Below are 57671 nucleotides of genomic sequence, written 5' to 3' on the forward strand. Positions count from 1 at the left end.
GAGAACAGGAGAGAGAAACCGCCTTTGAGGTCGGAGAAAGTTCACGACTACCGTTGATTGAACCGGGCTGGTACGAGAGGACGGCGCTTCAGGACGCGGAGCGACATCGAAAGTCCCATGGCCCGGATTCACGACATGATCCGTCGAATCAGAAGCGCTGGAAAATGCCGGCCTGAATGCCCAACTGGTTCTTTCCTGCCAGCGTCATGCCGCCGACATCGACACCCGCCGTGCTGTTCTTCGAATTGAACATATAGCTCGCATTCGAATACAGGTAAGTATTCTTCGACAGGGCGTACATCGCCGAAAAAACAGTATTCGTTGCCTTCACGTCTTTTCCCGGGACGTCGACGTGATAAAGGCTGCCAATTAGCGTGAGTGCGGGCGTGACCTTCACGCGTGCGCCTCCCCAATAAAGATTGGAGTTGATGGAGTTTGCCAGGAACTCCGTCTTCAGAAGCCGATACCCCGCCATGAATACCCATTTGTCGACGTTGACGCTTGCGGCGGCCACGTAGCGCCTCGCGCGGTCTCCCGGGACGGACGTGGCGGGCGTGAGGCCAGCCGAGAGCGTGCCCAGCCCCGAGCCGGTGCTGGACAACGGCCCGTGCAGATTGTCGTAGGCGAGGACGCCGCTGAAGACCGGACCTTTGTACTGGGCCGTGAACGCAAGGTCTTTCGCTGTCGACGCGCCGCCGGCGGTGCCGCCAATCGGCGTGCCGATGCTGTCGTACCCCATGCTGTAGAAGCCGGTGAGCCTGAAGTCGCCGAGCGTGCGCGTGTAGCGGATGGACTGGTCTCCACGACTCACGAGCCCGGGGTCCAGCGTCGCCAGCGAATATTGGGCGTACGTGGTGGGATCGTAGCCGTTGAGCACGTCGTAGATGGGGTTGTATACGCGACCGAGCCAGAGTTCGTTGTCGTGTCCGCTCAGGCCGAGCGCAGCTTGCCGGCCGAACAGGCGGTTACCCTGTCCCAGCGTGCCCTTGGTTTCGTCGAAGCCCGATTCCAGCCAGACGGAAGCTTGCCAGCCATTACCGAGATCTTCGCGCGCCCGGATTCCCCAGCGCGATTCCTGGATATTGCCGTCCTGCAGTTGCACCAGCGAATGTGAAGTCTTGTTCGCGTTGGTCAGATATTCGACGCCGGTGTCGACGATGCCATAGAGCGTGACGCCGCTTTGGGCGTGGGCCGATAGCGGAACCATTAGCGCACCCGCCGTGGCTATCAGGGCTTTCGACCATGCAAGTCCGATCTTCTTCATGTTTTGTTATGCTAAATAATAATCTGTTGTTTGGATAACATTGAAATACGGTGTGCTGCTTGCGATCGACGTTCAGCGAACCTCGTTATCGCGGCGGTGCCACGAGAGGGTGGCTTGCGCAGCCGTAGCGAACGCAAGCCACCTCAGCAAGGCAAGGTGACGCCAAAGACTCAGCGCAGACTCAGCGCAGATTCAATACGAATTCAACGTGGACTCAGCGCCGCCGACCACGGCGAAAACGCATCGCTCACGCCTCGGGCGGTCACGCCGTCGAAGCGCTCGATAATGCTCGGGCGGGCGAAGTTGATGGGCAGGACGTTGTGGTCCACGACCTCGCATTCCCCGAGCTGGCGCAGCGCATCCAGCACGTCCGCGGAGAGCCTGCGGTCCGCGCTCAGGCGCTCCGGTCCCGATACGTCGATCCTCGGCCAGTGCCCGGCATCGCCCACGTCCATATCGAAGTCGTGCACGAACAGCAGGAGTTGCGCGATCGCGGCCATGATCCGCCGGCCGCCGGCCGCTCCGCCGACGACAACCGGGCGGCCGTCGCGGGCGATGATGGCAGGACACATGTTCGAAAGCGCCTTCTTGCCACCCGCGATGCTGTTCGATGTGCCCGGCCGCGGGTCGAACCACATCACCCCGTTGTTCATCACGAATCCGGTCGAGGGCAGCACGACGCGACTGCCCATCGACGACAGCAGCGTCGTCGTCAAGGCGACCATCGAACCGTTTGCATCGCAGACGTTGATGTGGGTGGTGCAGCCCTTGGGCGAATGCGGATCGCTGTCCTCGTGCAGGCGCTTGCGGTACGCCGACTTGAGCGCCTGGGCCATGCCGGCGTACCACTGCGGGGAAGGCCGGGTTTCGCTGCCGCGGCTCGATGGCGGCTGCAAGGCGGCGAGCGCGTCCGCGAGCGTCGGGCCGGCGTTGAGGCCCGACGAAAGCTGTATCGTCGATTCCCCCCATGGCACCGACAAGGCGCCGGACGTTTCGACCGCATAGGCTTCCAGTTCGTCGCGCCCGATCAGGCCGCCCATGCCGGCGATATCGTCGACGATGGTTTTCGCCAGGTCGCCGCGATAGAAATCGCGCCATCCCTGCTGGGCGATCTGCTGCAGCGTGTCCGCAAGGCGGCCCAACGGCAGGAACCCGGGCGTGCCCTGGTACGGCGGCACGGGCGGCAGGCCATCGCGCAGAAAGATCCGCGAAGTCTCGGCATAGCGGCGCATGATCGGCGCGGCCTGCGCGAGCATCAGGGTGGTGAACCAGTCCGAGGCGAGGCCGCGTTTCGCGAGGGCAATCGCGGGTTGAATCACTTCCGACAGCGGCATCGTGCCCCATCGTTCGAGCATCGTGCCGTAGCCGGCCACGGCCGTCGGCAGGCAGAACGACAGCGGCCCATGGGAGTTTGCGTCGTCTTGCACCTGCGGCCACGGAAACATGTCCGTGGCAGGCTTGCCGGTCAGCGGAAACAGCTCCGAGCGCAGTTTCTGCGGCGCCACGGGGCCGAAGTGGATCGAGGTCGCGGCCTTCTCGTCATGGCCCTGGTAAAGGGCGAAGCCGATGCCGCCGAGCCCGGAGTTCCAGGGCTCGACGACGGCGAGCGCGAAGGCGACCGCCACGGCCGCGTCGACGGCGTTGCCGCCTGCTTCGAGCACCGCCGCGCCGACGGCGGAAGCATCGTACGACTGGGAGACGACCACGCCGCGCGAAGATTCGGCGATGGGCTTTCTGACCGACCAGTTATGCACCGGGTGGTCCAGGGGTTCGTAGGAAACCATGTTGTTGGCGTCTGCAATGGTTACGTCGGGTTGCTATTTGAAGCGGCCTCGTTTTCCGTCGCGGTCAAGAAGGCCTCCTCACGGATTTCAGACAGCATGCGTCTTTGCATACCGCACGATATCCGCATGCGTGGCAATCCACGTTTTGCGTTCGCGGGCGTAACGGAGCAACTCCTCGAGAATCCAGATTCGCGAGCGCGCGCTGATCATGTGCGGGTGCATCGTCAACTGGAAGATGCCGCCTTCTTCAATGGCGGCGTCCAGTTCCCGCTTGAAGATGTCGAACACGTCGGCCGGCGCGGTGTAGGGACGCAGCGACTGGAAGCGGTGCATGTTGAAATACACGGCATCGTCGCGAATCCATTCGACCGGCAGTTCGACCACGTCCGTCGGCTTGCCGTCCAGAAGCAGCTCGTAGCAGTCGTCGTCCGCCATCAGCGAGGAATCGTATTCGAGGCCCATTTCCACCGCGATGCGCAGGGTATGAGGGCTGAAATCCCAGGAGGGGGTGCGCATGCCGACGGGCCGCACGCCGGTGATCGAGGTCAGCGTGTCGGAAGCGCGCAGCAGCAGGTCGCGTTCGGCTTCGTACGGAAGAATCGAGTTGAGCTCGTGAATCCAGCCATGCAGGCCGATTTCGTGGCCGGCATCGGCGAGGCGTTTCTGTTCGTCGGGGTAGGTGAGCGCCGCGACGGCGGGCACATAGAAGCTTGCCTTGGCGTCGAACTTGTCGAGCGTCCGTTCGATGCGCGGCACGCCGACGCGATTGCCGTATTGGCCCCAGCTCATGCGGCCGATGGATTGTCCGCCGTCGCGCAGCTCGCCGGTTTCATGGTCGCTGTCGAAGGAGAACGCGACCGCGCACGGCGCATTGCCGGGCCAGGAAGCCGGTTTGAGCGAGCGGCCGGCACGCACCTGGTTGAGGAGTCCGCGCCATTTCGGTTCGTCCCATTGCCACGGTTTCAGTTCTTCGTTGTTCGTGTTGTTGCTCATGCTGTCCAACTCCTTGTCTTGCTGATGACTTACTTGCCGCCGTCGACGGCAATGATTTGCCCGGTTACGAAGGACGCCAACGGCGACGCGAGAAACACGGTGACGTTGGCGATATCCTGCGATGTGCCCAGGCGGCCGAGTGCGATGCTGCGCATCAGGGCGGCCTGCTTCTCTTCGCCCATCGCGTCCCATTGGGCCTCGGTTGCGGCATTCGTGCGAACGAAGCCGGGCGCGAGCGCATTCACGCGCACGCCGTAAGGGCCCAACTCATGAGCGAGCTGGCGGGTGAGGCCCAGCGAGGCGTGTTTGGCCGCGCAGTACGCCTGCACGCCCGTGAGCGATGCCTGCAGCGCCGCGCCGGAGGCAATCGTGACGATGGCGCCGCTTTTCCGCGCTTTCATCACGGGGGCGACGGCGCGAGCCAGCGCGAACGCACTGCCGAGATTGATGTCCATGATGCCGTCCCATTCGGCGTCGGTGACCGACTCGATGGGCTTGTGGGCGTGTCCCATGACCCCGCCGGCGTTGTTCACGAGGACGTCCACCTTGCCGGCCGAATGAGCGACGGATGTGATCCAGTCGGCCGCCGCGCGCCGGTCGAGCAGGTCGACGACCGTGGTCCGTACGCCTTTTTCCTCGAGCGGGCGCAGGGCGGCTTCGCTCACGTCGGTCGCGTAGACCGTTGCACCCAGCTCGGCAAATTGCGTGGCGATGGTGGCCCCGAAGGTGCTGCCTGCGCCGGTGACGGCGACGACCTGCTCCGAAAAATCCAGTTTCATGCGATCAGCTCCAGAAGGTTGGCGTCCGCGAGGGCGCGTCGGCCGTCTTCGATTTCGTGAATCATGTTTTGCAGGGCCGCGAGGGTCGGCGTCGCGATGCCGAGGCGCAGGCCGGCGCGGACCACTTCGCCGACCTGCATGTCGACTTCGGTTTTGCGCTTGCGGATGGCGAGGTCGCGCCATATGCCGGAATGGGTTTTGGCATTGGGCCGGTTGAACTCGACCATCGCGGCGACCGTGGCTTCGACTTCGGCAACCGGCGCGTTGGCACGGAATGCCTCGGGGCGAAAGCCGTTGAAGCCCTTGGGCGCGATGCCCTGCGCGGCGGCCACGCTCATGACTTCGCAGCCGAGCCGCTGCCAGAGCGGCAGCAGCTCGGGACGGGCGAGGCAGTCCGCAATGCCGAGATCGCCCACGGCTTGCGCATGAAGCATCGCTCCGTAGGCGAGCTTGCCCCAGAGGTACGCGTTGATGTCGTCGGTGGCGATGGCCTCGGGCTCGAAATGCCGCATGTCCGCGAGCAGTTGTTCGAGGCGCGCGCTCGGCGAGCCGTCGAGTTCGCCGAGCACGACCGCTGCGCGATTGCCGAAGTGGACTTCGCCAGGGCCGATCCAGTCGGCCCCGAAATTGACGAAGGCGCCGATCACGCGCTCCTTGCCGACGATCTGCGCGATGTAGTTTTCGCACAGGCCGTTTTGCAGCGAGAGCACGTAGCCGTGATCGTCGAGGAACGGCGCGAGACGCTGCGCTGCCTCTTCGGTGTGCTGTGCCTTGACGCACAGGAAAATGCGTCGCCATTTTCCCGTGAGTTCCTGAGGCGTGAAAGCCGGCGCGGTAACGTGCGGATTGCTGACCGGCCCCGTGATGGCGAGGCCTTTGCCGGGCGTGCGGATCGCGTCGACGTGCTCCGCGACGACGTCCACGAACGTCACGTCGTATCCGGTTTGCCGCAGATGAGCGCCGACCGTGCCGCCAATCGCGCCGGCGCCCCAGATCAGGATGTCATGTTCCATGCTTTCTATCAGCCCGTGTGGTCAATCGAGTGATCCATGAGCCGTCTCCTTGAGGCCAAGAATGACCACGCCCGAGACGATCGCCGATGCAATCAGGTAGTACGCCGGAGAGATGGGCGAGCCGGTCTGCTGGATCAGCGTGGTGGCGATGAACGGTGCGAATCCGCCGAAGATCGCGGTTGCGAGGCTGTAGCCGATGGACAGCAGCGTCGTGCGCGACTTCGTCGGGAACATCTCGCACAACGCGGCCGGCCCGGCTCCCGAGAAGGCGGCGATAAAGATGTTGAAGAAGATCTGGATCGCGAGCGCGTTGCCGAGGCTCGGGTGCTTCAGCAGCAGCGAGAACAACGGGTAGGCAAAGATCGTGAAGACGATGCAGCAGGAGAGGAGCAAGGGCTTGCGGCCCCAACGGTCGGACAGCCAGCCGAAAAACGGCGTCGCGGCCACCAGGATGACGAGCGCGATGGCATTCGAGGTGAGCGCCTGCATCTGCGTGAGGCCGACATGCTGCACCATGAAGGTCGGCAGGTAAGACAGCATCACGTAGTACGAAACGGTCCAGATGATCGTGAAGCCGAACGCCCGGCTCATCATCGCGAAGGCTGCGCCTTTGGTCGGCTTGGCGACCGTCTCGCCCTTGGCCTGCGACTCTTCGAAAGCGGGCGTTTCGCGCAGCGTGCGGCGCATGTAGACGCCCACGACCACGAGGATCCCGCCGAGCAGGAACGGCACGCGCCAAGCCCATGCGTCCATCTGCTGCGCCGTGAACATCGAGGTGACGACGGTGACGACCAGACTCGAAACGAGGGTGCCGCTCGCAATCGATGCCTGACCGAAGCCGCCGAAAATGCCGCGCTTGCCATCGGGCGCCGACTCCACGATCAGCGAAGTGGAACTGCCCCATTCTCCGCCGGCCGCGAGCCCCTGGGCGATGCGCAGAACCACGAGCAGAGCGGGGGCGATGACGCCGATGTTCTGGTAGGTCGGAAGCAGGCCGATCCCGACCGTGCCGAGCGCCATGCCGAAGATCGTGATCTGCAGCGCGATCTTGCGGCCGAGCGTGTCGGCGATGCGTCCGATGATGACGCCGCCGAGCGGGCGGGCGAGAAAGCCGACGCCGAAGGTCGCGAAACTCGCCAGCAGGGCCACGACCGCGTCGCCCTGGAAGAACTTGTGGCCGAGCGTCGGGGCGAGAAAGGCGTAGACGATCAGGTCGTAGTACTCCAGCACGTTGCCGATCATGGCCGCCGCCAGTTGCTTGCGCGGTTTGACCTCTTCGTGGGCCATCTTCATTTCCTCACTAGCCAGAAGGGTGTTTGAGCTTCTCATGCGATTCGCCTGTCGGTTGTCTTGAATGCACGTCGGTGATGCTTATGCAGCTTACGCAGCGACGTTCGTATATACAAACGTCGTTCGTATTTGAAAACATATTTTCACGAGCAAAAGTCCGTGCCTACTGGGGTTAACCCGTCACGTGCCGCAACGGCCGGCCTGTCGTGGCGTATCCGCGGCCGCGTATCCGTTGCCGGGGCTGACGCGAACCGACTAGCGTATGATTCCGGGCTATCGTAAAAATGACTGATGAACGGCCCGCGAGACGGGAAGTCACTGCTAATCGAAGAGATCACCATGAGTGAGGTTGTGCGCTCCGCGGCGCGAGTCCTGGACCTTCTGGAATTTTTTGCCGGCCTCGAGGGGGCCGCAAACCTGGCCACGGTCACCGCCACGTTCGGCCTGCCGAAGAGCAGTGCCTTTGGCCTGCTGAAGACGTTGTGCGCGCGCGGCTACCTGGTTCGCGACGACCGGGGCATGTACGAGCTGAACACGTATTTCCGCGAGCATGGTTTCGGCTGGGGCGGCGACCAGATGGCGCGCGTGCTCGCGCTCGTCGAACCGGTCATGTCCGCTTTGGGCGAAGAGCTGGGCGAGACGGTCACCCTTGGCTCCCTCACCAACGACGGGCACATCAAGATCGTCAAACAAACGCTTTCCAGTCAGCCGGTTCGCTATGAAGGGTTTTCGAACAGGCTGCTGCCGGTTCATTGCACGGCGATGGGGCGGGTCATCCTGTCGGTGCTGCCGGAAGACATCGGCCATCGCCTGCTGCGGCAGCACGAGATCGTTGCGGTCACGCCGGTCACGATCACCGACCTGAAGCGCATCGAGCAGATCGTCGCGCAAGCGCGGATCGACGGCTACTGCGTGGTGGCCGACGAGTCCGACCTGGGCGGGACCGGCGTGGCGACGTGCATATCCGGCGGCCCAGGCCGCCCGACGCTTGCCTTGAACGTCGCCTGCATATCGGCCCGCTTCCCGGAGAAACGGGAGCGCGTCATCGCCGCGCTCATGCGCGAGGCGGAAAAGCTGCGCGAACTGACGGGCCGCTAGTTTTACGACGAGGTGAACGCGACGGTACGCTTCGGCCGCTCGTCGACCGAGAGCGAGAAAACGTCCGGTCGCGAATAGTGGCCGGTCACGTCGAAATCGTAGCGAGCCCGAATGAGTTCATCGGTATCGATCTCGGCCACGACCAGTCCCGTCTCGCCGTGCAGCGGGCCGGCGAGCACTTCGCCCAGCGGCCCGACGATCAGGCTTCCGCCGTTGATCAGAGGGCGGTCTTTGTCCCAGCCGGGCACCTCGATGCCCAGCGCGGCCGGCGACGGCTGCACCTGGCACGCACTGATGACGAAGACCCGGCCTTCGTGAGCAATGTGCCGCATGGAGCATTGCCAGATGTCGCGTTCGTCGACCGTGGGCGCGCACCATATCTGCACGCCTTTCGCATACATCGCCGTGCGCAGCAACGGCATATGGTTCTCCCAGCAGATCGCCGCGCCGACGACGCCGGTCTTTGTTTCCACCGCCGGCAGCGTCGAGCCGTCGCCTTGTCCCCAGATCAGGCGTTCCGTTCCCGTCGGCATCAGCTTGCGATGTTTGGCCACGAGTCCGTCATCGGGGGTGAAGAACAGCGCGGTGCAATACAGCGTGCTTCCCGAGCGTTCGATGACGCCCATGACGATCGACGCATTGCATCGCGAGGAGAGTTCGGCGAGCGCGTCGGTTTCCGGGCCGGGCACGTCGATCGCGTTCTCGAAATACCTGGCGAAGACTTCACGCCCTTCGGGCAGCCGGTAGCCGAGCCGCGTGCCGAATGTCTCGCCTTTCGGGTAGCCGCCGAGCAAGGCTTCGGGCATGACGACGAGACTCGCGCCGGATGCGCGAATCTGATCCTCGAACGACAGGATATGTTGAAGCGTTGCCGCTTTGCCCTGCGGTGATGCACCGATCTGCAATGCGGCAACTGTCGATTTAGGCATGGTGTTCTCCAGGGGAACGGTTGATGCGCTCATCATCGCGCAGCCATAGAATGGAGAAAACGCATATCTCAACTTTCCGATATGAGCCATATTGATATCTCGACGGTCGACCTGAATCTTCTGAAAATCTTCGAGGCGCTGTTTGAGGAAGGCGGGGCAAGCCGGGCCGCAATCCGCCTGGACATGACGCAGTCCGCAGTCAGTGCCGCATTGAGGCGGCTTCGGGACGTCTATTCGGACACGCTGTTTGTCCGCACGGGGCGCGGACTTGCGCCGACTTCGAGAGCCCGGGAACTGAAACCCATCATCAGCGAGGCGCTCGACCGATTTCGTCTCAGTCTCACGATCTCGACGCCGGACGCCAGGTCTTTTTATGGCCGCGCCGTATCGATCGGCCTCTCCGACGACATCGAGATCGCCGTGGGACGCAAGATCATGGATGCGGTTGACCGGCGCGCCCCTGGCTTGCGGATCATTTTTCGACAGACGTACAGCCAGATCGTCAGCGATTCGCTGGCAAACCAGGAAATGGATCTGGCTATCACGGCGGGCGGACTCGCGTTGCGAGGACTCGGCCATCAGGTGCTGGCCGAGGGGGACTATGCCTGTCTGGCCGACCGTGCCAGTCTCAAGGGCGCGGCAAGCGAATTGACGATCGAGGAATATGTCGCGCGTGGGCATATCCTCGTGTCTGCCGGCGGCGTGGTGGGGATTGTCGACGAAGGGCTGGCCGCACTCGGCCTGAAACGCAAGGTCATCGGATCGACCACGCATTTCGCCGGCTTGCCCTTTTTATTGAAGGGGAGCCGCGCCGTGGCGACGATTCCGCGGCACGCGGCCGATGCGATCGCGCGCATGACGGGTTTGCGGTTGTTGGCCTGTCCGCTTGTCTTGCCACGCTATGCCATCGAACTTGGTTGGCGTAACAGTTCGCTGCGCGATGCGGCGGTCGTTACGGTTCAGGCTGCGATTGTGGAGTGCTTTGCCAATTTTGCTTCGCGCTGATAGGAGGATCGATCGAATGGCTCTCAACGATCTTCGCCTGATTCTGCCGGATACGATCGGCCCACGCCGCTCGTTCCCGGGCGCGCAACACGCGGCTGAATGACAGCGGTCATTTGCCTCGTGCCCTGACGAGGCGATCACCGCCCGTTGTCGCGTTTAAGCGCGGATGGTCCCTTTCACCTAGCCGAACGCCGGCTCCGAGAACCGCTCGATCCAGGCCGCCAGGCGGTCGGCCGCAAAACTGGCCGCCCGCGTGCCGGCGCGGCAGACGATGGCGTCGCCGTCGCGCACGAACTGCAGGGCGCCGCCGGCTTCTTCCAGCCAGAGCAGGCAGGCCAGCCAGGCCGCGTGTTCGCTCGATACGGCTTGACCGACCGGGCGGGTGAGGAACTCGCTCAGCGTGGCCGGCGAAGTCCAGATCAGCGCATCGCCGTCGCTGCGCACCGCGGCGCCGAGAACTTCGGTCACGACCCGCACCGCATCGGCCGTGCCGCGCCCCGCATTCTGCGTACGCAGCTCCGCGAGGCGCGTGCCGACCGCGTGGCCGAAGCGCCCGCTGCATTCGCTCTCGGCACGCACGAGGTCGGCGTAGTCCATGCGCTGCCAGTCCGGCTCCACCTTGCGCGTACCCGCCAGGTCGGTGCCGGCCAGGTAGGTTTCCACCGGCTGGAAGCGGTCCGGGCCGATCAGGCTCGCGCACAGCGTGTGCACGATGCCGACGCGGGTGGCCACGGTCTGCGTCTGCAGCACGCCGAGCTTCTCGCGCACGAGCTGGTCGCGTTCCTTGCGCAGTCCCGCCAGTTCCAGCGCCTGCTTCATCTCCATGCGCAGCGCCGAGATGTCCCACGGCTTCTTGATATAGCGATGTATCTGGCCCTGGTTGACGGCCTCGACGGTCTGGTCCAGTTCCGAATAGGCCGTCGTCAGAATCCGCACGATGTGGGGATAGCGCTCGCGCGCATAGCGCAGCAGTTCGTTGCCGTATTCGCCCGGCATGCGCTGGTCGGACACCAGCACGGCCAGGCTGGCGGCGTGGGCGTCCAGCATCGCCTTGCCGTCTTCCACGGAGGCGCCCGTCACCACCGGCGCGATCGCGCCGATGGCGCGCTCGAAGTATTTGACCGCGGTGGCTTCGTCGTCAACGAACAGAATCGCCGGGGGCGGTGTCTGGTCGGCAATCGTATTGCTCATTGGTCACTCCTGTGCATTCGAATCTTCAAATTGGGGCAATCCAGCGCCACGCTCGTGCCGGCGCCGGACGCGGATGCGATCCCGATACGGCCGCCCGGGAACGGCATGACGCGCTTGCGGAAAATCATCTTGAAGCCGCTCACGCCGGCGCGAGCGATAACTGCTTCGAGCAACGCGCGCGGCATCACTTCGGGCGCGATATCGGGACTGCCGTCGCCGCGGCCAGCACCTCGCGGACCGCGCTCACGCCTAGCGGCTTCTCCAGGATTCGAAACACCTCGCCGGAATTGACCACTTCCAGCAGCGCGCCGTAGTCCGCGTAGGCGGTCACGAGGATTCGCACGATATGCGGATACTCCCGGGCGACCTGCCGCAGCAGCTCGTCGCCGTTCGGGCCCGGCATGCGGAAGTCGGTCACGAGGACCGCCACCCGCGCACCTTCGCGGCGCAGGATCGACATGGCCTCGTCCGCGCCGTCGGCGAGCAGCACCTCGTAGTCGCCGCCGGCCGAACGCGCGAAGTACTTGCGGGCCAACTCCTCGTCGTCGACATAGACGACGGTCTGCCGGGCTTGTTGTGTCTCGCTCATCTCGGCATCACTCGACGCGTGGCAGGTCGAAGTTGAACGCGGTCCATTCGCCCAACTGGCTTTCTGCGAACAGGGTGCCGCCGTGCCGCTCCACCACCGCATAGCTGATGGACAGGCCAAGGCCGAGGCCCTGGCCGACTTCGCGGGTCGTGAAGAAGGGTTCGAACACGCGCGCCAGATTTTCCGCGGCAATTCCCGGGCCGTTGTCGCGCACATTCACGTGCAGCCGCTCGTCGCGCCATTGCGCCATGACATGAAGCTGCGGTGCCGCGGTGCCGGCCTTGTGCATGGCCAGCGCGGCATTCGAGAACAGGTTGATGAGCACGCCGATGATGGCGGCTTCGTCGCCGAGCACCAGGGTGTCGCCAGGCAGCTCGCGCGTGAGCGTCACGCCGCGCAGCTCATGGGCGCTCAGCCGGATCGACGCGTCGAGCGCCTTCTCGAACAGGAACGGCACGCCCTCCGCGGTCGCGCCGGGCTTGCGATAGGCAAAAGTCTTCAGGTCCGACACGATGTGCTGGATGCGGTGCATGCCTTGCCGCGCGTCCGTCAGGCATTCCTGCAGCGACGGGCTTTCCTTGACCTGCGATTCTTCCATGGCCACTTCGATCGCCATCAGGCAAAAGTTGACCGGGTTGTTGACCTCGTGCAGCAGCCCCGCGGACAACGTACCGATGGCCGCCATCTTCTCCTGCTGCAGCAACTGGCCCTTGATCTGCGACAGGCTTTCATTGGTGCGGGCCAGCTCGTCGTTCTTGTGCGCCACTTCGTCCTTGAGCCGGAAAAGCTGGAAACGGCCCTTCTCGTTGAAGTAGGTGTAAATGGAGCTGGCCACCGCGCAGAAGAAGATCAGGATGAACTGGAACTGGAATTTGCTCGGGTCCAGGATGCCACCCGGATGGGCCTGGCAGGCGATGTAGTAGAGCAGGACCGTGGCGAGGCCGAATGCCAGCGTCTGCCAGTAGCCGGCGGGAAACAGGATGCCGACCGCGAAGATCGTCAGCATGAGCCCGGCATAGAACAGCGACGCCTCGCCCTGGGTGGCGTAAATCATCCACGAGATCATGACCTGCGGCAGCAGCAGCCAGAAGAAGGTGATGACCTGCACGTGGCGTTTGCCCGCTTTCGTGTAAAGCGAGAGCAAGGCCAGGCCGATGGCCGCGCTGGTCAGCACCCGGACGATGGCAAAGCGCTTCTGCTCGGCCGGATACACGACATAGTCCATCGCCACGCCCATCAGCACCAGCACGATCACGGTCAGGCCGCCGGCCTTGCTGCACAGCAACCGGTAGTCGCGCAGCTCTTCACGATAGTTCGATTGCAACCCAACCAGGGATGTCGTCATCTCAGGCTACTTGTTGCGGGCCGATCACCGCCTCGGCGAACACGTTAACGCCGGTCGGGTCCGTGTACAGACGCGGCTCGCCGCAGTTCTCCGGCATGATGTCGGCCATCTGCGCCTCGTTGCGATAGATCAGGTACCACTCCAGCACGTGTTCCATGCTGAAGCGCTCCGGGTTGTCGGCGTGGACGTTGGTGACCAGCAGGCGGCCGCCGCGGCGGATACGGCTGGCGAAATACTGGTTCAGCCGCGCACAGACCTTGTCCGACAGGTAGTCGAACAGGCCCGCGCAATAGACCGCGTCGAACTCGCGGACGTCCGCCGCATCCGCATCCATGCGGCGCTTGAGCAGGTGATGGACCGAATCGTGCGTGTAGCTGATGCTCATGCGCGCGGCCTGTTTCTGCGCGATGGACCCGAGGCGCTCGCGCGTCCAGTCCAGAGTCTCCTGGCTGAAGTCGAGCAGCTCGAACGACAGCCACTCCGGTTCGTTGTATTCATGCATGAAGCGCTGGATTTCCTGAGCGGGGCCGCAACCCACGTTCAGCACCCGGAACGGCCGCTGTGCAGCGCGCGCTTCGTTGGCCAGCCGGGTCAGGTAGTCCACCAGCAGATCGATGCGATTGCGGTGCGCGCGTGCCACGGCCGTCTGCAGGAAGGCCGCGTTGACGATCTGGAAGTACGTGCTCGGGCCCTGGCGGGGATCGTCGAGCATCTGGTTGACCATCTGGTAGTCGCCGGCATAGCCGAGCGGCTTCGTGAAGGTGCGGAAGACGAAGGGCGAGCGCAGCAGCAGCGGATGGAGCGCGGCCTGGGCAAAGGCACGGTGCGCCGGCGCCAGTTCTTCGTCGACGAGGCGCGCTTCGCCTTCGAATTCGTCGAAGTAGAGCTTGGTCTTTTCCATCAGCGGCGATGCCAGTTCGAGGAAAAAGTCCTCGCGCAGGCTTTTGCCTTCCTTCGGCATGGTGTCGCCCAGGTCCGCCTGCTCGACCCAGCGCGACATGTCCGAGAGAAACGCCCGGATCTGGTTGACCGCGATCTGGTAGTCACGGCGGATCTGGAAACGCTCGGTCCAGTCCTGCACGAAGCGGCTGGCTTCTTCCCCCACCGCGCGCGCTTCGAGCGTGCCGCCGCTCAGTTCCCGCCACTCGGCGATCAGCGTGACGGAGACAATGGCCGTCAGGCCCGTATTGACCATGCTGATGACGACGGCCTTGCCCGAATAGACGTGTTCCACGCCCATCTTGACCGACAGGTCGCTCAGCACCTCGCTGACCTGGACGATCGAGTAGGGGTTATAGACTTCCATCACCAGGGACTTGCGCTGGAGATTGATGATCGTGCCCCGTACCTGCTCGCCTTGCGAGTTGAGGAAGCTCACTACCGGATCGATTTGCGTTTTGTAATACACAATATTGCGGCCAGGTAAGTACTACGAGAAGCTGGTTTGAAATTTGGTGCGCCATACCCCAGAGCAGCCAGGCTGGCAGGTCGGCCAGCTTGGCACCGATGGTTTCCCTCGTTCAGACGCTGAAGCGTCGCCATCGGTATTTCAGTTGCCGCCACGGCAACCGGTTTTTTCTGGGTGGGCACCACTTCTTCCCGAACTGCATCGGCGAGACAGGTCATGCCTCTGTCCTGCACGCGTCGCCTCGCGACAGCACATGCGCTAACGGCACCACGGTTTTAACGGGACTCGTTAGCCAAGGCGCTGAAGGCCGGTTTCGGAACGGATTGCGGAACGAAATGGGCCTGTGCGATTGCAGCATTCTACTGATAAAAAAGAATGCTGTCGTGCAGCGAGGATTTCGTCGGCGAGGCTTTCCGGCGGCACTCGACAGGCGGCGTATGGAAAACGAAGGCAAGCTGCGGAGCAGCTTGCCAGGGCGCTATATTCGGATGATTAAGGGGCGTGAGTGCGAGAGTCGCGCATTGCGAATTGTGCATGGCGCATAGCTCTCCGGATATTGCGGCGGGGCAACACTATCTTCGTTTCAATAGTGTGTTTTTCTTGGGGTGAATCTCGGCGAGAAGCTGGAGTTGTTTTGCTATAGGCCGCGCATGAATCTGTGGTCGTGTTTCTCGTATATCTCGTACTCGGTGCCATTCGCTACCTCTGTAATTGGTGCGTGCATGCGAGGCAAAGACGACGCGGTTTGCGGACCTCGTGTCGACAGCATGACAGGCTGTCAAGCCACCTATCGAACACCGCCCAAAATGCACTCGACCTCGCTCGCGACTTTCAGAAGCGCGCCATCGTCGCCTGGCCTTGCCACGATCTGCATGGCAACGGGCAGCGAATCCGTGGGCGATGCAAGCGGAATGGAGATCGCGGGAAAGCCCGACACGTTGAACGGCGCCGTGTAATTCATGAGCGCTTGCCGCACGGTCCCCGACCAGGCACCTATGGACAGGGTCTGCATGCCCGTCAACGGTGCCACGCACGGACAGGTCGGCAGGAGCAGATAATCGACTGTCGCGAGAGCCGCGTGTAGCCGTTGAATGAATGCATGCCTCGTCTGCTGCGCGTCCGCGTAGCCGCGAATCGTCCTGTCCTGCGCCATCGCGAGCCGCTCCTGGGTCTCCGCGCCATAGCCGGCAGCAATGCGGGACAACGGGTTTCGTCGCAGGTGTTCGATACTGCCTTCGGTCAGCACGATGGTGGCGAACGAATCGTACACGCCGTCGAAGAGTGTCTTCGTCTCGACGTGCTCCATCGCGAATACGCCGCTGAGTTTGCCCACCGCATGCTCGAATGCCGTGGCGACTTCCGCGCTGAGCGGCACCGGCGGAATGGAATGGATGACGCCGAGCCGCGCGGAGAGCCATGCATCGCTTTCGCAGATGTCGATGTTGCTGGCGCCGGCCAGGATCAGAATGTCGTCGACATTGCGGCCAAGGAAGCCCGGATGATCGACGCTCGGAGCAAGCGGAAAAATGCCGCGCGTCGACAGCTTGCCCAAAGTCGGTTTGAAGCCTGCGACTCCGCAGAGTGCGGCGGGTATCCGGACCGAGCCGCCCGTGTCGGTGCCCAGTCCTGCCGCCACGGCGCCGGCCGCGATCGCCGCTGCCGCGCCGCCGCTCGATCCGCCGGGTATGCGATGCGTGTCCAGCGGATTCAGGGTATCGCCGAATGCCGTGCTCGATGTCGTGACGCCCCAGGCAAACTCGTGGGTGGTCGTTTTGCCGATGACGATCGCGCCTTTTTCCACGAGTGTCCTGACGATATCGGCGTCGGCGTCGGGAATATGGCCCAGATAAGCCGGCGAACCATAACGTGTTTCGATACCGCGAGTGTCGATCAGATCCTTGACCGCGATCGGCATGCCTTCGAGCGGCCTCGGCTGGCCCGCGGCATAGCGTCGATCGCTCTCGGAAGCCGCGCGCAAGGCGTGATCCCAATCGATCACCGAGAACGCATTGAACTGCTTCCTGCTGTACTCCGCACGTTCGAGCGCCGACTCCGTCAGCTCGCGGGAGGTCGCGCGTGCACTGCGTAGCGCGGTGAGCGCGTCACGCAAACCCGGCGCGCGGGTCGTCTCGTCGGAGACCATCGCATTGTGACTCGTTACCATAGATGCTCCAGAAACGTTTCGAGTGCGGCCGGGCTGTGATCGTTCAGGTCGCCGACTTCGGTCGGATAGTTCTTCTGGAGCAGTTCGGCAACCTTGACGAGATGAGCTTGATCGAAACGGAGGTCTCTCAGCCTCGATGGCAAACCGAGCCGTTCGACGCATGCCGATATCCTGCCGGCCAGCAGAAACGCGGCTTCTTTGTGCGGGGCACCGGCGCAAAAGATCCGCAGTTTGTCGCCGTAGCGGTCCGTGCTGGCGCGCAATACCGGCGCCAGCGTGATGCACGAAGTCGCGCTATGCGGCAGGCCGAACGTACCCCCGAGGATGTGCCCGATGCGGTGGCTCAGACCATAGAGGACCGATGCGGGGAAGAAATAACATTGCCACGCAGCGAGCTGGAGTTGCAGCAGATCGTCGAGCGTAATGAGGCCCTGCTCCAGGGCGTCGCGGGTCTCGAGCCCGTGCGGCCACTTTTCGAGCACCGAGAAAAATCGCTCGACGCCCGCTGACGCCAGCACCGCATGCGGATGCGCCACATCGACTTCCCGCATGCCTTCCACGGCATGGTCGATTCCCTTGATCGCCGAAGTCAGCAGGAGCTCGCGAGGCGTATTCAATAGCAGCCTCGGATCGAGCGCCACGACTTTGGGCACCGTATCGCGGACCGCGTAGCTTCGTTTGAACGGCTCCGGCCCCTGGGTTTCCGTGACGCCGAAATAGTGCGAAAACTCCGCTCCCGACAGGGTGGTGGGAAAAGCGGCAATCGGCAGAAAGCGCCCCGTGCGCTCGTGGTGAAAGTGCGAGGCGGCCTTGGCCGCGTCGAGAACGGAGCCGCCGCCGAGCGCGACGATCGAATCGGCGCCGAGCCGCACGGCTTCGTCGAGGCCATGTCGAACGGCCGTGTCCGGGGCGTGGGCCGGCAGTTGGCTGAAGATGCCCACGGCTTGTTCGAGATGGGCGGACAGATGCTGTTCGTAGAATGGCCGCAGACGCTCGACCGTAAAAACCAGCGGCCGTCCAATGCCGTGCTGTCCGAGTGCCGCCGCCGATTCCGCGAGGATGTCACGTCCCCAGTAGATCGCGCCGTGGGGAAGCCAGTTGAGACGTTGCATCGATTCTGCTCCAGGGAGAACGTTGTCTGTCATGTTCCGATGGAGACCAGGATAGGGGATCGCGCCACGTTCTGGAATACGCGCTGCGTGAACGCAGCGTCCAGAAAAATCGAACGTGGCGTGAACGGCGCACGTCGCGCCGCTGTCATGCGGAAAGCGCGCGGCGGTGTGGGCTCAGGAAGTCGATGCCTGGCCGAAAGCCATCACTCTGGGCAGTTCCGCCGCGAGGAAATCGACGAGTGATCGTACGGCCGGAAGCAGTCCCTTGCGGTAAGGGATCAGCGCGGAAATATGCGCTTCGGCGGCGATCCATCCGGGCAATAGCTGACGGAGCGTGCCGGCTTGCAGTTCGGCGCGGCAGATATAGCCGGGCAGCGCCGCGATGCCGAGATTGGTGCTCGCGGCCTCTTTGAGCGAAATCAGGTTGTTGCTCTGGTAGCGTGGCGCGATCGGGACCGTGACGAGTTCGCCGCTCGGCCCCTGGAGTTGCCATTGCGACGGACCTTTGCGGGCGATCGAGAGCGTCGTGTGCGCTTCGAGCTGTTCGGGACGTTCGAGTGGCGGGTTCTGTTCGAGGTATTCGGGGCTGGCAAACAGATACCATGGCGCGCTCGTCAGCGGCCGTTGAATCAGATTGGAATCCTGAAGCCTCGTAGCGTGTCCGCGAATCGCAAGATCGTAGCCTTCGCCCACGATGTCGACCAGGCGATCCGTCGCGTTTTCGTGGATGGACACTTTCGGATGCGCGCGCAGGAAGGCCGGCAGCACATCGCGCAGGATGTATTGCGCAATTTCGATCGGGGCGGTAATGCGGATGACCCCGCTAGGCTCGGCGAGCCGCTGGCGCATGGCTTCTTCGGCGACTTCCGCGCTACGCAGCAGCGCAACCGCGTATTGATAGAACTCCGCGCCGACCTCGGTCATGGAAAACTGCCTTGACGTACGGTTGATCAGGCGAACGCCCAGGAAAGCTTCGAGTTCCTTGATGCGGTGGCTCAGCGTGGACTTCTGGACCCCGAGCATGTCGCCGGCGGAGGTGAATCCGCCACGGTCGGCAACCTGTACAAAGAAGTAGACGTCCTTCAGGTCAAGCATTGTTTTCGCCTTGTCGATGGTTTGCGGCCGCGCTTGCGGCTCCACACGGAGCCGGGTGGGGCACAGTGTACTGCGTGCGGCGCGAGAGGGCGGGTCTCGCGGGCAGTGCGCGGCGCGCTATTTCATGATCGTTCGCCATCGTCGAACTTATCGTTCAACCGGCAATGTTTTCTCAATCGAAACGTACCGACTAAGCTTTCGGTGACCAATCAGGATCAGTCACGATCTTCGCGATTGGATGTGAGAAACCATTTCAGGCAGGAGGCAATCATGGTAGCGATCAAAGGATTTCATCACTTGACGGCGGGGGTGGGCGGCGCGCAGGAGGACGTCAGTTTCTATGTGAAGCTTCTCGGGCAGAAGCTTGTCAAGAAGACGGTATTGTTCGACGGGAAAGATCCGATCTATCACCTGTACTACGGCAATCCGGATGGCGAGCCGGGAACCCTGGTGACCTCGTTTCCGTTCAGGCAGAAGGGCGTCAAGGCACGGGCCGGATCGGGACAGGTGCGGGTCATCAACTATTCGGTGCCGCGCGATTCGCTCGGGTTCTGGCGGGCACGATTCAGTGCCATGGGGGTGGCGCACGACGATGCGGTGACCGAGCGCTTCGGCGAAAAACGTCAACGGTTCCAGCATCCGTGCGGCATCGAGTTCGATCTCGTGGAGACGGACGCCGATACAAGGCAGCCTTGCACGACCGACGATATTCCGGAAGACGTTGCCGTGCGCGGCGTGCATAGCGTTACGCTCTCGCTGCGCGAGGTGTCGGAGTCGATCCCGTTCATGAGCGAGGTTCTCGATTTTCGCTATGTCGGAGAGTCCGGGCCTTACCATCGCTTCGAGACGCATACGGGCGGGCCCGGGATGGTCGTCGAATTTCTTCACGAGCCGGATCGTCACCAGGGTTCGACGATCTATGGCGAAGGCACGGTTCATCACGTCGCGTTTGCGGTGGACAGCAAGCACGATCAGGATGCACTCAAGACGAAGCTGATGGGGCTCGGCTATATCGACACATCGGAATCGGTCGACCGGAACTACTTTCGTTCGATGTACTTCAAGATGCCCGGCGGCGTTATTTTCGAAGCGGCGACAACCGATATCGGCTTTGCCATCGACGAAGAACCAGGACATTTCGGCGAGGAGTTCCAGTTGCCGCCTTGGCTCAGGGAGCGCAAAGATGAACTGCTCGGGCGGCTGGAGCCGATTGCCGTGTGATGTTGTGGTCGGCGCGCGCGGGTAACGATGTGGGCGGGTCGGAACGGAAGGCGTGTTCGCGAGGCAGTGTGCAGGCGATTTGTCAGCGCCATGGGCATGAGGTGCGGACGATCTCCTGTTCCCAGCCGACGCTCGTCCGCCACCCGCGAATACCCGACAGAAAAGCGCCGCCGGCGGTTTGTGGCCAATCTCCTCAAACCGCGCATTGGTAGAACGAACCGTACGAGGACATGTAATATGGCAAGCAGCTTTTCGCGAATTGCCGGGAAGTTGTAGCGGCCCACCTATTTCCAACCAATCCGTGGCAACTCAGACGGCAATCGACATACTGGAAGTCGAACTCATGACACTTGAGGAGCCGAGCCCATGGGAAGCATCAATGCAGTGCTGGCGGCTGCCGTCGTTTTCGTCGGCAGCCATTTCCTATTGTCCCATCCGTTGCGCAGCCGCCTGGTCGGCGCAATTGGCGAAGCGGGCTTCCAGGGCGTCTATTCGCTGATTGCACTCCTGACGTTCGGCTGGCTGATTCTCGCTTATCGAAAGGCACCGCTGACGGCGCCACTCTGGCCAGCAGGCAACACGCTCTGGGCGATCGTGACCGTGGTCATGCTGATCGCTTCGATTCTTCTGATGGGCTCCCTGATCCGAAACCCGGCGCTGCCCACGGGTGGCCGGCCCGGCTCGTTCCCGGAAGCGGCACTCGGCGTTTACGCGGTGACGCGTCACCCGATGATGTGGTCGTTCGCGCTGTGGGGGCTGTGCCACATCGCGGTGTTCCCCGTGACCAAAAGCATCATCGTCGCGGCGGCCATCGTCGTTCTCGCGCTTGTCGGCGCCGCACTGCAAGACCGCAAGAAGGAGCGCTTGCAGCCCAATCAGTGGCCCGCCTGGGAGTCCAGAACGAGCTATCTGCCGTTCGCGGCTATCGTCGCCGGCCGCGCGCGGTTCGGTGGATTCGGGTTGCACGCTCTGCTGGGCGGCCTCGTCGTCTGGCTCGTGGCGACCTGGGCGCATATCCCGCTCGCCGGTATGGCGGCGGGCATCTGGCGCTGGCTGTAGCGGAATCAACTCCGCTCGCCCCACAGGTCGTCAACGGCGCGGATCGCCAGCAGGTAACCGTTGGCGCCCGCCCCGCAGATCACGGCCGTGGCCGCCACCGAGATCGTCGAGTGGCGGTATTCCTCGGAGCGGCGGTGGATATTGGTGATATGCACTTCCACCACCGGCCGGCGAATCAGCTTGACCGCGTCGAGCACCGGAATCCGTCCGAATGAAAAGCCGGCCGGATTGATGATGAGCGCGGCATCCTGCAGGAACGCTTCCTGGGTCCAGTCGATCAGCGTGCTTTCGCTGTTGGTCTGACGGAATACGCAGTCGAACCCGAGCGTGTCGGCCAGCGCGGCGCAGTTCCGTTCGATGTCCTTCAGCGTGGTGCTGCCGTAAAGCTGAGGCTCCCTCATGCCGAGCATGTTGAGGTTGGAGCCGTTCAGGATGTAGAGCTTGCGAGTCATGGTTTCAATGTGTAGTGGAGCGTTCGAGGGCCGTGTCGCGGGTTTCGCGCGATACCGCGATCATGAGGAAGGAGAGCAGGTTCAGCGAGCCGCAGACCGCGACGATGGCCCACGGCGAACCGTGAAACGCATTGAGCAGCGCCACGGCAACGATCGGCATCGGCCCGCCGGTGAGCAGGTTGGCTCCCGAGTACGATAGCGCGGAACCGGTGTAGCGCGCCTCGGTGGGAAAGGACTCGGCGAACCATACCGGCTGGATGCCGCTCTGGAATTGCGTGAAGCCGAGGAAGGCGCCCATCACGGCCATCGTCATGCCGATCGATCCGTGGTTGAGGATCGGAAAGTAGATCAGGCAGCAGACCAGTGTGCAGAACGAACCGATCAGCAGCGCGCGTTTGCGTCCGATCCGGTCGCTCAGATAGCCGCCCGCCAGTGCGCCCACGATCGCGCAGACGTTGGCGACCATCAGAAGCATGAAGCCCGTCTGTTTCGGCACGCCGAGGTTCTTCGTCAGATAGCTCAGCGAGAAGACCACGATCAGATAGAACAGCGCTGCCGGACCGCAGAAGAACAAGGTCAAGCGCAGCGCGGTACGCCAGTGGAAGCGGCAGACGAGGCCGAGCGGATTGGCGGCGCGTGCCTGCCCGCCGTTCTTTCTGAGCGCTTCGAAGGCCGGCGTTTCGCTGACCTTCATACGGATATAGATGCCGAGCAGCAGAAGCACGAAGCTCGCGAGGAACGGGACTCTCCATCCCCAGGATTCGAAGTCTTCGGTCGACAGCAGGCTTGCCAGCATGAACAGCGCGAGATTGGCGAGGATCTGGCTAAGCGGCGAGCAGATGCCAAGCAGACCTGAATACAGCCCGCGCCGTGTCGGAGACGCATGCTCGACCGCCATCAGTTGCGCACCCGTCGATTCCCCGCCGAGCGCGAAACCCTGGATGATGCGCAGCGTGACGAGCAGCGTCGGCGCGAGGATGCCGACCTGCTGGTAAGTGGGCAGCAGCCCCATCAGGAACGACGACGCGCCCATCACCGAGACCGTGACCAGCATCAGGTTGCGGCGGCCCCAGCGGTCGCCGAGCATGCCGCAGATCACCGCGCCGAGCGGGCGGGCGGCGAGCCCGGCCCAGAAGCTCGCCAGCGACGCGAGCAGCGAGGCGGTCGGGTCGAGCGACGGGAAAAACAGCCGCGGAAAAAGCGTGGCCGCGACAGCGCCGTACAACGCGAAGTCGAACCATTCCAGCGCGGTGCCGACGGTGGCCCCCGCCACGGCGCGACGCGCCATCAAGTGAGAGTGCGCGGATCGTTCACGCGCGGCGATGTCTGGGTCAGCGAGAACTGACATGGTGTCTCCCCAATGTTCGATATGGTCGGGCGTTCGTATGTGGCGACGAACTGGTGCTATTGTTTGCGCTGCAAAGGCGGGGCGTTCCGCACCGGAATTACATTTCACATCATGAAGAGTGCGCGAGATGTCGCTTAAAAACGGCCTGAGAATTCTCGATTTCCTCGCTTCGCAAGGCGAAGGCGCGGGTCTGCTGGCCATTGCCGATGCACTGGCCTTGCCGCGCAGCACGTGCCACCGCGTGCTCGCGGAGCTCGTCGACGGCGGGTATGTCAGGCAACTGGTCGATCACAGCCGCTATATCCTGACGATGCGCATGACCTCGAATGGCCTCGAATTCCTGAGCCTCACGGGTATCGCGGATATCGCCCAGCCGATCATCGAGCGCGTCGCCGCGCAGACCGGCGAGCTCGCGCGGCTCTCGCTGGTGGACGGGGAGGCGATCATCTGGGTCGGGAAAGCGGACGGACAGCGCACGGGTTTTCGCTACGATCCCGACATGGGCCAGGCCGCGCGGCTTTCGTGCACGTCGACCGGACATGCATGGCTCATGACGATGACCGACGAACAGGCGGTCGCGCTGGTCCTCAAGCAGGGCTTCGGACAGCCGAACGAGTTCGGCCCCCATGCGCCGACGACGCTAAAAGCGCTGCTCGGCTTCCTGCACGCCGCGCGCGTGCGTGGCTATGCGATGATCGACGAGGTGTTTGCGCCGCGCATGTCGGCGGTGGCGACGCCGGTGGTGAGCGGCTCGCGCTGCGTCGGCGTCATCAGCCTGGCCGGGCCGAGAGTGCGGCTGACGGTCGAGAAGATTCACGAGTACTCGGTGCTGCTGCGCGAGGCGGCCAATGAACTGGCGCAACTGAGCAATATGGCCGGATTCCCCACGCGGCCGCCGCTCGGCAAGGGATGAACGGCAACGGGAGCGTATCGTGCGTGGCGCGATCGGGCACACCGTTTCCGCCGATACTTCGCAGTTCGTGAGAATGGATTTTCACAGCTACGAGATGGGTGCTGGGCGACAATTTTTTCCTGTGTTAATCTGCGTTCCCTGAACATTCAATCGACCGGTTTTCACGACCCAAGATGGCTTGCGAAGCGTGTCAGCGAATGCTAGCGAGTGAAATGGCCCAGCCTCACCACGGACTGCGTGCATTGAACAGTCCGAGGAAACTGCGTCCATTACAGCGCCGCCCCGTACTGGTCCAACGGTACAGTTGCCGCCTATGCGGCATCAACTGGATGTGCGAGCATGATCCGGGTAATCCCGAGGTGCCCGACTGGACCTGCCTGTATTCCAACACCAGCATCCTTGACCCGTCGATGGACCTGGAGCCTGATCGGCCGATGCCCGGCTCTCATCAGGACCCCGGGAAGGGCCAGGCTGCCGTCGAGCATGCGGAGCAACTGGTGCACCGATTCAATTAGCGGCGACCGGCACATAGCTCGCTTCGCATCATGACGGTGTGGCGGAAATAGCCTGGACGACTTCCTTGACAAGCGTGTTGGCTTCGTCGATATCGAAGTGCGGAGTCTGGGCGTTGCCCGAACTGCACAATGATCCATTGCTTCGGCGGTATCACGATGATCGATGAGTGGTGCGATCCAGTCTCATTCTGGACGTGCCGCGGCTGTGTCCTCGAAAATCTTTGCGGGCTGTTGCCCGCTCACGAAACGCTCACGAAAGTTTCGGAGCCGATGTCGTTGAGCCGTGGTGTCCGTCGCGATGCTCGCGGCATAGTCGGGACGTACGAAGCTGCAGCCCGCGACCGATAGGGCGATTGTGGCAGCGAGCCGTCGTTATCTTTCGCGGCGCATTCATCATGTATAAGAGCGGCCGGGTGGCGTGCCACCCGGCCGCTCTTACATCGCGACTTCTTCAGGCTGCTTCAGACTGCTTCGTGCTCAGAACCACTGGCCGTTGAGCGCGCCCGGCGCGAGCGAGACGCCACGCAGCACCTCGCCGAAGTTCGCCTTACGCAGCGTGACGAAGCTCTCGTGCGCCGCGCCGCTCACCGTCGTATTGCCCAGCACGTCGCGAATCGCGACGAGATGGTTCGGGTCCGCGCCCTGATCGCCGCTGCCGCTCACGGTCGAGGTAATGGCCCAGAGGGTGACCGTGCCGTCGCCATCGATATGGCCCGTGAGATTACGCAGGCCATCGGTGGCCGGAGCCCAAGGCAGGCCGGTCGCGCTGTTCGAGCCGCTCGGGTAGCCCGGCACCGTGTCGGCCGTGCCGAGACCGAGGCCGTTTTGCAGCGTGTAGGCGAGCTTCCACGACTTCGTGCCGGCGTTATACACCCACTTTTGCAGGCCCGCGGTGGTCTGAGCCGCAGCGTGCGTGTAGAGATCGGTGCCGCCCGCGTAACCGTCGCCTTCGTCGGAGACATAGAGCGTGTTGGCATTGGCGAACCAGATGCCGAACGGGTAGGCCGTCGTGGTCGCCGTTTTGTTAGGAGTCTTGGGGAAACCCGCTAGCACGCACACATTGTCTGGCAGGCCGCTCGCCTGGACCGTCGCCGGATTGTAGGCGAGCGGCTGCGTCGGCAGCTTCGCGCCCGGTGCGGGCACGCCCACGCCCGAGGGGCAGGCGTTGCCCGTCGTATCGACGAAGTAGACCGTATTCACGCCGTTGCCGCCGCTGCCCTTGGTGAAGTACACGACGTTGTTGAACACGGTCAGGCCGCGGAAGTTGTCGTCCTTGCCGACCTTGTCGGCCGGGGCGCCCAGCTGCGTGACGGAAAAGCTGCCGAGCGGCGTGGGCGTGCCCGGCGTTTGCTGTGCCTCGTGCTGATGCGTCGCCTCGATGAACTGCGAGCCCGCGCCAAGGATCACGTTCACGGGCTGTGGGTTTGCACCGTTGCCCGCGTTGCCGACGGTGTAGTAGAAGCCGTCGCCATTGCCGTTGGCATTGTTGTTGTTGAGAATCGCGTTGCGGCCGTTGTTGCCGCTATACGCGTTGGTCTCGGTGAAGGTGAAATGCCCTTGCTGGTCGACGCGCGCAACGGCGCGATAGAACGCCTCGCCAACCGGATTCGTCGGATCGTTTGCGCCCGGCGTGTTCGAGTTCGACACGTCGATGGCGTCGACGGGCGCGACATAGCCCATGAACGTCAGATACTGGCCGTCCGTGGAGAGGTTCAGGCCAAGCTCGGACTTGGAGCTGAAGCTCGTCACGAGCTGGTCGTGGCCGTCGCCGGGATGCAGGCTGTTCGGCACTTCGAGCGAGTTCACGACTTTGCCGTCCGGCGTGGTGGCATCCAGAAAGATGCGTGCCGTGATGCCGAAGCTCCCATCGTAGAGCGCGTTGTTGAAGACATAGGGATAGGTGCCGTCGTTCGTGGCGCCGTTGCCGCTCGGGCAGCCCACCTGGGTGTTCTTGCAGCCGGGCGGCAGGATCGTGCCGGTCTGCACGTTGCTCGACATATTGTCGTAGACGCTGCGGCTGACGACCAGCAGGCCCGGTCCGCCGAAAGACGGATCGGCACTGGCGCCCGCGCTGGCGCAGGCGAGTGCAAGGGCGAGAATGGTAGGACGAAAAGCAGAGCGAGGAGTTGCGATGGCCATCTGAAACACCTCCGTAATGAGTTGAAAACCTCTTGTTGGACGAGCTCGCGCTCAGTCACAACTAACGTAGCGGCATTTCATGAACGATTTGTTGCGAGATAGGGAATGACAAATACAGAACGATTCCTTTCGTTTTTAAATTATTTCGGATGTCTATTTATATGAATAGAAAAGAGCTGCTGGGGCAGGGTGTGTCATGGGTTCAGGTGGCGGAGATCGGGGCCATTGATCGTCATCCATGATCGGATGGTTTATTGGGTGAACTACCTGTTTATAAACTTGCATGATTTTTTGAAAGGCGAGGTGCAGGTTGACCCTCGCATGAACGTGAAGTAACGCCATCTGTTTGCGCAGGATAAGTCCGAGATATCGAAGCAGAATCCGTGTGATGGTCCCAGGACATTGGCAGCACAGTGGCAATGAAACAGCCGCCATCTTCGCGAAGAACGAACTGGCGAAGCCGCTCGTCGTCCGGCACGCGTGTCACTGGAATCTGCAAAAGGTGGTTGAAAGTATTTTGCAATGTATTGCGGGAAACGCGTGATGTCGAAGACCCACTGTTTTTTCGTAATCCATGTTGCATAAATCTTCCATGCGGTAGCACGCCGATCATCCGGCGGGCCCGCCTTGCTTTACGGGTCCAACCCTTTTTGGCGCCTGGCCCCCGTGTCCTTGTTCATGTCTCTGACACGCATGAAAGATAAATTGGCCTTTCTGCGTGGCAGGCACATACAGCATAAGCAGTTTCACGATCAGAGCTAACCGAACAGTTCTCTGTTGAACCCGCAACTTTCAGTCAAACCGATCCAGGTGGTCGGTCCGTTACCGAGCTGAAGCATGAGCCCGTTACGAGGCGAGCTTCCTGCAACGGCTCCGCGCATGATCTTCATATTTCTAATTGCCTCGGCGTCGATCAAGCAGGCGATCGAACCGCGGCAAAGCCCCGCCGATGCATCATGGGCCGGGTGTCGGCGCGCACGGTTTCTATCGGGCGATCGTCGACGTCGGCCAACGTGTCCCGGATAGCGCTGCGTGAACGCATCTGGGCAAGACACAAGTCGTTGATTTGCACTGCATAAAATCTATAAACCCTTGCAATGCCATGAAATTGATGAGAACTTTGCCCTCCAGAATCGCCATAGCCGTATCCGTTGCCTGTGCGGCTTTGTGGCTCGCCAAGGCGGCGAAAGCCGAGGAGAGTCCGCCTCCGGCCGCTCAACAGACTCAGGTGCCCGCCACATTGGGGACCGTCGTCGTTACGGGAACGCGAGCAGAGGATGCTTCCGACAACGTCAACGATCCCGACCAGACCGTCAATGTCAGCAAGACCGGCACCCCGCTCGGCGATCTGCCGATGAGTGTCGAGGTCATTCCGCGTGCGATTCTCGACGAGCAGGGCGTCACGTCGTTGCAGGACGCGATCCGCAAGGGCAACGTGTCCGGCGTGAACTATGGCGGCACCGATTCGAAGGGCTTTACCGACCACTTCATGATTCGCGGTCTGCAGGCGCAGACCTATGACGACGGCTTCTCGGACGGCGATCAGGTCAACGGCCCGACGCATTCCCTGCTGGGCGTCGAGCGCATCGAAGTGCTCAAGGGACCGGGGTCCGCGCTGCTCGGCAGCGGGCCGCCGGGCGGCTCGATCAACCTGATCCACTACACGCCTTCGGCACAGTTCCACTGGGGTGGGGACATTCTGGCCGGCTCGTTCGGCACGGTCAACGCCAGTGGCTACGTTACCGGCCCAACCGGCATTGACGGACTGAACTATCGCCTGGATGCTACCGCCGGCCGCTCCGACGGCTACCGTTCGCTGGCATCGTGGAACAAGGAAATCCGTCCCGATCTGCAATGGAAAATCGGCGACCACAAGATCGAATTCTCGCTCGATGCACAGGACTACATGGCAACGCCCGACTCATACGGGATGATCTACTACAAAGGGGCGCCGATCCGCAATGTGCCGTTCGACGCGAAATACTCGACGCCGTTTGCGAATGCGCACGGCAACTATCTGCGTGCCACGCTCTCGGACGAGTGGCGCATCAGCGACTACCTGACGATCAACAACCGTCTGTCGTATATGCACCATACGCTGGACTTCTACAGCAACGGCGACAGCACGCACGCGAAGGTCAAGGGCAACACGTTCACCGGCCGCCAGTTGCGCGATGAGGACGATTCGCTCAACACGCTCGACTATCAGTTGGAGCCGATCTGGAAGTTCTCGACGGGCAGCATCCACCATACGCTGCTGACGGGCTTCGAATACCTGTACCAGGACCTCAACAGCGCCAAGGCGACGGCGGACCTGCCCGACATCGGCGACATCTTCGCACCGGTGCCGCTGGAAACGTCTATCTCCAGCCTGAAGTTCCTGTGCGCGCCGTCTCACTCGTGCCAGAACGACCATGTGACCGCGAACTTCTACAGCCTTTACGCGACCGATCAGGTGGACGTGACGGACCAGTTGAAGATTCGCGCGGGTGTGCGCAAGGACTGGTTTAATACGTCGCTAGGCCTGAATCCGCTCCCCGGCGAGCCGAACCGCACCGCCAACGACGGCATCACGCTGGTTCAGGGTAATACGTATACGCGCAACGATGCGCCGACCAGCTGGAACGCCGGCATCCTGTACAAGCTCACGCCCTGGATGACGCCGTATTTCGGCGTATCGCGCAGCTACCTCGCGAATTTCAACTCGGAAAACACGGCGTTTTCCATCGGCGCGCCGGAATCGGCGCTGCAATACGAGCTGGGCGTGAAGTGGTCGTTCGACGATGGGCGCTACGTGCTCAACACGGCGTTGTTCGACGTGAAGCGGGACAACGTGGCGACGCCGTACGGCAATGACCAGCTCGCGTTCGATTCGCAGCGCACGCGCGGCGCCGAGGCCTCGTTCGACGCGGATCTCACGGACAACTGGCACGTGTACGCGAATTTCACCGCGGAGCACGCGCGCATCACCTATAGCCCCGATACGCCGGGTGCGGTCGGCACGGCCCCGCAGGGCGTGCCCGCCTATATGGCGAACCTGTGGACGACGTATCGCTTCAGCCTCTTCGGCAGAACCGGCTTTCATGCGGGTGCCGGCGTCAATTACATGAGCCGGATGTCGAACGGTTATGCCAACGGCTACGACTGGGCGCCCGCGTCCCTGATCGAGAATCTGCAGTTCGGTTACTCGGAGCATCACTGGGGCATCGATCTGAACATCGACAACGTCACCAACCAGCGCTACTACATCGCCACCAACGTGGTCGGCGCTTACCTCGGCGCGCCGTTGGCCGCCTACGTCAGCCTGCACGCGGACTTTTGAGCCGTGCGTGAACCGTCCGGCGCCGGCTTGCGGTGCCGGCGTTTGTCCGGGCGATCTCCCCATTCTTCATAGCAGACTTCGGTTGCGCGCCTTGTCGCGCAGCCGGGGCACTCCCATTCCGAGTTACGGTTTCGCGAGCGCCTGCCGAGCGCTCCGGCCGATCGGCCTGCTGCTTCGCATGGCGGAGCATGTCTTTTCCTTTCGTGATATTTGAGAATTTTCGATAAAAACTAAATTATCGAAATACGATAAAAATGTTGACATGAAATCTGGTTGAGCTATGATCGCCCTCATTGATCCGGGAGGAAATGGAATGAAGCTGGCGAGTTTCGAATATCGTGGCACCGCATCGTTCGGCGTGGTGGACGGCGAACATGTGGTGGATCTGGCGCCCATCGCGGGCGAAGTCGGCGGGTCGCTCAAAGCCGCGCTGGCCAACGGTAGCCTGCCGGCTATCGGGAAATGGGCAGCGGGGCAGGCTGCGCGTATCGCACTGAGCGACGTGAAGCTGCTGCCTGTCGTGCCGGACCCGGAGAAGATCCTGTGCGTCGGCATCAACTATCTATCGCACGTCAAGGAGACCGGGCGCGAGATTCCCGTTCATCCGATGATCTTCACCCGCTGGGCCGATTCGCAGGTTGCGCATGGCGGTCCGATCGTGCGTCCGCTCGCATCCGAAAAGCTCGACTTCGAAGGCGAACTCGCGGTCGTGATCGGCAAGACAGCGCGTCACGTGCGCCGTGAGGACGCGGCAAGCTATATCGCGGGCTATTCCTGTTACAACGATGGCAGCGTGCGCGACTGGCAGAAGCACACGATCCAGTTTATTCCCGGCAAGAATTTCCCGTCGACCGGTGGCTTCGGTCCGTGGCTGGTGACGGCCGACGAGGTGGGTGACCCGTCGGCACTCACGTTGACCACGCGCCTCAATGGCGCGGTCGTGCAGGAAGCGAACACCGACGACCTGATTTTCGACGTAGGCCGACTGATCGAATACTGCTCGACGTTTACCGAGCTGCATGCCGGCGATGTGATCATCACCGGGACGACGGGCGGCGTGGGTGCATTCCGTACGCCGCCACTGTGGATGAAGGCGGGCGACGTGGTCGAGGTGGAGATTTCGCGTATCGGCACGCTGCGCAATATCGTGGTCGACGAGACCCGGTACTAACCAGAAGGTAGGAGACAACCGCCGCGAGGCGGGCGATCCGTCGCACAATATTTAGTAGTGCGGTGGATTGTTGATGGAGTCGAGAATTGAAGATCATTGATACTGACGTGCTGGTCGTCGGCGGTGGCCCGACGGGGCTGACGCTTTCGAACGTGCTCGGACGTGCCGGCGCACGGTTCGTGCTCGTGGATCGCAAGCCGTCGACCATTGGCGAGCCGCGTGCCGTGTCGATCGACGACGAATCGCTGCGGACCATGCAGGCGGTCGGTCTGTCGGAAGCCGTGATGAAGGACGTCGTGCCCGGTTACGGCGTGCACTACTTTACCCGCCACGGTGGCCGGTGTTTCGGCAAGGTGATTCCTACCGCAAGCGAGTATGGCTTTCCGCGTCGCAATGCGTTCCGGCAACCGCTTTTCGAGGCGACCGTGCGCGACGGCCTGAACCGGTTCGCATCGGGGCAGGTGCTGTTTGGCCACACGCTGGAGTCGCTCGAGCAGGGCGAACGGGGTGTTACGGCCAGGGTCAGTGCCGCCGGGGAAGAGATCGAGATCCGCGCGAAGTATCTGGTCGCGTGCGATGGCGGCCGCAGCCCGATACGCGAGATGCTCGGCATCAGGATGGTCGGCTCGACATTCAAGTCGCGTTGGCTCGTGATCGATACCGAGGACGACGACGATACGTTCTCGCAGATGCGTGTGTACTGCGACGCGGGGCGGGCGGTGGTCGACGTGCCCGGTCCGCATCGGACCCGGCGCTTCGAAATCCTCGTTCATCCCGACGAATCCGCCGAGGCGATCATGGAACCGGCGACGGTTCGCAAGCTGCTCATGCCGTTCAGGGGAGACCGGGAGACGAACATCATCCGCAAGACGGTCTATACGTTTCACGCGCGCGTGGCCGAGCGTTGGCAGGAAGGGCGCGTGTTTCTCGCCGGCGACGCCGCGCATCTGACGCCGCCGTACGCCGGGCAGGGCATGAATAGCGGCGTGCGCGACGCCTTCAATCTCGGCTGGAAACTCGCGGCCGTACTGGATGGCCGTTTGCCAGAACGGGTGCTCGATTCGTACGAGACGGAGCGTCGCGGCCATGCGTGGGCGCTGATTCGACTCGCGCTCAATCTGGGCATCGTGATGGCGCCGTCGTCGCGGTTGAGCGCGTTCCTGTGGCAAGCGTTTTTCACGTTTGCGGCTTATGTGCCGCCGTTACGGGACTATTTCCTGCAGATGAAATTCAAGCCGAAGCCGCGCTTCAGGGAAGGGCTGCTCGGTCCGGACGACGGACTCGGCAAGCGGAGCTTCCGTGGCCGCATGTTGCCGCAGCCGATGGTTCGGACCCCGGATGGAATGAAAGTCCTGCTCGACGATCTGACGGGGCAAGGATTCTCGCTCGTGCAGTATGGCCCGGTGGGCGGCAGCCGCCTCGCCGATCTGGGCCATCCTCTATGGAATAGCCTGCGCTGCACGCGCGTGCACGTGCTGCCTGCCGGCTCGTCCATGCCCGTTGGACAGAATCGCGGCTCATTGCAGTTCGTCGTCGACGAGAACGATGTGTTCAAGGTGCCGCTCGGCGGCTGCGTGGGGCAAATCCTGCTGCTTCGTCCCGACCGCTATGTGGCCGGGGCATTCCGCGCGGAAGAGCAGTCGCAGTTTGCCACCGCCTATGCGGTCCAGCTCAGTATCAATCAGCCTGGCGAGTGCGCGCCGGAAAGCCGGAAGGTGACCGAGGTTGCCACGTCGCCCCATGTATGAGGGAAATAATCATGTCTACTACGCTTCAGCAGGCAACGCCTGCAAGACTGCATCACCTCCATATCGTATCGGCCGAGCCGCACCGGCTCGCCGATTTCTATCGCAAGCAGCTCGATCTGGTGGACGTCACGTCGCCCGACGGCAGGATCGTCCTGACCGGACCGGGGCGCGCGGTGGAAATCAGCGATTCCCTGAGCGGACGCCAGCCGTGTTCGTGCTTCGTGGTCGATACCGAGGCAGACCTCGCGGCGTTGCGTCAACGTCTGGTTGCGCGCAACGTCACGTGCGAGCCGGCCGATAGCGTGCTGTATCGGCCCGGTGCGTTCATGATTCGCGACCCGCAGGGGCGGTGCGTGTCCTTCGGTCTCACGGCGGGGTCGCCTTCGCGAGATGGCTTGTCCGCGCGTCTTCAGCACACCGTGTTCCAGACGACGGAGCTCGAACGCGTCGTGGCGTTCTACACGGAGACCGTGGGCTATGCGATTTCCGACGAAGTAGTCAGCGACGACGGCAAGACGATGGTCGTCTTCCTGCGGTCGGACGACGAGCATCACTCGCTGGCGTTCTTTCAGGGCAGCCAGAATGTCTGGGATCACCACTGCTACGAGACGAACGAGTGGAACGATATCCGCGACTGGGGCGACCGCTTCGCCAGGGCCGAAGTGCCGATCTTCTTCGGTCCGGGGCGGCATGGTCCCGGCGACAACCTGTTTTTCATGGTGACCGATCCGGACGGCAACCGGCTGGAGTTCTCCGCGGAACTGGTTCGTGTCGGCGTTGGCGACACGCCCGGAGTTTGGCCGCACAACGAACGTACGCTGAATTCGTGGGGACGTGCCTGGGTTCGGACCTGATGCCTGCCCTTGCATGGTTCGTATGGTCCGTGTGAAGCGGCATGATTCCCCGGCAGTCTCCCGGCCACGTTCGATGCAATGCGAACACGAACCCTGGAAACCGGGGCGCGGCGCTCCCCGACAACGGTCTTGTGCCGTCATCGAGCGCCGTGTAAACGCGAGTACCTATCTGGCGGAAATTATCTCATGATGAGAAAATCAGTTTCCCGTCAGCTACCGATTTCCCGCCATGTCCGCATCTGACCGTTCCCTCTCCGTTCTGAAGCTGTTCACGGTCGAACATCCGGAATGGACTGCCGAAGAGGTGGCCTCGGAACTCGAGGTGGGGATCGCCACCGCCTACCGCTATCTCGCCGCGCTCGACGAGGCGGGACTGGTTGCAACCACGCGGCCTGGCCGGTACGGACTGGGGCCGACCATCACCCAGCTGGACCGTCAGTTGCAGTTGACCGATCCCTTGCTGATCGCGGCACGTCCCGTCATGGACGATCTCTCCACTTACGCTCCGCCCGGGTCGGTCGTGCTGCTATGCCGCGCGGTCGGCGACGACGTGCTGTGCATTCATCGCGTCAATGCGAAGGGTAGCCCGACGGCGATCAGCTACGAGCGCGGGCGGCCGATGCCGCTTTTCTACGGCGCGACTTCGAAGATGCTGCTCGCGTACATGCCGCCCCGGCGGATCAAGGCGCTCTTCGAAAACAATACCAAAGCGATTGCGAAGGCCGGGTTGGGCCGCACGCTGCCGGCATTCCGCTCCGTGCTGACGGAATGGCGCAGACACGGCAGTCTCGTGACGCGCGGGGAAGTGGATGCGGGACTCGTCGGGATCGCCGCGGCCGTGCTGTCGTTGGACCGGGTGGGAATCGGCAGTATCAGCTACGTGGTGTCGGATGAGACAGACGAAAAAATGATCGCCCGCCTGGCCGCGTTGGTGTCGACCGGCGCACGCGAAGTCGAGACGGCTTTGCGTGCCGAGGCCGAAGCGGTTTAACCGGCGGTCGCGTCACGAGAGGGGCTCATTGGCTCACGCGCTTACCCGCTACCCGCTACCCGCTAACTGTTCGCCCGACTAGCCGCTTACCGCTTGCCACAACAGGACGCCGTTGAGAACCAGCACCAGCACAGTCGCTGCAATGGCGAGCACGGTGACGGACCTGTGGTTGCGGTGCTCACCCATGACGCTGCGGCGCGAGGTGAACCAGACGAGCGCGATCATCGGCACCGGCAACGCGAGGCTCAGAACGATCTGGCTGGCGATGAGCACGGTGGTGACGTCGAGACCCGATGCAATCACGACGATGGCCGGAACCACGGTGAGACCTCTTCTGAGCCACAACGGAATCCGGTATCCGACGAATCCCTGAACGATGATCTGCCCGGCCAGCGTGCCGACCACGGAACTCGATATGCCCGACGCGACCAGCGCGATCAGGAAGAGAGTGCCGGCGAACGCACCGAACAGCGGCGTCAAAAGCCGCGTTGCCGAGGCAATATCGGCCGTCTCGGCGTGTCCGTTGTGAAACGCAACCGACGCGATGACGACCATGACCATGTTGATCAACCCCGCCGCGCCCAGCGCGACGATTACCTCGATGTTCGATAGTCTGATCCGCGCGCGTGGCTCGCGCACGGCACCGGCCGATACGCGGTTCTGGGTCAGGCCTGAATGAAGGAACAGCGCGTGCGGCATGATCGTCGCGCCGACTATGGCGACCGCGAGACCGAGTGCGCCGTGATCGGTGAAACGCGACGGGATGCTGTGTGCCCAGACCGATGACCAGTTCACCGGCATCCGCGATACCTCGACGAGATACGCCATCCCGATCACGCTCACGAATGCGCCGATCACGAGTTCGAGCGGCCTGTAACCGCGCGTTTCGAGTTGCAGAAGCGAGTAGGTGGCGGCGACGGTCAGCAGCATGGCGTTGAGCAGCGAGAGATTGAAAAGCAGGGAGATGCCGATCGAACTGCCGATCACCTCTGCAAGGTCGGTTGCGATGGCGGCCGCTTCGCAGAGAAGCCAGAGCGCGATGACGTAGCGGCGAGGCAAGCTGTCGCGGCAGATCTCGGCAAGATTGCGGCCCGTCACGATGCCGAGCTTTGCCGACAGCGACTGGAACAGCATTGCCACCACGCTGGCGAGCAGAACCACCCAGAGCAGTTCGTCGCCGTATCTTGCCCCGGCCTGAAGGTTGGTGATGATGTTGCCCGGGTCCAGATAGGCGACAGAGGCGACGAGGGCAGGGCCGGATGCACCGAGAAGCGCGCGCAGGCCGCTTCGGTAACCGGTGGCGGGTTGCCGAAGCGGCAGGGCCGGGGTGCCGAGAACGGCGCCGCCGCGTGTTGTTGGGTTCATGACGCCACGCGTAGAAGGGAGAGGACTCAAAAGAGACGGGCCGCTGTCTTATGGCGACCCGATGAAGGTGCGGGAATGTCGGTGGCCCCGGATTCGTATCGGGCAGCGCGGCAATGCTTTGCAGCAGTACCGTGCCGCCATGCCGCGCAGGATCGCCGCGAGTTCAGACACGAACTCAGACGCGAGTTCAGAACGTGGTGGTCATCCCGATTCTGGTCAGCAACTGCGAGCCTGTGCTCGACGGTGCGCTCAAGCCGTTGATCCAGGCGGTCGCGCTGCCGTTGCTGCCCGTCGCCCGCTGATAGATACCTTCCACGTAGACGCTCGTGCGTTTGGACAACGAGTACATGACCGACGCAGCAACTTCATGGGCTTTGTTGTCCAGGAGCACGGCGTTGCCCTGCATGTACTGGTAATCGGCGCCGAGCGACCAGAACGGCGTGACGTGCCAGTTCGCGCCGATCTGGACCATATCGATCTGGCCGCCTGTCAGCGTGTTGCGGGTGTTCGTATAGAGCAGATTGGCGAGAACCTTGCCGGTATCGTATTGGGTGCCGACTCCCCAATTGCGGATGCCATCGTGGCCGTTGCTCATCTCCGGATACTTGATCTCGGTATAGGCGGCGGCGATGCCGAATCCGCCGTGCCGGTATTCGAGCGCCGCGCTGACGGCATTGTCGGCCGATACGGAACCGGCGACATTGCCGAAGCCGTACATCATCCCGAACGAGAATCCGCTGTAATCGACGGACTGGTATTTGACGGAGTTCTGCATGCGCGACGATCCGCCGATGCGGTCGAAGTCCCATGAGCCGGTCGGATTGCCCGGAATGCCGAGGGTCTGGAAGGGGCCTTCGCGAAAGTTATAGAAACCGCCGGTGTACAGCGATGCGTCGTAGGACAGCAGCTGATCTTTCATGAAGTCGTATTGCGTACCGAACGTCAGTCGTCCCAACTGTGTATTCGACAGGCCCACATAGGCGGTGCGGTTGAACAGCGCATTGGCGGTCGGAATGGTCGAGCCGTTCGCGAGAGAAAACTGGTTGACCAGTTCGAAAATGGCCTTCGTGCCGCCCCCCAGGTCTTCCTGGCCGAGAAAGCCAAGCATGTTGGGGTAATAGATGCCGTCGTCGAAAAAGGTCTTGCTCTTGCCGCCCGAATTGTTCACGTAGGTTATGCCGGCGTCCATCATGCCGAAGATGGTGACGGAGCTTTGAGCGGCGGCGCTGCCGCAGGCGAGCAGGGTAGCCGATGCGAGAATGGTGTGTCTGAACATGAGGGTTGTCTCCGGATTCTTGTTGTTTCTTGTTGTAGAAGGGCTGCCGCAGATCGGGCAGCTCGTCGTTCAATGCGTGGCGAATTCGGCGCGATCGACGGTGCGGGCGGCGCCGAGGCGGCTCATCGCGAGCATCACGAGCGACGCGCCGAGCACCGGGGCTGCCGTGGCGACGAAGATGTGCGCAACGGGCAGGCCCGTGGCGACCAGCGCGCCGACCGCAACGGGGCCGACGGCGCCGCCGAGGCGCCCGGCGGCAAGCGCCCAGCCCACGCCGGTCGAACGGATGGCGGTCGGATAGGTCATCGAGGCGATGGCGATCAGGCCCGAAGTGGCACCGCCGACGAACAGACCCGTGAGACCCGAGCACAGCGAAACCAGCGCGGTGTTAGGTGTACTGAACCCTGTAAGCGCAAGAACGATGGCCCCGAGCGCATAGATCGCGGCGAGGAAGCGACAGGTGCCGAGGCGCTCCATCACCGCGCCGGCGATGGCGACGCCGATCGTGCCGCCCACGTTGTTCCAGGCGAGGACCGTGGATGCGGCGGCCATCGACATGGCCGCGCTGCGCAGCAGCGTGCTGGCCCAGGCCAGTGTCGCGATCAGGGCGAGGAAGTTGAGGAAGAACGCGAGCCACAGCAGGGCCGTGAGCGGCGCGTGGCCGTCGACGAACAGATGCTTGACCGGCAAGCCTTTTTCCTGATGCTCATGGGTCGCGTAGCGCACCGGCTCGCCGGCGAGGGAAGAAGGCGCGAGATGCCTGACGATCCGCGCGATGCGATCGTCCCGCGCGTCGGACAGGATCAGCAGTCGCACCGATTCGGGCACGAAGAGCCACACCAGCACCGCGGCGGCGATCGGCACGATGCCGCTCAGATAGAACATGGCCCTCCAGCCATACTGCGGAATCACGATGCTCGCCGCAAAGCCGGCGATGACGCCGCCGGCCGGCATGGCGGCCCACAGCAGCGAGGCGATGCGGCCGCGATGGCGCCGGGAGACGTATTCGGTCGTCAGGCTGACGAGACACGGTGCCGCGCCGCCGAGTCCGATACCCGTCACGATACGCAGCACGAGCAGCGTGACGAATCCGGGCGCCGTCACCGTGCAGAGCGACGCCAGTCCGAACAGGCACGCGCAGGCGATCAGCACGGTCTTGCGGCCGATGCGGTCGGCAACCGGACCGAGCAGCAGCGCGCCGATCATGAAACCGAGCTCGGAGCCGGCGAAGATGGGGCCGAGCTGGGCTGGTGTCAGCTTCAGGTCATTGGCGAGCAGCGGTGCGCTCAGACCCATGACCTGCACGTTGGCGCCATCCATCAAGGCGATCAGGAAGCAGATGGCGAAGATCGACGCCTGGAAGAGGCCGAATGGACGCTCATCGATGAGATCGTCTACGAGCACGGTTTTCATGATTGTCTCCTTGGTGTGATGTGTTGTATTTCAGGGTGGATTAGTCAGTCAGACTAAGCATTCGCGCTGGCGAAGCGCGGAAAGAGCCGCAGCGCGTTTTCGCGCGCAATGGCCCGATGCTGTTCCGCAGTGAGGCCGTCGAGCGTGCGGAAATCCGCGATATTGCGCGCGACGTTGTGCGCCGGCTGGAACGGAAAGTCGGTGCCGACCATGATCTGCGAGAGCGGGGCGAGTGTGCGCAGCACGTCGAAGGTGGGCTGGTTGGCCGACATGGCGAGGTCGTAATAGAGCCCCTGCAATTCCGCGATGACCTCGGCGGATGGCTTGGGGCCTGGCTTCATGACCGGCATCGGCGAGAGCAGCGCGATCCGGTGCGCGATCGCGGCAAGCACGCCGCCCGCGTGCGGCACGATGAGCTTCAGATTGGCGCAGCGCTTGAGCGTGTCCGAGAACACGAGGTCGATAACCGTGCGCGCGGTGTCGCATGGGAACTCGAACAGCGGCGCCGGGCGTCCGAGTCCGACGGCCGAAAAGCAGGCCGGGGCGGTCGGATGCAGGAAGATCGTGGCGTGCCGTTCGTTGAGCCGGTCGAATATCGGTGCGAACGCGGGGTCGCCGAGGTACTTGCCGTCGCTGTTCGTTTCGACGATCAGGCCGTCGAGACCTAGCTCGTCGAAGGCATAGTCGATTTCGGCGAGGGAGTCGGCCACGTGCGGCAACGGCAGTGTCATGAAGCCGCCGAAGCGCCCTGGATAGTCGCGCCGGAGTTGCGCGATATCTTCGTTGATGGTGCGGGCAAGCCGCACACGCGCTTCGCGTCCGGAGAGGAAACTGACGCTCGGCGAGGACACGGAGAGCATCATCGTGTCGATGCCGTTTTCTTCCATGACGGCGGTGGCTTTTTCCGGGCTCCACTCGGGAACGGGGTAGCCGCCGTCGAGCGTGGCGAGGCCGGCGTCGTCGAGCGCCTTGCGGTAGGCCGGCGGCAGGCAGTGTGCGTGGACGTCGATGAGACCACACGTGCAGCGGTAAGCGGTGTTCATGATGAAATAGGTATCCTGATGGAGTGGGGGCGATCAGGCTCGTTCGAGCTGGATCGGCGAGGGGAGCCAGTCGTAGCCGTCGCCGTTGCGGCGCAGATGCCCGCGCCCCGGAAACGGAAAGTGATACGAGAGGACCTGATGCTCCTGCTTCTCGATCCACTCCAGCACTCTCATGCGCGTGGCCGCCGCAATGGAACTGTCGTAGTCGAACAGGAACGCCCATTCCGGCCGCCTAAGCAGCAGCACCTGGTGATGGCAGAGGTCGCCCCAGCACACGAGCGTGTGCCCCTCGCTGGAGATTGCGTAGATCGTATGGCCGGGGCTATGGCCGGGCGTGGCATGAGCGCGGATGCCCGGCACGATCTCCTGGCCATCCTCAATGAATGTGATGACGTCGCGATACGGCGCGAGATTCTTGTGAGCGCCGTAGAAGTGGTCTTTCATATGGTCGGACATCGAATCGCGAATGTTCTCGAGGTTCGTCCAGTAGTCGACGTCGGCCCGGCTCACGGCGATGCGCGCATTCGGGAACAGCTTGCGGTCGTTGTCGTCGACGAGACCCCAGCAGTGATCCGGGTGGGTATGGGTCAGGGCCACGATATCGATGTCTTCCGGCTCGATACCGGCCGCCCGCATATTGATGATGGCGCGGCCGGTATTCGGGCCGAACGTCTTGACGCCCAGTTCGGCGTTGATGCCGACGCCCGTGTCGAACAGCACCAGATGCTCGCCGGTATTGACAAGGAGTACGTTCTGATCGAGCGCGATCGTTTCGGTCGGCAGGAAGGCCTGAAGCAGCAGGTCGTCGATTTCCTCGACATCGGCTTTCGGAAACGTGTTGCGCGGCGGGCCGAGGTGCAGCAGGCCGTCGGTCACGACCGTGCACTGAAAGCCGCCGAGATCGAAGCGGGTCCAGCCCGCCTGCAGCGCATGTGCGCGATCGTTCGTCGGATGTAGAGCCATGTGTTATTTCCTCGGTGGGTTGATTGCCGGCACGCGGGGCGTGTCGGGGTCGCGGTCGGGTTCGCTCAGATCGGAAAAGCGGGAGCCGTGGAGGCCACGGTGATCCATCGCAGCTCCGTGAATTCGGCGATACCGGCTTTGCCGCCGAAGCGTCCGTAGCCGCTACGGCCGGTGCCGCCGAACGGCATCTGCGGTTCGTCGCTGACCGTCGCGCCGTTGATGTGGCAGATGCCTGAGCGAATCTGCTTCGTGACCGCGAAGGCGCGTTCGATGTCGTTGCTGAATACCGCCGCGGACAAACCGAATTCCGAGTCGTTGGCGATCTCGACGGCGTGTTCGTCGTTTTTCGCCCGCATGATGCAGACGACCGGGCCGAATGTTTCCTCGTGGTAAATCGACATCTCGCGCGTGACGCCGTCTAGCACCGTGGCCGGCATGAATACGCCTTCGGCCTTGCCGCCGGCCAGCAGCGTGGCGCCTCGCGCCAGCGCGTCGTCGATGAGTTCGTTGATACGCGCACCGGCGCCGGCGCTGGCGAGCGCACCGAGCGGCGCATCGCCGGTGCGCGGATCGCCCACGCTCAGGCGCGCGGCCTTGTCGGCGAGACGCGCGACGAAAGACTCGGCAATCGCGGGCGTGACGACGATGCGCTCGGTCGACATGCAGATTTGCCCCTGGTTGAAAAACGCGCCGAATGCAGCGGCGGCGACGGCGCGTTCGACATCGGCGTCGTCGAGTACGATCAGCGGAGACTTGCCGCCCAGTTCGAGCAGCACCGGCTTGAGTACACGTGCTGCCCGTTCGGCGATCAACTGGCCGACCCGGGTCGAGCCGGTGAAATTGATGCGCCGAACGGCGGGGTGCGCGATCAACGTATCGGCCACTTCGCCGGCCGCCGCCGGCGCATGTGTGATGACGTTGACTTCGCCGTTGCCGAGTCCGGCTTCGACGAGCACGTCCGCAATCAGCGAATGGGTCGCGGGACACATTTCCGATGCCTTCAGGATGACCGTGTTGCCGCAGGCGAGCGGCATCGCAATCGCACGCGTGCCGAGCACGATCGGCGCATTCCAGGGGGCGATGCCGAGCACGACGCCGGCCGGCTGCCGTACCGCAAACGACAGACGGCCTTCGTCCGACGGAACGACTTCGCCTGCGATCTGGGTTGTCATGCTGGCGGCTTCGCGGAGAATCGCGGCCGCGGCGAACACGTTGTGCTCGGCCCAGACGCGCGTCGCACCGGTTTCGCTCTGCATGGTTTCGACGAAGAGACTTTTCTTCTGCTCCATCAGGTCGGCGGCGCGCAGCAGAATCTCGCGCCTGATCGAAGGGCCGGTTCGGGACCAGACCGCGAAGGCGGCTTGCGCGGCATCGACCACGAGCCGGGCGTCCTCGATGCCGGCCGAGGCGGCGCGCGTGACGACCTGATTCGATTGCGGATTGGCACGATCAAACGTCGCGCCGGCAACGGCCGGCTGCGGGCGTCCCGCGATGAGCAACTGGACGGTTCTCAAGAGGTGTCTCCATGTGACAGGACTGTGTGGATGCGAATGTAGGAGAACCAACCTTGACCGACTTGCCTGATAGTGCAATTTCGCTGCGCACGTGCAGCACGGAATCGCGCCGACACTGCACTGTCAGGCAAGACGCGTAGCAGAGGGGGCGGTTAGAGTCGGCACGGTCGGCACCGGATCTCCGGCGCCATGGAGACAACCTCAAGGAGACGTCGAATATGTCGTTGCAAGGCAAGACCATTTTGATCACCGGGGCCGCCTCGGGTATCGGCGCCGCGTGTGCGGCAACGGTCCGGGCGCAGGGCGCGCGCGTTATTGCGGTGGACCGGAACGAGCCCGCGGCGGGGCTGTGCGATCAGTTCATTCGGGCCGATCTTGCGCAAGCCGATTCGATCGATTCGGTTGCAAAGCAGGTTCACGGCCGATTGGACGCGCTGTGCAATATCGCCGGACTGCCGCCGACGAAAGGGCGCACACCCGTGCTGCAGGTCAACTTCGTCGGGTTACGCCAATTGACGCTGGCTTTGCTGCCGCTGATGAATGACGGTGCCTCGATCGTCAATCTGGCGTCGCTGGCGGGATTCGGCTGGGCCGATCAGATCGGTCAGGTTCGGGCGCTGCTCGGCGTGAGCAACCTGGAGGACGTCGATGCGTTCTGCGAAGCGAATGGCGTCGACGACGCGCGCGCGTACTTTTTGTCGAAGGAGGCGCTAATTGCATGGACACTCCAGATGCGCTGGGCGTGGCGTAGCCGCGGCATCCGCATGAATGCGATCAGCCCTGGGCCGGTGGAGACGCCTATTCACCAGGACTTTCTGAAGACGCTAGGCAAGCGGGCCGAGGAAGACATGCGGCTCGTCGAGCGCGCGGGGCGGCCCGACGACATTGCTCCGCTCGTGGTATTCCTGTGCGGCGACGGCAGCCGGTGGATGCGCGGGGTGAACATCCCGTGCGATGGCGGGATGGCGGCCAATATCCTGTGTCAGTCGAGCGGGCTCGGCTGACTTGTCTGAGTTGTACCTCGCCGGTAGTCGCGGGGCGACACGCCGAACATTTCCTTGAAGGTGCGGCTGAAATGACCGGGGCTCACAAAGCCCCATTTCATCGCCAGCTGGGTAATCGAGCATTGCTGCAACGCCAGGTTGCCCAGATCGCGACAGACATGCATGAGCCGCAGCTGCAGGATGTACCGGGAGAGAGTGTGGGTGCCGCTATCGAATACCGTGTGCAGGTAACGCTTCGAGCAGTTCAGGTCGAGCGCGATCCGCTCGACGGTGAGTTCGGGATCGGCGAGATTCTGCTCGATGTATTCGATGATGCGTGTGCGCAGCATCCTCGGGTGCAGATGCTTTCTGGTTTCCGACACCTGATCCTGCAGTGCGATTCTGATCTGGGTAGTCAGGTCCTGCTCGATCGGGTCGGCCGATGCATCGGCATCGAGTTCCGGTGAGAGTTCGAATGCCTGCAGGCGATCGATGATGTAGCGGGACAGCGCGAGGCCCGCACCGCTATGGGAGGTCAGCGGATGGACCAGTGCGCAACGCTCGGTGAGCGAGAGACGCATCATGTCCTTTGGAATAGTCGCAATCGCCACGTGAATGGCATCGGGCGCATTCATCAGATAGGGGCGCGCGGTGTCGTAGATGGCCCAGTGCCCCGGCGAAAGCTTCGCCTTTAAACCATCCTGCTCGAATTCGGACGTACCTTCGAGCTGGATCGTCAGCTTGTACCGGCTGGAACTGGCCTCGCTTCCCGGCGTGTTTTCCACGCGATGCCCTTGGGCCGCCAGCCGGCAAAGCTGGATTTGCCCGACATCGGCATAACCGATCTGGCCCGAGAAGGACTCGCCGGTCGCTGGGTCGAAAAGCCGGCCGCCGAAACGCTCGCTGAAGCGTTCGCCGATCGCTCGCGCCCATTCGGTCGCCTGTCCCGCGGGCGGGATCGCTGCCGTGGAGACGGTAACGAAGTTCTTCATTCCCGGTGTCTCCGAAAAATTGAGAATATCAATATAATAATACTGAAATTTTTATCAAAATAAGATTTTTTTGTATAAGTATTCACCCTATTGGATGGGCTGGGTGCAAACGTCGGGAGACGGTGTTTCCCCCGTCTGGGCGAGGTCCGGCTCGATAGTTGAGGCAAATGGAATTCTGATGAGGAAACGCAGCTAATTATCTGGGCGTCAATATCGGCCATCATGCTGCCTGTAATTCACGCTGAACAGGAGATGTTCGATGGGTGCAGAAAATTTATCTCGCGCTGCGATCATGGCCAATGCTTTGTGCGGTATCGCGTGAGCCCGGCAGTCATCACATGGTAAGCCGCGACACTTCACATGAGCGGGAACGCGGACGTTTGGCCCGTTGGTGCAGGCGCTTTTCGATCCCGCTGCTGGCGCTGATTTCGGCGCTCGGTATCGCGTCCTGCAGCGGTAAACGCGAGCCGGACGCCGTCAGGAATATGACAATGAAACCTTCCATTACCTATTTGCATCTCTTGCGGCACACGCCATTTTTTACCGCGCTGACGACGGCTCAACTGCAATGGGTGATCGACCACTCGCACGAGTGGGAAGCGGACCCCGGTGCGGTGATTGCGAAATGCGACGGCACCGCGGACCCGGAAGCACCGTACTGGATTCTGCTCGATGGCGGATGGCAGGTTGAGTTCAAGGGACAGACGTTCCCCAGTGGCCACGCCGATCCCGGCAAGTGGTTTCGCTCGGTCGATGTGCCGGGCGGTGCCTGCGCACTGGTGACCAATGAGCATAGCTATGTGATGCGTATCGAGCGTCACGACATGCAGGCCATGCTCGATCAGGGATTCGGATTCCGTACTCACCTTGATAGTGGGGATGCGTATTACAGATCGATTTTCAATGCAGGCAAGAATGGGGCGCGTTGAATAGCCGGAAGGGTATCGCGGCGCGTGTCGTGGCGTGTATCGCCGCGATGCGTCAAACGGCTGACCGATCGGTCAGAGCGGCGGTTACCTGAAACGGATCGCGCCGGGCGTAGGCAAGGGAAGGGGGCTTCACGCGCTTGATCTGAAGACTCAGGATTGCTCTTCTCCCACAGGATGCTCCGGCGTGACGGAAGAACCCAGGCCGTTAAATAAATCGCCAACGGTTTGCCTGATCCAGCGGCATGCCGGATTGTGATGAAACCGCGCATGCCAGTACTGCCGAATGGTGAAGCAGGGCAAACCGATGGGAACCGGTAGCGCCCGTAGCGCGTTGCGCCTTTGCAATACGTCGGCGAGCAGGTGCGGAACGGTGGCGAGCAGATCGCTGCCGGCCAATATCTCTCCAATCCCCAGATAACTCGGAATGCGCAGATGCACCCGTCGCTGAGGTGCTTCCGTCTCGAGCATTTTCGTTACCGCCACGAATCCGCTGCCGGTCACCTGTACTTCCAGGTGCGCTTCGCTCAGGTAGCTCTTGAGCGTCAGACGCGGGCCGATCCGTGGATGACCGGTTCGCAATAGACAGACGACGTGATCGTCGAATAACTTTTGTTGATAGAAGCCAGCCTCGATATGCGGCATGTAGCCGATCGTCAGGTCGATTTCGCCGGTTTCGAGTTGCGTCGGCGTGTCCGCCGAAATATGCGACGTCTCGATGCGTACGTTCGGTGCCGTCACGCGGACTTGAGCCAGAATTTGCGGTAGCAATACCACCTGGCTAATGTCTGTCATCGCGATCCGGAAAACGCGCGCCGATGACATCGGATCGAATACGGCTTGAAGCGAGAGCGTGTATTGCAAGAGTCGAAGAACTTCGCGGATTGGCTCGATGAGCGCTTCCGCATGAGGTGTCGGGCGCATCCCCCCCGCTCCCCGAACGAAGAGCGGATCATTGAAACGGCGTCTTAGCTTGGAGAGACCGACGCTCAATGTGGGTTGGCTCAGGGCAAGCTTTTCGGCTGCGCGAGATACGCTCCCGCCGGTATAGATTTCGTCGAAGATTTGCAGCAGCTTCAGGTCAATGTCATTCATTGCCAACATCCTTCAATCGTGTACTCGCGCGGTAGCGTTAGAGGCGCGCTCACGCCCATTCGCTCCTGAGGTATGCAATATCGGGGGCGTGGAGGACGCGGCGGGGCTGCGTCTGCCGACGGGTACGATGCTCCGCTTGCAGCCCCGATGCGTATAACGGCAAGGTCGTCCTCTATTCGCGATTCCCGATGCGCGCTCGATGCGATTCCGCATCATGCATCCCCATCGATTGGCCGTCGATAAGCGGGTAAACGAGGATCGCGCCGGGAAGGCACTGGCAGTTATGCGGCTCATCAATCCGATGATTTGTCGCGCTACCCGGTGTATGGCCGGCAAGCCCGGTCACATCTTTCAACTCCCGAAAACGGCGTCAGCCTCTTGGGGGCGGGTTTATAGAAAATCATAATAATGCATATTGATTTCGATTTATAGACCTGCCCGGTGACCGGGTCTACCGTGCTGGAATCGGACAAGCGCATTCGGCTTGGCGATAGAGCGGTGCCCGAATAAAAGGGGCTGATCGTGATGTTGCATCGATCGAAGACTATAGCCGCCTTCTATATTCGCCATATTTAAAGAAAGGTAGGAGACATGGAAGTGGACAATACAGCAGTCGGCAGCAGGGATGGACAGCATTTGCCAAGACGGCATCGGATCGTACGGGGATCGAGAATCGTTATTGCCTCATCGTTCGGCGCGCTCCTGGAATGGTACGACCTGTACATCTACGCGGCGCTCGCCGGTACGTTCGCCCATCTGTTTTTTCCACCCGGTAATCCGACGGCGGCGATGTTGTCGAGTCTGGCGGTTTTCGGCGCAGCGTTTGTACTCAGACCGATCGGCGCGATCATTTTCGGCTATATCGGCGACCGGATCGGGAGAAAGCGAACGTTTGGCATGACCATCGTACTCATTGGCGGTGCAACGATGGGCATCGGCTTACTGCCGACGTATTCGCAGATCGGCGTTCTCGCGCCTGTTCTGCTGGTCGTATTGCGCCTCTTGCAGGGACTGGCACTCGGCGGCGAGGTGGGCGGTGCCGCCACGTACCTGACCGAGCATGCGGATAAGCGCCGCCGGGGGCTGGTCAGCAGTTGCCTGCAAATGACGGCGACGGGCGGTCTGGTGCTGTCGATCATCGTCGTGACGATGTCGCGTGCCTGGATGAGCACCGCGATGTTCGATAAGTGGGGATGGCGAATTCCGTTTCTCGTGTCGTTGATTCTTCTCTACACGGCCATCAAGTTGCGTGCGGGGCTGAACGAATCGCCGGTCTTCGAGCAATGTAAGGCTCAGGGAAAGCTCGCTCGCAACCCGATTGCCGCCAGTTTTCTCGACCGGCAGAACCTGAAGAAAGTACTCGTTCTGTTGTTTAGCGCGGCAGCGGGAGTCGGCGTGCTTTACGGCACCGGGCACTTCTATTCGTTCTACTTCGTGAGTACCGTCCTGAGGGTTGATCCCGAGACGACCAACGTCCTGATGGTCACGTCATTGATCGCAGCGGCTCCGTTCTATTTTGTGTCGGGGTGGTTGTCGGATCATTTCGGTCGAAAGTGGATCATGGTACTGGCCTGTCTTGCCGCCGCGCTCACGATTCAGCCGGCATTCAAGGCGCTCACGCACTACGCCAATCCGCAGCTGGAGAAGTTTCTGGCGGACACCGCCATTGACGTATCGGCTAACGACTGCACATTCCGCCTGTTCTCCCCAGCGGTTACTGCGTGCGATAAGACTCGCGACTACCTGAGCCTTGCCGGTGTCTCGTACAGAACGCAGCCCGCGGACGGCACCGGGATGGTCACGACGATCGGCTCGCAGCGGATTGAAGGGTTCGACGCCGCAAAGCTGAAAGCCGCGCTCGAAAGTGCGGGTTGGCGGGAACATGCCGACGAGACCCAGGTCAATAAGCCGATGGTATTTCTGCTGCTCTGGTATCTCATCATACTGTTGACCATGATTTACGGTCCGATTGTTGCCTTCATGGTCGAACTGTTTCCCGCGAACGTTCGGTATACGTCGCTTTCGCTGCCCTATCACATAGGAGCCGGCTGGTTTGGAGGCATGCTGCCGTTCGTCGTTTCGGCACTCAATCTTTCAGTCGGCAACATTTACGCCGGACTTTGGTATCCGATTGGTGTCGCCGCGTTGGCGTTCGTCGTTGGCGCGCTGTTTATGACCGAAACAAAAAATAACGACATCAATTAATCGGTTTAACTTCAATATTGTTTATTCGGAAAATCGTCATGAAGAGAATATTGATAATTGGTGGTGGGTTTGCCGGATTGTGGAGCGCCCTCGGGGCCGCACGCAAGATCGACGAACAGAACATGAACTCGGAAGTCGAAGTGGTGCTGGTGAATCCGACGGCCAATCACAGCATTCGGGTTCGGAACTACGAAGAGAATCTCGAGGAGACGCTGGTCCCTCTGGACGATGTGCTCGATCCGGCGGGCGTCTTATGGCTCAAAGGGGAAGCGACGGACATCGATTCCTCGGCGAAGCGTGTCACCGTGAAGGTCGACGGCGATGCCAGATCGATCTCCTACGACAGGCTCGTACTGGCCTCGGGAAGCCAGCTCGCCTACGCGCCGGTTCCTGGCCTCGCCGAACATGCGTTCGACGTCGATACCTACGCGGGTGCGAAGCGACTGGAACAGCACCTTGAAAACGTCGTGACGTCCACCGAGGCAGGGAGTCTGACCGCCGTCGTCATCGGCGCCGGCCTGACTGGAATCGAAATCGCGGCCGAATTGCCGAGCAGACTGCGCAGCCTCGCTGCATCTCGTGGAGATTCCCGGAGCGACGGTTCGGACATTCGCGTGATTCTCGCGGATCGCACGCCGGAGATCGCAACGGCTATGGGCGGCGCGCAACCCGTCATCGAGCATGCGCTCACCGAACTGGGCGTCGAGTTGATGCCGGGCATGGAGCTTCAGGCGGTGGACGGCAAAGGGCTGACACTGGCCGACGGAAAGCGAATCGACGCATCGACAATCGTGTGGTGCGGCGGGATGCGGGCCAATGCCTTGACGAAATGTCTTCCTGTCGAGCACGACGCACTCGGCCGCGTTCCCGTGAACGCATACATGCAGGTCGAAGGCGTTCGCGACGTATTTGCGGCAGGCGACGTGGCGCGCGCGCTTTTCGACGGCGAGCACGCGTCGGTCATGTCTTGCCAGCACGGTCGTCCGATGGGGCGATTTGCCGGGCACAACGTCGTCTGCGATCTGTTGGGTCTGCCGATGTTGTCGCTCGACATCGACTGGTATACGACCATTCTCGACCTCGGTCCCTGGGGGGCCGTCTACACCGAAGGCTGGGACCGCAAGTTGGCGGCGCAAGGAGCGCGGGCGAAGAAAGTCAAGGAGACGATCAATCGCCAACGCATTTATCCCCCGCTCACGAGGGATCGCGCAGCCTTATTCGACGCGGCGGCCCCGACAGTCCAGGCGCCCCCGCCTATTAGCCAGCAAAAGGGAGTGGAGTCGAGCGCGGAAGGATAAGCAGAAAATCTCAGTCTGAGATGGCAAAGATGACGGAAGCAGCGGGTCCGCGAGAGATTCCCTGACTTCCGTCACCGACAAAGAAAAAAACGAGACCCCTGGTTTGGAGACAGAAATGCGACTTTATATTTTCCGAAATACGCTCGGAATGGCTCTGCTATTGTCCGGTTATGCGCATGCAGCCGACTCTGTGAGCCTTTACGGAATCATCGATACAGGCATCGAATACGTTTCGCATGCGTCGGGCAATAGCGGGCTGGTCCGCATGCCGAGTCTGACGGGCGAAGTGCCGTCCAGATGGGGAATTCGCGGAAGCGAGAGCCTGGGCGGAGGGATCAGTACGGTCTTCACGCTGGAGAGCGGCTTCAATTCGAACAACGGCAGCCTGGGACAAGGCGGCCGGCTGTTCGGCCGCCAGGCCTTTGTCGGCCTCGATACGCCCTACGGATTGCTATCGTTTGGCCGCCAATACAACATGACGACATGGGCATTGGCGGATGCGAATGTCCTCGGCCCGAACATCTATAGCATCAGTTCCGTCGATCCGTATCTTGCCGTTGCACGTAGCGACAATGCCGTTGCCTATAAAGGCACCTTTCACGGTGTGACCGTCGGGGCGACCTACTCATTCGGCCGCGATTCCGCCGGCACGGGAAACACGCCGGGCCAGGGTACGTGTGTGGGTTCGGCGGCCGGCCATATGTCCCAGTGCAGTCAATGGACCGCGATGCTCAAATACGACAGTGCGAGCTACGGCGTTGCCGCGGCATACGACGTACAGCATGGCGGACCGGGCGCCGCCGTCAGCTTCTTCGACGGCATGCCGCCCACACCGTTGACCGGCAATATGGACAAGGACGTCCACACCACGATCAACGGCTATGGCATCTGGGGTTCGTTGAAGTTCGGCGGCGGATGGATCGGCCGGTACGTGACGACGGAAGGGCCCGCGCCCGAGGGACGCTATGACATGTTCTTTGCCAACGCCTCCTATCAGGTCACCCCTGCCTGTCTGATCGACGGGCAGATTGTCAGGATCGTCAATGCGCAGCAGGATACCCGAGCCACGATGGCAATCGTTAGGGGAACCTATTTTCTTTCGAAACGAACCTCCGTCTATCTCCAGAGCGGTTATCTGAGCAATAGCGCCAAGGCGAGCTATACGGTGAGCCTGGGCGGCGGTGGAACCACTCCGCCTGCGGGAACCAGCCAGCTTGGCGTGATGGCGGGTATCAGGACGAGCTTCTGAAGCGGAGATCGTCCATCCACGGAGCGGGGCATCCGGGCGACTTCCTGTGTTGCACGGACCCCGCGGACTCCGCGGACCCGTGGGCGTAACTTGCGTCAGGATGAGGACTCGTATAGGCTTTGAACTACGATCCAATAAATCCTGGTTGTTTATGTCCCACATCAGTTCCGGAGTCGAATACGGCTTGCATTGCCTGCTGTATCTGGCCGACTCCGATGTGTCCACCGGCGGGGCGAGCGTGCGCGATCTCGCCGAGTTGCAGGGTGTTCCCGCCGACTTTCTGGCGAAGCTCTTCACGAAACTCGCGAAGGCCGAAATCGTGGTCGCCACGGAGGGCATCAAGGGAGGCTTCAGGCTGGCCCGGCCCGCTGCTCGCATCACCGTTCATGACGTGGTCGTCGCGATCGACGGCGAGAAAGCCCTGTTCGATTGCCGCGAAATCCGCGCGCGCTGCGCAATATTCGGCGACGAAGCGCCGGGCTGGGCGACGCGCGGCGTCTGTTCGATCCACGCGGTCATGCAGGCGGCGGAAAAAGTGATGCGCTCGGAACTCAAGCGCCACACACTGGCCGATCTCGCTCAGCGTACCGAAAGCAAGGCGCCGGCCGCCTTCGGTACGCAGGTGGTGCAATGGCTCTCGGATCGGGCTGCCAACCGGCGCGGCGACAGGGCCGAACCGGTTAGCGGCCGCAGCCGCAAGCGTGCCTGATCAGGCCACCACGACGAGGCGCGGGTCCGCGCTTGCCAGTGCCGCGGCACGGTCGGCGCCGCTCGGCGGATAGATCCACACGCTGTTGATTTCCGTCTTCAGCTTCTTCGCTTCGGCACCGGTCAGCTTGACCTGACGGTCCCAGCCTTCCGTATAGACGGCGCCCCACGGCCCGAGGTCGAGGCAGGTCACGTACTTGGGCTGGCTGTACGGAATCGGCTCTTCGCCCAGCAGGTCTGCCGTGACGTTGTGGCCCGCCGAGCGGCCCAGGGCGATCGCGTGCTGGCAAGCCATCATCGTGTGGTTGCCTTCATCGTCGGTGGCGGCGCGGGCGCAGTCGCCGGTCGCATAGACGGCATCGAGGCCCTTGACCTTCAGGTTGCTGTCGACATGTAGACGTCCGAAGTTATCGCGCTCGGCGGGAATCTGTGCCGTCAGCGTGTTGGCGCGCGCGCCGGCGGTCCAGACGACCGTGTCGGCTTCGATGCGTTCGCCGCTTTCCAGCGTCACGCCTTGCGCGTCGATCGACGCCACGCCCGAGCCGAGCTTCCATTTCACGCCCAGTTCGGTCAGTGCCTGCGTGATGATCGGCCGCGGGCCGGGACCGAGGTCCGGACCGATCGCATCGTTGCGCTCGACCATGATGACGTTCACGTCCGCATCCTGGCCGAGAACCTCGCGCAGGCGGGCGGGCATTTCCGCCGCGGTTTCGATGCCGGTGAAACCCGCGCCGGCGACCACCACCGTATTGCGCCCGGCGCTTGCGGGGCGGTTTGCCAGGCCATGGAGATGGGTTTCGAGCCGCGTCGCGTCGGCGATCTGGTCGACGTTGAACGCATGTTCCTTGAGGCCGGGAATCGGCGGGCTGAACAGACGGCTGCCTGCCGCCAGCACCAGGCGGTCATAGCTCAATTCCTGACGCGAGCTGTCGGCACCGATACCCTCGACCGTCACCTTCTTCTTTTCGACGTCGATGTGGTCCACCTTGCCCTGCACGAACTGGACGCCGACGGTCTTGAAGAGGTCCAGCAGCGGAGCCTTCATGCCGCCGGGGTTTTGCTCGTAGAGGCGAGGGCGGACGTGCAGGGTCGGCTCCGGTGCGACGAGGACGATTTCCACGTCGGTGCGACCGACCATATCGAGCAGACGGGCCGAAGCCAGTGCGCTCCACGTACCGGCAAAGCCGGCGCCGATGACAAGAATCCGTTGTTTCATGTTTTATCGCTCCTGATCTGATGATCGAAGTTGAGGAAGGCATCACTGCTGCCGATAACTGCGATTCTATTTGTCGTAGTTTTGATGCGCAAGCTTTTTTTCTGAAGGGCCACTCGGTTAAAAGGGAGAGATCGGCGGATGTACGCGGATCGGATGGCGCGATCGGCGATCCGCCGGGGTGGCGTGAATCAATCCCGTCCGGCTTCGATGATCGCCTGCGCGAGCCGCTGCGGCGCCGAAAACAGCGTCTCGTGGCTGCCGGGACATTCGACGAGCCGGAACAGTCCCAGCCGCTCGGACAGGCGCGGATGCCACGGCAGGCTATGCGGCATCGCGGTGTCCTGCTGGCAGTTCAGATAGGATTTGCCGAGCGGCAGCGCCGCGAGCGGGCGGCTCAGGGAGATCGCCTCGGTAAAGGTCCGGTACGGCTGAGGATTGAGCTGCGCGTAACTGGAGCGCGCGAGCGCGAGGTCTGCATCGTTGATGAAGCTTTCTCTCCAGACCTCGAATGGCAGCATCAGCGCATTGCCGTTGGCCGCGGCCATCGCGTCGAACAGCGCCGCGTGATGCGGCGGGACCAGATCATTCAGGCACTCGCCGTCCAGCGGCACGAACGCGTTCACATACACGATGCGCCTGAGCCGCTCGGTCAGGCGATCGGCCACGCCGGAGATCACCATGCCCGCGTAGCTGTGACCGACCAGTGTGATATCGAATAATTCGTTATCCTCGATAAAGTGGACCAGCGAATCGATTGCGTCGGCGAGTCCGGTCGTGGCGCGGTCGTCGCCGGGGCGGTTGCCCGCGAGGGTCGGGCAGTGCACGGTGCAGCCGGCCGCGCGGATCGCGTCGGCCACGGCTTCGAACTCCGCACCGGTATGCCATGCGCCATGCACGAGCAGATAGGTATCGGCCATTGTTTGCCTCTCGATGGTTTTCGGGAGGCTTAGTCTAATTCGCGGCGCGGCTGTTGGATCGTTTTGTTCCGCCAACGGGATCGTCCCACGCTGCCAGTCGAAGCTCGCTCAGCGAAACTGTCGACGCAAGGCCTGCGGAGTCGCACCGAGATGCCGGCGGCACACGCGCGCGAAATGGGACGGGTCGGCAAAGCCGGCGCGGTAGCCGACTTCCGCGATCGTCAGCCGGTCGAAGCGCGCTTGTTCGAGCAGTGCTTTGGCGGTCGCGAGGCGGTTTTCGAGTAAGGCGCTGGCGAAGGTCGTGCCGGTGCCGGCGAGACACCGATGCAGGCTGCGCTCGGAAATGCCGAGGCCTTCGGCCAGTTCCTGTGCCGTCACGCGGGGCTCGGTATGACGTTCGCGAATCGCGTCGAGTACGCGCGCACGCAGTTCGGTGGCGGCCGGTGCCACCGCAGGGCCGTGACTATCGCAGGCGAGAGCGAGGAGTGCGCCCAACTGGTCGGCCAGCAGCCGGGCGGGCAGCGGCGGGCGCATCGCCATCTCGGGGGTGAGCTCGCAGGCGAAGCGGCTCAATACCGAACCCCAGCCGCGATGGCCGTCGATGCGCCGCGCGACGTGGTCGCCAGGACGAGGGAGCCAGCGCTCCACCCAGGCGGTCGGCAATTCCAGCGAGAGCGTGTCGGCCGACGACATCAGATGAAACGCGTAGCTGCGGCGCGAATCGACCAGCAGCAGGTCGCCTGGCTGCAACGCCGCGCGGTGGCTGTCCTGCTCGGCGAACCACGCGAAGTCAGTTTTGCAAAGCAGATAGAAATAGTTTTCCCGCGCGCGGGAAATCGCACGCGCGGTGCGATACACATGCTGCGTGCTGCTCCGTACGCGGTTGATGCCGATGCCTTCGAGCGGCGCCGATTCCAGCGTGCCGTGAAACGAGCTTGCCGACGCGTCGACGGTCATTTCCAGAAAGCCTTCACAGACGGCCTCGCGCCAGTAATCGAGCCGCTCGCGCGGCGATACGGCATCGGTGCTCCAGCGGCGGGTTGCCGGCATTGTCGCCCTGTTCATTCGAATCCTCGTTGCTTGCCGATCCGGTCGGATGGCCAAGTCTAGAGCGTTGGCTGAAACTGTCAACGCGAACCGCCTCGCTCACACGCTCACAATACGTCGCGTAAACGCCGAACCGCCGCGGCCGCTTCTGCGGCGGTTGCGAAGTTGGCAAAGCCCATCAGCAGACCGCCTTGCGGCGATTTGCGCAGCCGCCAGTGACTCAGTGCGTCGACGGCGAGCCCCGCGGCCTGAGCCGCCGCTGTCACGAGTTTGTCGTTTTGCCGTGGGGGCAGATGAGCGAGCAAGTGGAGGCCGCCTGCCTGGGGCTGGATCTGCAGGGCGCTTCCCATCGTCCGCGTCAGGGCCTCGAACAGATAGCCTCGCCGCTCGGCATAGAGCGCGCGCATCTTGCGCAAGTGCCGGGCGAAGTGCCCCTGCGCCATGAAATCGGCGACGATCGCTTGCGGCAAGATGGAACCCGGGCCGGGAAGGTGGTCTGCCCTGTCCCTGAACTTGCCGACGTGCGCCTCGGGAACGACCAGATAGGCCAGCCGCAGGCCGGGGAACAGTACCTTGCTGAACGTGCCGGTGTAGAGCACGCGTCCATTGCGATCGAGGCTCTTGAGCGGGGGCAGGGGGCGACCGTGGTAGCGGAACTCGCTGTCGTAGTCGTCCTCGATGATCCATGCGCGGCGATGCCTCGCCCACTCCAGCAGTTCGAGTCGTCGCGGCAATGACAAGGCCACCCCCGTGGGGCTTTGATGCGTGGGCGTGACGACCGCGAAGCGCGCTTCGGCGGCGCTTCGCTGGCCGAGCGCCACGTCGAGGCCTTCATCGTCGACGGCGATCGGCGCGAGGCGCATCCCGGCGCGTTCCAGATGCTGCCGGGCGAAAATGTACCCCGGCTCTTCATACCAGCCGAGGTCGCCCTGCTGTAGCAACGTATGGCGCACGAGTTCGAGTGCTCCCCGGTAGCCCGCCGTCACGAAGACCTGCTCGTGCGAGCACGCGATGCCGCGCGAGATGCCGAGATAGGTCGCGATGGCATGCCGTAGAGGGGCGTATCCCGCGGGATCGGGGTAGGTCATGGCTACGGTTTCCAGGCTGCGCAGGTTGCGTCCGGCAAGGCGCGCCCACGCCTTGCGCGGAAACTCGTCCAGCGCGGGCAGGCCGAGCTGGAAGGGCCGCACCTCGCTCGCGGCGGTCTGCGGGCGGTGGGATTCGTGAGCGGAATGGACCGCGGCTCTCGCCTTGCCCGGCTCGGCCAGGTTCGCCAGCCGGGGAGAGACAACGGTTCCCGCAGCGCCTCGCGCGACGAAATATCCTTCGCTCGACAGCATCTGGTAGGCCATTTCCACCGTGCCGCGTGCGAGGTTCAGTTCGCTCGCGAGGCTGCGCACCGACGGCACGCGATCCCCCGGTTGCAGCTTGCCGGCAGCGATCGCTTCCCGGTAGCGCCGGTACAACTGCAGATAGATCGGCGCGTCTTGCTCCCGGCTCGGCTTCAGGTGCTGCAAATCCATGACAAATGCCCTATTAATTAATTCAGTTTTTGGACCTATCGAATAGGCCATGATTGTCCTAAATTAGTGTCCGTATAACAACGGACACGAATACACATGAGCACCTTTCGATTGAGTCCTATCGATAGCGATCAGGACTATCAGGCCAGCTTTGCGGTCATGCGCGAATTACGCCCGCATCTGACCGACGCCGCCACCTTCACCGCGCAAGCGCGTCGTCAGGCCGGGCAGGGATATCGCTTGCTGGCCGTATGGCAGGGCGATCAGGTCAAGGCCCTGGCGGGCTATCGCCTTCAGGAAAACCTGTTGTACGGGCGCTTCCTCTATGTCGACGACCTGGTGACGGCTGCCGACGCTCGCGGCCACGGCTTGGGCGCCAGGCTGATCGATGCCTTGCGCGAAGAGGCGCGCAAGCAGGGGTGCACGAACTTCGTGCTTGACACGGGTCTCGCCAATTCGCTTGGACAACGCTTCTATTTCCGTCAGGGGCTTCTGGCCGTGGGCATGCACTTCCGTCAGCCGCTCTAGGTCGCGCACATAACCGCGCACGTAGCGAACCCGACTTCGTTCTAGCAGCTTGCCTTGTTGTAGGAGATTTCTTATGAGTAGCCCGAAACGTTTGCCTTATCACACCCTCTCCCCCGAAGCCTACCGTGGGCTCGGCGCCACCAAAGTCGCGCTGGATAAAAGCAGTCTTGGCAAGGAGCTGATCGAGCTAGTCTGGTTGCGGATGTCGCAGATCAACGGCTGCGCCTATTGCCTGGAAATGCATGCCAAGGCACTGCGCGCCGGCGGCGTGCCCGATAGCAAGCTGGATAGTCTCGCGGGCTGGCGGGTGAGCGAGCATTTCAGCGAACGTGAGCGTGCCGCGCTGGCCTGGACCGAGTCGCTGACGCACGTGGACCGCACGCACGCCCCCGACGAGGATTACGAGCCGCTCAAGGCGCATTTCAGCGACGTCGAGATTTCGGACCTGTGCTTTGCCATTGCATTGATGAGCGCATTCAACCGGCTGGCAATCGGGATGCGGCAATAACGCGTGCCGCGCGATTCAGGCAATAGCGGCCTCGCGCAGAGTCGTGCCGCGCGACGCCACCGGGTGATCGAACCTGTCAGGTATCTTCGCGCGTGGTCGAGCGGGATCGC

General features: G+C 62.6%; 50 protein-coding genes (2 of these 50 only partly in view). 19 read left to right on the forward strand and 31 right to left on the reverse strand.

The window, feature by feature from the left end; translation table 11 throughout:
* On the forward strand, positions 1–2 hold a 2-nt sliver of the coding sequence (locus G3N58_RS03320) for a hypothetical protein (RefSeq protein ID WP_205998464.1). 286 nt of this gene lie to the left of the window's left edge; just 2 of its 288 coding nucleotides fall inside the window; its start codon lies beyond the left edge, outside the window; only part of the stop codon is in view: it crosses the left edge, with 2 bases visible at positions 1–2.
* Between the two features lie 146 nt (positions 3–148).
* Here the strand turns inward: G3N58_RS03320 and G3N58_RS03325 are convergent, their stop codons facing one another.
* From G3N58_RS03325 to G3N58_RS03350, 6 genes are all read right to left on the reverse strand, one after another.
* Positions 149–1264 (reverse strand): porin, encoded by a 1116-nt coding sequence (locus G3N58_RS03325; protein WP_205998465.1) that lies wholly within the window; start codon positions 1262–1264, stop codon positions 149–151.
* Positions 1265–1467: 203 nt separating this feature from the next.
* Positions 1468–3048 (reverse strand): gamma-glutamyltransferase, encoded by a 1581-nt coding sequence (locus G3N58_RS03330; protein ID WP_205998466.1) that lies wholly within the window; start codon positions 3046–3048, stop codon positions 1468–1470.
* A gap of 87 nt (positions 3049–3135) precedes the next feature.
* Complete coding sequence (locus tag G3N58_RS03335) at positions 3136–4041, reverse strand: polysaccharide deacetylase (RefSeq protein ID WP_205998467.1); 906 nt, start codon at positions 4039–4041, stop codon at positions 3136–3138.
* Positions 4042–4070: 29 nt separating this feature from the next.
* On the reverse strand, positions 4071–4820 hold the full coding sequence (locus tag G3N58_RS03340; RefSeq protein WP_205998468.1) for an SDR family NAD(P)-dependent oxidoreductase: 750 nt from the start codon (positions 4818–4820) through the stop codon (positions 4071–4073).
* Positions 4817–5833 (reverse strand): ketopantoate reductase family protein, encoded by a 1017-nt coding sequence (locus tag G3N58_RS03345; protein WP_205998469.1) that lies wholly within the window; start codon positions 5831–5833, stop codon positions 4817–4819. The genes G3N58_RS03340 and G3N58_RS03345 overlap by 4 nt, the downstream gene beginning before the upstream one ends.
* A gap of 21 nt (positions 5834–5854) precedes the next feature.
* Complete coding sequence (locus G3N58_RS03350; protein WP_205299251.1) at positions 5855–7120, reverse strand: MFS transporter; 1266 nt, start codon at positions 7118–7120, stop codon at positions 5855–5857.
* Between the two features lie 342 nt (positions 7121–7462).
* On the opposite strand from G3N58_RS03350, the gene G3N58_RS03355 reads away from it, so the two are divergent.
* Positions 7463–8221, forward strand: a complete 759-nt coding sequence (locus G3N58_RS03355) for an IclR family transcriptional regulator (protein WP_167047034.1) — start codon at positions 7463–7465, stop codon at positions 8219–8221.
* 2 nt (positions 8222–8223) lie between these two features.
* Here G3N58_RS03355 and G3N58_RS03360 read toward each other — a convergent pair whose 3' ends face one another.
* Complete coding sequence (locus G3N58_RS03360; protein WP_205998470.1) at positions 8224–9150, reverse strand: carbon-nitrogen hydrolase family protein; 927 nt, start codon at positions 9148–9150, stop codon at positions 8224–8226.
* Positions 9151–9231: 81 nt separating this feature from the next.
* On the opposite strand from G3N58_RS03360, the gene G3N58_RS03365 reads away from it, so the two are divergent.
* Positions 9232–10155 carry a LysR family transcriptional regulator gene (locus G3N58_RS03365; RefSeq protein WP_205998471.1) on the forward strand — a complete coding sequence of 308 codons (924 nt, stop codon included), beginning with the start codon at positions 9232–9234 and terminating at the stop codon, positions 10153–10155.
* 180 nt (positions 10156–10335) lie between these two features.
* Here G3N58_RS03365 and G3N58_RS03370 read toward each other — a convergent pair whose 3' ends face one another.
* The 8 genes from G3N58_RS03370 to G3N58_RS03405 all read right to left on the reverse strand — a co-directional run bounded on the left by G3N58_RS03370 (position 10336) and on the right by G3N58_RS03405 (position 19059).
* On the reverse strand, positions 10336–11346 hold the full coding sequence (locus G3N58_RS03370) for a response regulator (RefSeq protein ID WP_205998472.1): 1011 nt from the start codon (positions 11344–11346) through the stop codon (positions 10336–10338).
* A 184-nt stretch (positions 11347–11530) separates the two neighbouring features.
* On the reverse strand, positions 11531–11935 hold the full coding sequence (locus tag G3N58_RS03375; protein ID WP_167047026.1) for a response regulator: 405 nt from the start codon (positions 11933–11935) through the stop codon (positions 11531–11533).
* A gap of 7 nt (positions 11936–11942) precedes the next feature.
* Positions 11943–13280, reverse strand: a complete 1338-nt coding sequence (locus tag G3N58_RS03380) for an ATP-binding protein (RefSeq protein ID WP_205998473.1) — start codon at positions 13278–13280, stop codon at positions 11943–11945.
* Position 13281: 1 nt separating this feature from the next.
* A complete protein-coding gene (locus G3N58_RS03385) occupies positions 13282–14688 on the reverse strand; it encodes a class I SAM-dependent methyltransferase (protein ID WP_205998474.1) in 1407 nt (468 codons plus the stop codon).
* The gene (locus tag G3N58_RS03390; RefSeq protein WP_205998475.1) at positions 14658–14906 is read right to left on the reverse strand and encodes a hypothetical protein; all 249 of its coding nucleotides are present in this window, start codon (positions 14904–14906) and stop codon (positions 14658–14660) included. The genes G3N58_RS03385 and G3N58_RS03390 overlap by 31 nt, the downstream gene beginning before the upstream one ends.
* A 569-nt stretch (positions 14907–15475) precedes the next feature.
* Entirely contained in the window at positions 15476–16852 is a 1377-nt protein-coding gene (locus G3N58_RS03395) for an amidase (RefSeq protein ID WP_241016966.1), read from the reverse strand.
* On the reverse strand, positions 16846–17964 hold the full coding sequence (locus G3N58_RS03400) for an iron-containing alcohol dehydrogenase (protein ID WP_205998476.1): 1119 nt from the start codon (positions 17962–17964) through the stop codon (positions 16846–16848). The genes G3N58_RS03395 and G3N58_RS03400 overlap by 7 nt, the downstream gene beginning before the upstream one ends.
* A gap of 174 nt (positions 17965–18138) precedes the next feature.
* On the reverse strand, positions 18139–19059 hold the full coding sequence (locus G3N58_RS03405) for a LysR substrate-binding domain-containing protein (protein ID WP_167047004.1): 921 nt from the start codon (positions 19057–19059) through the stop codon (positions 18139–18141).
* 270 nt (positions 19060–19329) lie between these two features.
* On the opposite strand from G3N58_RS03405, the gene G3N58_RS03410 reads away from it, so the two are divergent.
* Both G3N58_RS03410 and G3N58_RS03415 read left to right on the forward strand, forming a co-directional pair.
* A complete protein-coding gene (locus G3N58_RS03410) occupies positions 19330–20280 on the forward strand; it encodes a ring-cleaving dioxygenase (protein ID WP_167047218.1) in 951 nt (316 codons plus the stop codon).
* A 366-nt stretch (positions 20281–20646) separates the two neighbouring features.
* Positions 20647–21339 carry an NnrU family protein gene (locus tag G3N58_RS03415; protein WP_167282979.1) on the forward strand — a complete coding sequence of 231 codons (693 nt, stop codon included), beginning with the start codon at positions 20647–20649 and terminating at the stop codon, positions 21337–21339.
* A 5-nt stretch (positions 21340–21344) separates the two neighbouring features.
* Here the strand turns inward: G3N58_RS03415 and G3N58_RS03420 are convergent, their stop codons facing one another.
* Positions 21345–21791, reverse strand: a complete 447-nt coding sequence (locus G3N58_RS03420; protein ID WP_167046999.1) for a type II 3-dehydroquinate dehydratase — start codon at positions 21789–21791, stop codon at positions 21345–21347.
* Positions 21792–21795: 4 nt separating this feature from the next.
* Positions 21796–23079 carry an MFS transporter gene (locus G3N58_RS03425; protein ID WP_167047215.1) on the reverse strand — a complete coding sequence of 428 codons (1284 nt, stop codon included), beginning with the start codon at positions 23077–23079 and terminating at the stop codon, positions 21796–21798.
* A gap of 187 nt (positions 23080–23266) precedes the next feature.
* Here G3N58_RS03425 and G3N58_RS03430 point away from each other — a divergent pair, with 187 nt between their 5' ends.
* Positions 23267–24052, forward strand: coding sequence for an IclR family transcriptional regulator (locus G3N58_RS03430; RefSeq protein ID WP_205998477.1), 786 nt, complete (start codon positions 23267–23269; stop codon positions 24050–24052).
* Positions 24053–25044: 992 nt separating this feature from the next.
* On the opposite strand, the gene G3N58_RS03435 is transcribed toward G3N58_RS03430, so the two are convergent.
* Positions 25045–26706, reverse strand: a complete 1662-nt coding sequence (locus tag G3N58_RS03435; RefSeq protein WP_167282975.1) for a hypothetical protein — start codon at positions 26704–26706, stop codon at positions 25045–25047.
* A gap of 1228 nt (positions 26707–27934) precedes the next feature.
* On the opposite strand from G3N58_RS03435, the gene G3N58_RS03440 reads away from it, so the two are divergent.
* The 5 genes from G3N58_RS03440 to G3N58_RS03460 all read left to right on the forward strand — a co-directional run bounded on the left by G3N58_RS03440 (position 27935) and on the right by G3N58_RS03460 (position 34792).
* Complete coding sequence (locus G3N58_RS03440) at positions 27935–30028, forward strand: TonB-dependent receptor (RefSeq protein WP_346778233.1); 2094 nt, start codon at positions 27935–27937, stop codon at positions 30026–30028.
* Between the two features lie 313 nt (positions 30029–30341).
* The gene (locus tag G3N58_RS03445; RefSeq protein WP_205998479.1) at positions 30342–31199 is read left to right on the forward strand and encodes a fumarylacetoacetate hydrolase family protein; all 858 of its coding nucleotides are present in this window, start codon (positions 30342–30344) and stop codon (positions 31197–31199) included.
* A gap of 86 nt (positions 31200–31285) precedes the next feature.
* Positions 31286–32947, forward strand: coding sequence for a bifunctional 3-(3-hydroxy-phenyl)propionate/3-hydroxycinnamic acid hydroxylase (locus G3N58_RS03450; RefSeq protein ID WP_205998480.1), 1662 nt, complete (start codon positions 31286–31288; stop codon positions 32945–32947).
* Between the two features lie 11 nt (positions 32948–32958).
* A complete protein-coding gene (locus G3N58_RS03455) occupies positions 32959–33801 on the forward strand; it encodes a VOC family protein (RefSeq protein ID WP_205998481.1) in 843 nt (280 codons plus the stop codon).
* Positions 33802–34030: 229 nt separating this feature from the next.
* Positions 34031–34792, forward strand: a complete 762-nt coding sequence (locus tag G3N58_RS03460) for an IclR family transcriptional regulator C-terminal domain-containing protein (RefSeq protein WP_205988495.1) — start codon at positions 34031–34033, stop codon at positions 34790–34792.
* A 78-nt stretch (positions 34793–34870) separates the two neighbouring features.
* Here the strand turns inward: G3N58_RS03460 and G3N58_RS03465 are convergent, their stop codons facing one another.
* The 6 genes from G3N58_RS03465 to G3N58_RS03490 all read right to left on the reverse strand — a co-directional run bounded on the left by G3N58_RS03465 (position 34871) and on the right by G3N58_RS03490 (position 42366).
* On the reverse strand, positions 34871–36157 hold the full coding sequence (locus tag G3N58_RS03465) for an Nramp family divalent metal transporter (protein ID WP_205998482.1): 1287 nt from the start codon (positions 36155–36157) through the stop codon (positions 34871–34873).
* A gap of 187 nt (positions 36158–36344) precedes the next feature.
* Positions 36345–37433, reverse strand: coding sequence for a porin (locus tag G3N58_RS03470; protein WP_167046985.1), 1089 nt, complete (start codon positions 37431–37433; stop codon positions 36345–36347).
* A 69-nt stretch (positions 37434–37502) separates the two neighbouring features.
* Positions 37503–38846, reverse strand: a complete 1344-nt coding sequence (locus G3N58_RS03475; protein ID WP_205998483.1) for an MFS transporter — start codon at positions 38844–38846, stop codon at positions 37503–37505.
* A 53-nt stretch (positions 38847–38899) separates the two neighbouring features.
* Entirely contained in the window at positions 38900–39889 is a 990-nt protein-coding gene (locus G3N58_RS03480) for an amidohydrolase family protein (RefSeq protein ID WP_205988498.1), read from the reverse strand.
* Between the two features lie 33 nt (positions 39890–39922).
* On the reverse strand, positions 39923–40852 hold the full coding sequence (locus G3N58_RS03485) for an MBL fold metallo-hydrolase (protein ID WP_205998484.1): 930 nt from the start codon (positions 40850–40852) through the stop codon (positions 39923–39925).
* Positions 40853–40917: 65 nt separating this feature from the next.
* Positions 40918–42366 (reverse strand): aldehyde dehydrogenase, encoded by a 1449-nt coding sequence (locus G3N58_RS03490; protein ID WP_205998485.1) that lies wholly within the window; start codon positions 42364–42366, stop codon positions 40918–40920.
* Positions 42367–42584: 218 nt separating this feature from the next.
* On the opposite strand from G3N58_RS03490, the gene G3N58_RS03495 reads away from it, so the two are divergent.
* Positions 42585–43370, forward strand: coding sequence for a coniferyl-alcohol dehydrogenase (locus tag G3N58_RS03495; RefSeq protein WP_205998486.1), 786 nt, complete (start codon positions 42585–42587; stop codon positions 43368–43370).
* Here the strand turns inward: G3N58_RS03495 and G3N58_RS03500 are convergent.
* Complete coding sequence (locus G3N58_RS03500; protein WP_205998487.1) at positions 43349–44341, reverse strand: helix-turn-helix domain-containing protein; 993 nt, start codon at positions 44339–44341, stop codon at positions 43349–43351. The two genes, G3N58_RS03495 and G3N58_RS03500, sit on opposite strands and share 22 nt — an antisense overlap.
* Before the next feature lie 263 nt (positions 44342–44604).
* Between G3N58_RS03500 and G3N58_RS03505 the strand changes: the two genes are divergently transcribed.
* A complete protein-coding gene (locus G3N58_RS03505) occupies positions 44605–45270 on the forward strand; it encodes a hypothetical protein (RefSeq protein WP_345889850.1) in 666 nt (221 codons plus the stop codon).
* Positions 45271–45420: 150 nt separating this feature from the next.
* Here G3N58_RS03505 and G3N58_RS03510 read toward each other — a convergent pair whose 3' ends face one another.
* Positions 45421–46362 carry a LysR family transcriptional regulator gene (locus G3N58_RS03510; protein WP_167046966.1) on the reverse strand — a complete coding sequence of 314 codons (942 nt, stop codon included), beginning with the start codon at positions 46360–46362 and terminating at the stop codon, positions 45421–45423.
* Between the two features lie 591 nt (positions 46363–46953).
* Between G3N58_RS03510 and G3N58_RS03515 the strand changes: the two genes are divergently transcribed.
* From G3N58_RS03515 to G3N58_RS03530, 4 genes are all read left to right on the forward strand, one after another.
* A complete protein-coding gene (locus tag G3N58_RS03515; RefSeq protein ID WP_167282946.1) occupies positions 46954–48567 on the forward strand; it encodes an MFS transporter in 1614 nt (537 codons plus the stop codon).
* Positions 48568–48605: 38 nt separating this feature from the next.
* Entirely contained in the window at positions 48606–49865 is a 1260-nt protein-coding gene (locus G3N58_RS03520; protein ID WP_205998488.1) for an FAD-dependent oxidoreductase, read from the forward strand.
* Positions 49866–50013: 148 nt separating this feature from the next.
* Positions 50014–51114 carry a porin gene (locus G3N58_RS03525; protein WP_167047209.1) on the forward strand — a complete coding sequence of 367 codons (1101 nt, stop codon included), beginning with the start codon at positions 50014–50016 and terminating at the stop codon, positions 51112–51114.
* A 151-nt stretch (positions 51115–51265) separates the two neighbouring features.
* Positions 51266–51823 (forward strand): Rrf2 family transcriptional regulator, encoded by a 558-nt coding sequence (locus G3N58_RS03530; RefSeq protein WP_167046957.1) that lies wholly within the window; start codon positions 51266–51268, stop codon positions 51821–51823.
* On the opposite strand, the gene G3N58_RS03535 is transcribed toward G3N58_RS03530, so the two are convergent.
* The 4 genes from G3N58_RS03535 to G3N58_RS03550 form a co-directional block, all read right to left on the reverse strand.
* On the reverse strand, positions 51824–53038 hold the full coding sequence (locus tag G3N58_RS03535; RefSeq protein ID WP_205998489.1) for an NAD(P)/FAD-dependent oxidoreductase: 1215 nt from the start codon (positions 53036–53038) through the stop codon (positions 51824–51826). It lies immediately after the preceding gene.
* Positions 53039–53226: 188 nt separating this feature from the next.
* Complete coding sequence (locus G3N58_RS03540) at positions 53227–53955, reverse strand: alpha/beta hydrolase (protein WP_167046951.1); 729 nt, start codon at positions 53953–53955, stop codon at positions 53227–53229.
* Positions 53956–54063: 108 nt separating this feature from the next.
* Positions 54064–55020 carry a helix-turn-helix domain-containing protein gene (locus tag G3N58_RS03545; protein WP_205988505.1) on the reverse strand — a complete coding sequence of 319 codons (957 nt, stop codon included), beginning with the start codon at positions 55018–55020 and terminating at the stop codon, positions 54064–54066.
* An 89-nt stretch (positions 55021–55109) separates the two neighbouring features.
* Entirely contained in the window at positions 55110–56525 is a 1416-nt protein-coding gene (locus tag G3N58_RS03550; RefSeq protein ID WP_205998490.1) for a PLP-dependent aminotransferase family protein, read from the reverse strand.
* Between the two features lie 96 nt (positions 56526–56621).
* Here G3N58_RS03550 and G3N58_RS03555 point away from each other — a divergent pair, with 96 nt between their 5' ends.
* Positions 56622–57053 (forward strand): GNAT family N-acetyltransferase, encoded by a 432-nt coding sequence (locus G3N58_RS03555; protein ID WP_205998491.1) that lies wholly within the window; start codon positions 56622–56624, stop codon positions 57051–57053.
* Positions 57054–57126: 73 nt separating this feature from the next.
* On the forward strand, positions 57127–57561 hold the full coding sequence (locus tag G3N58_RS03560) for a carboxymuconolactone decarboxylase family protein (protein ID WP_167046942.1): 435 nt from the start codon (positions 57127–57129) through the stop codon (positions 57559–57561).
* A gap of 76 nt (positions 57562–57637) precedes the next feature.
* Here G3N58_RS03560 and G3N58_RS03565 read toward each other — a convergent pair whose 3' ends face one another.
* On the reverse strand, positions 57638–57671 hold the 3' end of the coding sequence (locus tag G3N58_RS03565; protein ID WP_167046939.1) for an Rrf2 family transcriptional regulator. The gene runs 527 nt beyond the window's last position; the window shows 34 of its 561 coding nt (coding positions 528–561); its start codon lies beyond the right edge, outside the window; it ends in the stop codon at positions 57638–57640.

This window comes from Paraburkholderia sp. Ac-20342 (assembly GCF_017104985.1).
Lineage (GTDB): Bacteria > Pseudomonadota > Gammaproteobacteria > Burkholderiales > Burkholderiaceae > Paraburkholderia.

Excerpts from the sequence above, each read along its gene's own strand:
- G3N58_RS03360 (WP_205998470.1), bottom strand. The coding sequence starts at position 9,150 with ATGCCTAAATCGACAGTTGCCGCATTGCAGATCGGTGCATCACCGCAG.
- G3N58_RS03455 (WP_205998481.1), top strand. The coding sequence starts at position 32,959 with ATGTCTACTACGCTTCAGCAGGCAACGCCTGCAAGACTGCATCACCTC.
- G3N58_RS03420 (WP_167046999.1), bottom strand. The coding sequence starts at position 21,791 with ATGACTCGCAAGCTCTACATCCTGAACGGCTCCAACCTCAACATGCTC.
- G3N58_RS03550 (WP_205998490.1), bottom strand. The coding sequence starts at position 56,525 with ATGGATTTGCAGCACCTGAAGCCGAGCCGGGAGCAAGACGCGCCGATC.
- G3N58_RS03435 (WP_167282975.1), bottom strand. The coding sequence starts at position 26,706 with ATGGCCATCGCAACTCCTCGCTCTGCTTTTCGTCCTACCATTCTCGCC.
- G3N58_RS03525 (WP_167047209.1), top strand. The coding sequence starts at position 50,014 with ATGGCTCTGCTATTGTCCGGTTATGCGCATGCAGCCGACTCTGTGAGC.
- G3N58_RS03430 (WP_205998477.1), top strand. The coding sequence starts at position 23,267 with ATGTCGCTTAAAAACGGCCTGAGAATTCTCGATTTCCTCGCTTCGCAA.
- G3N58_RS03535 (WP_205998489.1), bottom strand. The coding sequence starts at position 53,038 with ATGAAACAACGGATTCTTGTCATCGGCGCCGGCTTTGCCGGTACGTGG.
- G3N58_RS03480 (WP_205988498.1), bottom strand. The coding sequence starts at position 39,889 with ATGAACACCGCTTACCGCTGCACGTGTGGTCTCATCGACGTCCACGCA.
- G3N58_RS03365 (WP_205998471.1), top strand. The coding sequence starts at position 9,232 with ATGAGCCATATTGATATCTCGACGGTCGACCTGAATCTTCTGAAAATC.
- G3N58_RS03540 (WP_167046951.1), bottom strand. The coding sequence starts at position 53,955 with ATGGCCGATACCTATCTGCTCGTGCATGGCGCATGGCATACCGGTGCG.
- G3N58_RS03350 (WP_205299251.1), bottom strand. The coding sequence starts at position 7,120 with ATGGCCCACGAAGAGGTCAAACCGCGCAAGCAACTGGCGGCGGCCATG.
- G3N58_RS03485 (WP_205998484.1), bottom strand. The coding sequence starts at position 40,852 with ATGGCTCTACATCCGACGAACGATCGCGCACATGCGCTGCAGGCGGGC.
- G3N58_RS03470 (WP_167046985.1), bottom strand. The coding sequence starts at position 37,433 with ATGTTCAGACACACCATTCTCGCATCGGCTACCCTGCTCGCCTGCGGC.
- G3N58_RS03555 (WP_205998491.1), top strand. The coding sequence starts at position 56,622 with ATGAGCACCTTTCGATTGAGTCCTATCGATAGCGATCAGGACTATCAG.
- G3N58_RS03520 (WP_205998488.1), top strand. The coding sequence starts at position 48,606 with ATGAAGAGAATATTGATAATTGGTGGTGGGTTTGCCGGATTGTGGAGC.
- G3N58_RS03410 (WP_167047218.1), top strand. The coding sequence starts at position 19,330 with ATGGTAGCGATCAAAGGATTTCATCACTTGACGGCGGGGGTGGGCGGC.
- G3N58_RS03495 (WP_205998486.1), top strand. The coding sequence starts at position 42,585 with ATGTCGTTGCAAGGCAAGACCATTTTGATCACCGGGGCCGCCTCGGGT.
- G3N58_RS03560 (WP_167046942.1), top strand. The coding sequence starts at position 57,127 with ATGAGTAGCCCGAAACGTTTGCCTTATCACACCCTCTCCCCCGAAGCC.
- G3N58_RS03335 (WP_205998467.1), bottom strand. The coding sequence starts at position 4,041 with ATGAGCAACAACACGAACAACGAAGAACTGAAACCGTGGCAATGGGAC.
- G3N58_RS03355 (WP_167047034.1), top strand. The coding sequence starts at position 7,463 with ATGAGTGAGGTTGTGCGCTCCGCGGCGCGAGTCCTGGACCTTCTGGAA.
- G3N58_RS03475 (WP_205998483.1), bottom strand. The coding sequence starts at position 38,846 with ATGAAAACCGTGCTCGTAGACGATCTCATCGATGAGCGTCCATTCGGC.
- G3N58_RS03330 (WP_205998466.1), bottom strand. The coding sequence starts at position 3,048 with ATGGTTTCCTACGAACCCCTGGACCACCCGGTGCATAACTGGTCGGTC.
- G3N58_RS03405 (WP_167047004.1), bottom strand. The coding sequence starts at position 19,059 with ATGCTTGACCTGAAGGACGTCTACTTCTTTGTACAGGTTGCCGACCGT.
- G3N58_RS03370 (WP_205998472.1), bottom strand. The coding sequence starts at position 11,346 with ATGAGCAATACGATTGCCGACCAGACACCGCCCCCGGCGATTCTGTTC.
- G3N58_RS03380 (WP_205998473.1), bottom strand. The coding sequence starts at position 13,280 with ATGACGACATCCCTGGTTGGGTTGCAATCGAACTATCGTGAAGAGCTG.
- G3N58_RS03510 (WP_167046966.1), bottom strand. The coding sequence starts at position 46,362 with ATGAATGACATTGACCTGAAGCTGCTGCAAATCTTCGACGAAATCTAT.
- G3N58_RS03390 (WP_205998475.1), bottom strand. The coding sequence starts at position 14,906 with ATGACCTGTCTCGCCGATGCAGTTCGGGAAGAAGTGGTGCCCACCCAG.
- G3N58_RS03340 (WP_205998468.1), bottom strand. The coding sequence starts at position 4,820 with ATGAAACTGGATTTTTCGGAGCAGGTCGTCGCCGTCACCGGCGCAGGC.
- G3N58_RS03500 (WP_205998487.1), bottom strand. The coding sequence starts at position 44,341 with ATGAAGAACTTCGTTACCGTCTCCACGGCAGCGATCCCGCCCGCGGGA.
- G3N58_RS03395 (WP_241016966.1), bottom strand. The coding sequence starts at position 16,852 with ATGGTAACGAGTCACAATGCGATGGTCTCCGACGAGACGACCCGCGCG.
- G3N58_RS03415 (WP_167282979.1), top strand. The coding sequence starts at position 20,647 with ATGGGAAGCATCAATGCAGTGCTGGCGGCTGCCGTCGTTTTCGTCGGC.
- G3N58_RS03325 (WP_205998465.1), bottom strand. The coding sequence starts at position 1,264 with ATGAAGAAGATCGGACTTGCATGGTCGAAAGCCCTGATAGCCACGGCG.
- G3N58_RS03345 (WP_205998469.1), bottom strand. The coding sequence starts at position 5,833 with ATGGAACATGACATCCTGATCTGGGGCGCCGGCGCGATTGGCGGCACG.
- G3N58_RS03515 (WP_167282946.1), top strand. The coding sequence starts at position 46,954 with ATGGAAGTGGACAATACAGCAGTCGGCAGCAGGGATGGACAGCATTTG.
- G3N58_RS03375 (WP_167047026.1), bottom strand. The coding sequence starts at position 11,935 with ATGAGCGAGACACAACAAGCCCGGCAGACCGTCGTCTATGTCGACGAC.
- G3N58_RS03445 (WP_205998479.1), top strand. The coding sequence starts at position 30,342 with ATGAAGCTGGCGAGTTTCGAATATCGTGGCACCGCATCGTTCGGCGTG.
- G3N58_RS03400 (WP_205998476.1), bottom strand. The coding sequence starts at position 17,964 with ATGCAACGTCTCAACTGGCTTCCCCACGGCGCGATCTACTGGGGACGT.
- G3N58_RS03545 (WP_205988505.1), bottom strand. The coding sequence starts at position 55,020 with ATGAACAGGGCGACAATGCCGGCAACCCGCCGCTGGAGCACCGATGCC.
- G3N58_RS03465 (WP_205998482.1), bottom strand. The coding sequence starts at position 36,157 with ATGAACCCAACAACACGCGGCGGCGCCGTTCTCGGCACCCCGGCCCTG.
- G3N58_RS03530 (WP_167046957.1), top strand. The coding sequence starts at position 51,266 with ATGTCCCACATCAGTTCCGGAGTCGAATACGGCTTGCATTGCCTGCTG.
- G3N58_RS03460 (WP_205988495.1), top strand. The coding sequence starts at position 34,031 with ATGTCCGCATCTGACCGTTCCCTCTCCGTTCTGAAGCTGTTCACGGTC.
- G3N58_RS03425 (WP_167047215.1), bottom strand. The coding sequence starts at position 23,079 with ATGGCGCGTCGCGCCGTGGCGGGGGCCACCGTCGGCACCGCGCTGGAA.